We start from the raw sequence: 56,348 nt of genomic DNA on the forward strand, positions 1-56,348 counted from the left end.
TGCGTCGGCCCGAAGACCTGCGAGACCTGCACCTGGTAGCGCCGTACCTGCACCGGCCCCTCGGCGGTGATCGACGGCAGGCGCACGAAGCTGCCGGTGAACACGGCCCGCGTCTCGTCGTCGGTCGGCGCGGTGGTCGGCGCGGTGGTCGGCGCGGCGGTGGGCGCCGGGGGCGTGGTCGGCGTCCGGGCGTACGCCGGGGCGCCCCCGAGGAGCAGGCCGGCACCGAGCCCGAGGCCCACCACGGCAGCGCCGAGGGCGCGATGAACGGCGTTCACGGGCCCATCACAACAGATCGGCGGTGAACCGGACCAGTCGGGCCACGGTGCGGGCGACCCCGTCGGCGTCGTTTCCGGGCACCACGTGGTCGACGACGTCGAGCACCGACGGGTGCGCGCCGGCGACGGCGTAGGAGGTGCCGGCCCAGGCGAGCATGGGCAGGTCGTTCGGCATGTCGCCGAAGGCGTGGACGTCGTCGCGGGCGACGCCGAGGTCGGCCGCGACCTCGGCCAGCGCGGCGGCCTTGGTCACGCCGACCGCGCTGATCTCGACCAGACCGGGCATCGACCAGGTGACGGTCGCGGCCGTGCCGACGGCGGCGGCAACCCGGGTCTGCAGCTCGGAGGCGTCGAGCCCGGGCGCCCGCACGAGCAGCTTGGTGACGGCGTCGCCCCACACGTCCTCGAGCGGACCGACGCGGGTCGACGGGTCGTCCTCGAAGGCCGTGGACTCGATCGCGATGCCGTCGAGGTCCTCGATCGCCATCAACGCGTCGGGCACCGCCTCGCGGATCGCGGCGACGACGTCGAGCCCGACCTCGCGCCCGAGCGCCCGCACGCGTCGCACGGAGCCCGTGGCGACGTCGTAGACGACGGCTCCGTTGCCCACGACGGCGACGCCGTGCGCGCCGACCACCGGCCACAGGTCGGCCATCCACCGCAACGGCCGGCCGGTGACGAACACGACCGGCACGCCGGCGTCGTCGACGGCGGCCAGCACGCGCCGGGTGGCGCCCGAGACCGTGCCGTCGGTGCGCAGCAGCGTGCCGTCGAGGTCGGTGGCGACGAGGAGGGCGGGACCGGGGGTGTCAGGCACGGGGCACCGGCCGCGCCATCACGAGCAGGCCCTCGTCGTCGCTGCCGCGCAGGTCGGTGAACCCGGCCTTGGCCAGCACGCGCACGCCGGCCCGGTTGCCCGGCTCGGTGCGCGCCCGCACCCGGACGCCGACCCGGTCGGTCTCGGCGAGCACGCACCGCAGCGCCTCGGTGGCCACGCCCCGACCCCGGGCGTCGGCGACGAGGCCGTAGCCGACCTCGACCTCGGGCGGGTCGCCCTCGGGTGGTCCGAAGAAGCCGATCGAGCCGACCGCCTGCATCCCGAGGACGACGTGACGCGGCCCCCACGGGTTGCCGTCGCGCACGAAGACGGCGGCGTCGACGTCGTCCTGGCGCGGGTAGTCGGGGTGCCAGCGGTCCTGACGGCGTCCGGCCCGCATGTCGGCGGCGTCGGCGGCGGTGACCAGGATCAGCCGGAGCCGCTCGCTGGCCAACCGCTCGGCGATCACGGGAACCAGCGGCCGATCTCGACGGCGGCGCCGTCGTCGAAGACCGTCTCGGTGACGGCGTCGGCGGCCTCGCGCACGACCTCGACGGCCTGGCCCATCGCGACCCCGCGGCCGGCCCAGCGCAGCATCTCGACGTCGTTGCGGCCGTCGCCGATGGCGAGTACGTCGGCGGCGGTGAGGCCGAGCTCGGCGCACACGTGCTCGAGGCCGGAGGCCTTCGAGACGCCGACCGGGGTGAGGTCGAGCCACGCCGTCCAGCCGACGACGTAGTCGGTGCCGTGCAGGCCCAGGCTCGCGGCGAGGGCGACGAAGTCGTCGGCCGTGGCCTCGGGGTCGCGCACGATCACCCGGCTGACCGGCTCGCGCACGAGGTCGTCGACCGTCGTCGGGTACATCTCGCCGGTCAGCTCCCCGTCGGGGAACGGCTCGGTGACCCGGTAGCCGGTGCCGCGTTCCTCGACCGCGACGCGCGCCGTCGGCCGGGCCTCGAGGATCGCGCGGACGGCCGGCCCGGCGTCGAAGACGTCCTCGTGCACGATCTCGACCTCGCCGCCCGGCAGGTAGCGGAACACGACCGCGCCGTTGGAGGCCACGACCCACAGGCGGTCCTGCTCCTGGCCGGTGAGCTCGAGGAGGTCGGCGATGCCCGTCATGCCGTGCGGCGAGCGACCCGACGCCAGGACGACGTGGGCGCCCGCGGCGAGCGCGCGGTGGACGGCGTCGAAGACCGCCGGCGTCACCTTCTCGTAGACGGTGCCCTCGCCCTCGACCCAGGCGAGGAGCGTGCCGTCGATGTCGAGCGCGACGAGGCGCGGCGTCCAGCCGTCGGGGACCATGTGACGAGGCTATCCGCCGTCGCGATTGCGGCCGACACCCGTGGTTCTCGCCATACTTCTTCCTGACCTCTGCCTAGCCCAGTCCCCGTCACCGACCCGTGCCCCGAGAGGAGCCCCGTGCTGCTCGACCGACCGCGCACCGTGCCGCTGGCCTGGGGTCTCGGGTGCCTGCTCGTCCTCGGCCTGCTGGCCCTGGCCGTCGGCCAGGACTGGGGCGTGCTCGTCGACGTCGACGACCGGGGCCGGCCGGCGAGTGCCTGGGCGGCCGACGACGCCGCCCTGCTCGACGCGCTGCGCCTGGTGGAGGACCTGTTCGGCACGCTCGCGATGACGATCTACACGGCCGTGCTCGCCGTGGTGATGTTCGCCAAGAACCACCGGCGGGCCTCGGTGTACGTGGTCGTGGTCGGCCTGGCGGCGGCGCTGGCCACCACGGGCCTCAAGCTGTGGGTCGGTCGCGTGCGCCCCGACTGGCAACACCCCGAGAACATCCTCGAGAACGCCTCGTTCCCCTCCGGCCACGCCTCGGCGATCGCCGCGCTCGGCACGAGCTCGATCGTGCTCGTGACGATGCTCGTGCGCCGCTCCGGCATCCGCCGCCTGGCGATCACCGGCGTCGTCGTGCTCGCCGTCCTCGTCTGCCTCGACCGGGTGCTGCTCGGTCGTCACTACCCCTCCGACGTCGTCGGCGGGCTCCTGCTCGGTGCGGGCATCGGCCTCGTCGCCCTGTCGGTCTACAGCCCGCTCCCGGTCAGCCACGCGCTCAAGACCGAGCCGCTGCCGCAGGCCGTGCCGTCGGCCAGGCGGCTCGCGGTGGTGCTCAACCCGATCAAGGTCGAGGACGTCGCCGTCTTCCAGAACATCGTCACCTCGATGGCGCGCGAGGCCGGCTGGCAGGACCCCACCTGGCACCTGACGACGCCCGAGGACTCCGGCACCGGCCAGGCCGAGGAGGCCTCCGTCGCCGGCGCCGACCTCGTCATCGTCTGCGGCGGCGACGGCACCGTGCGCGAGGTCTGCGCCGAGCTCGCCGGCACCGGCATCCCGGTCGGCATCATCCCGGCCGGCACCGGCAACCTGCTCGCGCGCAACCTCGACATCCCGCTCTACCTGCGCGCCGCCATCGACATCGCCCTGACCGGTCAGGACCGCGCGATCGACATGGTCGCCGTCCGCGGCGACAAGCTGCACGACGAGCACGGCGACGACCCCGACAGCGACGACCACGAGGGCCCGGCGGAGTTCGAGTCGCACTTCATGGTGATGGCCGGCATGGGCTTCGACGCCGCGATCATGGAGGGCGTCAACGAGGACATCAAGAAGAAGGTCGGCTGGCTCGCCTATGTGCTCTCGGCCCTCAAGTCGCTGATGTTCCCGGTCACCCGCGTCGAGATCTCGGTCGACGGCGGCGAGTGGACCAAGCACCGCGCCCGCACCGTCGTCGTCGGCAACGTCGGCTACCTCCAGGCCGGCATGCCCCTGCTGCCCGACGCCGCCATCGACGACGGCCAGCTCGACGTCGTGCTGATCTACCCCCGGCGGTTCCTGTCGTGGATCCCGGTCGCGGTCCGCGTGCTCGCCAAGCGCACCCGCACCGACGACACGATCAACCGGATGACCGGACGCACCGTCTCGATCCGCGCCGGCGTCGACACCCCGCGCCAGCTCGACGGCGACTCCATCGGCTCGGGTCGCGAGCTGCACATGGAGTGCATCCACGGACGCCTGCTCGTCCGCGTCCCGAGGTAAGGGCCGCCGGCCCGGTCAAGGTGGCGCTCGGAACCGGGGGGTCGGCGCCAAGGACCCGTCAACGCACGCGTCCGCGGCCGCTGCCCGGGCGTAGGACGGACCCATGACCGCCCCCGCACTTCCCGTCGCCCGCCCCGCCCACCCGCACCACGTGCTCCTCGACGCCGTCGGGCACGCGGTCGGCGAGGTGGTGCGGGCGGTGCTCGATGACGACCGCGAGGTGGCTCGCCGCGTGCTGCGCGACGGCGCCCGCCGGCACACGCTGTCGGCCGCGGCCGAGCAGGAGGTGCGGCGGGCGGTCGTCGGCTCGGCACGGCGGACCCAGGCCGCGCAGGAGCTGCTGGTGGTCAGCGACGTCGCCCGGGCCTCGCGCCTGGTCGACGAGCTCGCCCGGCTGGTGCTGGTCGGCCGCGGCGAGGGCCACTGGACGGCGTCGCGCCAGGAGGCCCTGATGCTGCTGGCCCGGTTCGGTGAGGAGCGCCTGCACCAGCTCGCGGACGGCGTCCACGGGCCGGGCCTGGACCGCGAGTTCACCCGGTGCGGCCGCTGCCTGCTCGATGCGGCCGACCGGCTGGGGTCGGCGACCGCCGTCGACCGCGGCTCCTACCAGCCGACGCTGACGTGCTGCGCGGCCCTGGCGACGTCGGTGCTGCAGGCCTCGCGCCACGCGCTGCGCGCCGCGGCCTGAGCCACCGCTCGTCGTCCGGGATGCGCACGAGCCGGGCGCCCGTCAAGGATCCGTAGGAATTCGCCACGGAGCCTTGTCCCGCGCCGACCGGGGTGTGTGATCGAAGGGTGATCGACGTCGACCCAGGACGCTCCCGGCCGCTGCTGCGGACGGCGTCCGTGATCGTGCCGGTGGCCGTCGCGGCCGCCCTGTCGCCGTTCCGCGAGGACGTCGACGCCTCGAGCGCCGTCCTGGTGCTCGTCCTGCTCGTGGTGGCGGCGGCCGCGACGGGTGACCGGTGGTCCGGCGTGCTCGCCGCCCTCTCCGGCGCCCTGAGCTTCGACTTCCTGCTCACCGCGCCCTACCTCAGCTTGTCGATCCACGACCCCGCCGACGTCGAGGCCGCCGTCCTGCTGCTGGTGATCGGGGTCGCGGTGACCGAGGTGGCGCTGTGGGGACGACGCCAGCAAGCCGAGTCGCTGCGTCGCTCGGGCTACCTCGAGGGCCTGGCCGACGTGGCCGGCGCGGTCGCGGGCGGCCGCGAGACCCGCGCGGTGACCGGCGTCGTGGCCGAGCGGATCGCCGAGGTGCTCGGCGCCGACGACTGCGTCTTCCGCGAGGGCCCGGTGCACGACGCCCGGGTCGCAGTGCTCGACCGCGACGGCGTCCTGACCCGCGACGGCCGGCCCTGGGACGTCGACCGGAACGGGCTGCCCACCGACGAGTACGTCGCGGTGCCGGTCGTGCGCGGGGACGTCGTGCTCGGGCACTTCCTCGTCACCTCGAGCACCCGCGTGCGTCGGCCCGGGCGCGAGCAGCGGCGGGTCGCGGCGCTCCTGGCCGACCAGGTCGCGCCGGCCTTCGACGTCCGGCACTGACAGCAGGAGCACGGCGCGGTTGACTGGCCGCATGACGACGACCGCACCCGCTCCCGTCCAGGCCTGGCACCGCTTCGTCGAGAGCCGCGACCCGGCCGGCCTCGACGTCCTGCTCGCCGACGGGTGCGTGTTCCGGTCGCCGGCGGTGCACACGCCCCAGGAGGGCAAGGCGGTCACGGCGGCCTACCTGCACGCCGCCATGGTCGTGCTCGGCCCCGAGCTGCGCTACCTCGACGAGTGGTACGGCGAGCAGTCGGCGGTGCTCGAGTTCGAGACCGTCGTCGGCGGGCTGAGCGTGCACGGCGTCGACATGCTGCGCTGGGGCGACGACGGCCTGCTGACGTCGTTCACCGTGATGGTCCGCCCGGTCAAGGGCCTGCACGCCGTCATCGAGGCGATGGGCGCCGAGCTGACCCGCTGAGGGGTCGGCCGACGTCGTCCGACTCGCCTCGGCACGACGAGGGATTCCTCCCTGTCCGCGACCGGGCCCGTTCCGTCAGGTTTCTCCCACCGGTCATCCACCGGACCACCACGAGGGCCTACCGGCCGTCGCCCGACCCAGGGAGCACCACTCATGAAGCTGACGTCATGGAGGACCGCGCTGCTCGGCGCCACGGTCTGCGCCGCACTCGTCGCCGTCCCGACCGCGAACGTCGCCGCCGACGACGCGAAGACCGCGCAGGGCACGGCGCCGTCGTTCGAGAAGTTCGAGGCGACGACCTACCGCGACACCGACGGCGCCTACGTCGTCAACGGTGACGAGGCGCTGCACACCGTTGAGTCGCTGCGCGACTACTACGACCGGATGACCGGCGCCAGCTCCGACGCCACCGGCACGGGCACCGGGACGCCGTCCAACGGTCTGATCGTCAACACCACCGGTGGCCGCGACGACAAGTGGACCGCGTCGCAGGCGCGGAACCTGACGTACTGCGTGAGCAACAACTTCGGCACCCGCAAGACGACCGTGGTGAACGCGATGGCCCAGGGCGCGGCGTTGTGGGAGAACGCGTCGTCCGGCGTGAACTTCACCTACGTCTCCTCGCAGGACGGCAGCTGCCGCACCAGGAACACCTCGGTGACGTTCTCGGTCGAGCCGACGACCAGCACGTCCTACATCGCCCGGGCGTTCTTCCCGAGCTACCCGAAGTCGCAGCGCAACGTGCTGGTGAACTCCTCCTCGCTCACCACCTCGGGCTGGTCGCCGGCCAACATCCTGGGCCACGAGCTCGGGCACGTGCTGGGCTTCCGCCACGAGCACACGCGCCCGGAGTCGGGCGCGTGCTTCGAGGACAACAACTGGCGCCCGCTGACGCCGTACGACTCGGCGTCGATCATGCACTACCCGCAGTGCAACGGGACGTCGTCGAGCCTGAGCTTCACCACGCGCGACGGCCAGGGTCTGCGTTCGCTCTACGGCAGCTGATCCGGCACGTCGGTCCGAGGGGTCGCTTGGCATGCTGGTGGACATGCACCAGCAGGTGGACGAGACCGAGCCCCATGTCGAGCCCGAGGTCGAGCCCCGTGTCGAGCACGACACCGAGCGGCACCCGGTGCTGGCCTGGTGGCTGCTGATCGGTGGCGCGATCGGTCTGCTGGCGGCGGGCACGCTGCTGGTCGAGAAGATCCGCGTGCTGAGCGACCCCTCCTACGTGCCCTCGTGCAGCCTCAACCCGGTGCTGAGCTGCGGCTCGGTGATGAACAGCGAGCAGGCCGAGGTGCTGGGCTTCCCCAACCCGATCATCGGCGTCGCCGCCTTCGCCGTCGTCGCGGCCACCGGGGCCGGGATGCTCGCCGGCGCCCGCCTGGCGCGCTGGTACTGGTGGGGCCTCCAGGCCGGTGTCGTCGCCGGCATGGGCTTCGTCGTCTGGCTCTTCGTCCAGAGCCTCTACGAGATCGGGGCCCTCTGCCCCTACTGCATGGTCGTGTGGGTCGTCGTGCTCGTGACCTTCTGGTACGTCACGCTCCGCAACGTGGAGCAGGGCCTGTTCGGTGAGCGGTTCGCCGGACACCCCGCTGTACGAACGATCCTGGTCTGGCACTCGGTCGGGGTGCTCGTCGTGGTGCTCGTCGCCGTCGCGCTGATCGGCGAGCGGTTCTGGTACTACTGGCAGACCCTCGTCTGAGAGGTCATTGCCCACGCGGACGAATCCTGGTCGGATCAGACCCATGAGCCAGCTGCGCACGGTCGTCACCGGGATGTCGTTCACCGAGTGCCCGCGGTGGCACGACGGGCGGTTGTGGTTCGTCGACTTCTACACGCACGCGATCTACTCGGCGACCGAGTCGGGCGACGACCTGCGGGTGGAGGTCGAGGTGCCGGGGCAGCCGTCGGGCATCGGGTGGCTGCCCGACGGGCGGCTGCTGTTCGTCTCGATGCGCGACGCGAAGGTGATGCGGCGCGAGCACGACGGCAGCGTCGTGGTGCACGCCGACGTCGCCGCCCACGTGGGCGGGCACCCCAACGACATGGTCGTCGACGCCCACGGGCGGGCGTGGCTCGGCAACTTCGGCTTCGACCTCATGGGCGGCGCCGACCTCGCGCCGACCGTGCTGCTGCGGGTCGACCCCGACGGCACCGTGACGGTGGTGGCCGACGACCTGTGGTTCCCCAACGGCAGCGTGGTCACCGCCGACGGCTCGACCTTGCTGGTCGACGAGACGTTCGGCAACCGGGTCAGCGCGTTCGAGATCGGCCACGACGGCACGCTCGGCCCGCGGCGCGACTGGGCGCGGTTCGCCGACCTGCCGACGGCGACCGCGCTCGGCGAGGTCATCCCGTCGCTCACCGTGGCGCCCGACGGCTGCAGCCTCGACGCCGAGGGCTGCCTGTGGGTGGCCGACGCGACGGGCGGGCGCGCCGTCCGGGTGCGCGAGGGTGGCGAGATCCTCGACGAGGTGAGCCCGGGCACCGGGGTGTTCGCGTGCCTGCTCGGCGGTGCCGACGGCCGCACGCTGTTCCTGTGCTGCGCGCCCGACTTCGACGAGCACGCCCGCAGCGCCGTCCGCGAGGCGGAGATCCGAGCCGTGCGCGTCGAGGTCGGGGCACCCTGACCGGGTGAGCGCGACCTGGACCGACCACCTCTGGTTCGCGCTCGGGCTGCTGGTCGTGGCCGGCCTCACGGTCGGTCTCGGCCGGTGGGCACGGGTCGGGCTGGGGTGGCTGCCGGTCACGGCGCTGGTGCGAGCGATCGTCCAGCTCACCGTGGTCGCGCTGCTGCTGCGCGGGGTGCTGGAGGCGCCGTGGACGGTGCTGGCGTTCCTGGCGCTGATGGCGACGACGGCCTCGGTCACCGCGGGCGGCCGGCTGCGCGAGCTGCGCCACGGACGACGCATCGCCGCGGTCGGCGTCGTGGCCGGGGCGACGACGGCGCTCGCCGTCGTGCTCGCCCTGCGGCTGGTCGAGGTCGACGCCCGCACCCTCGTCGCGGTCGCCGGCATCGTCGTCGGCAGCACGATGACGGCCGCGACGCTCTCGGGCCGGCACTTCCTGCACGACAGCCGACAGCGCCGCGACGAGGTCGAGGCCTGGTTCGCGCTCGGCGCGACGCCGTCCCGAGCCCACGACGAGGTGGGCCGCCAGGCAGTGCGCGAGTCGCTGATCCCGAACCTCGACCAGACCCGCTCGACCGGCCTGGTCACCCTGCCCGGCGCCTTCGTCGGCGCGCTCTTCGGCGGCGCAGACCCGGTCGAGGCGGCCCAGTTCCAGCTCGTGGTGCTGGCCGCGCTCGGGCTGTCGATGATGACCACCGCGGTGATCGTCACCCGCCTCGCCGGCCGGACGCCGTTCCTCGCCCCGGTGGAGTCCGAGGCGTCACGAGCGCGCCGGTAGCCCGCGGTCGGGGTGGACGGCGGGCCGCTGACAGCACGCGCCGGGTAGTCCGGTCCCTGGTCGCCCTTCGACGACAGCTCGAGGTCGACCAGGAACCGGAGCATCCCCGCTCAGGGCGTGGCCAGCCCCGCAGCCGGGCTGACCCGCGCGGCCCGGCGGGCGGGGAGCAGGCAGGCCAGGAGGCCGGCGACCGCGGAGACGGCGACGACGGCGCCGAGCTGCCCGAGCGGCAGCACCAGCGGGACGTCGTCGACGGCGGTCTTGACCATCGTCTCGACGCCGACCCAGGCGAAGGCCACGCCGATCGCGGTGCCGAGCACGGTCGCGACCACCGAGAGCAGTACCGACTCCATCGCCAGGGTGGCCCGCAGCTGGCGTCGGGTCAGGCCGATGGCCCGCAGCAGCGCGTGCTCGCGGCCGCGCTCGAGCACCGAGAGCCCGAGGGTGTTGGCGATGCCCACGAGGGCGATCACGACGGCGATGCCGAGCAGGCCGACCACGGCGGCGGTGACGACGTCGAGCTGCTGGTCGACGGCGGCGCGGTTCGCGAGGCCGTTGTCGACCGTGCCGCCCGCCGACTGCGTGGCGGCCTGCAGGTCGGCCTCGAGCAGCTCGGGGTCGGCGCCGTCCGCGGCCCGGACCCACAGGGCGCGGGTCTCGGGCGCGTCGGTCAGGCGGGCCAACGTGCGGGGGGTGACCAGGGCGACGTCGCCGAACGCCTCGGTGCCGACGACCTCGAGGTCGACCGCACGGTCGGCGGCGCCGTCGGCCGGGACCAGGCGCGTGCGCAGCTCGCCCGCGAGCCCGAGGGGCAGCAGCACCTGGTCGTCGGTGGGCAACCGGGTGACGTCGCGCAGCGTGGAGGTGTCGTCGACGGCGACCACGGTGACCTCGCCCAGCTCGGGCACCGTCACCGTGGTGCCACGCAGTGCGCTCACCCGCTCGACCTGGTCGCTGTCGCGGACCAGCGCCACGGCGTCGTCGCCGATCGGCGTCGTGGCCGTCGCGGTGGCGTCGACCGGGTGCTGCTCGTCCATCTCGGTCGCCAGGGCCCCGCGCGAGCTGGCCATCCCGGTGAGGACCGCGGTGGTGAGCGTGACGCCGACCAGCAGCGAGGCCGCCGTGGTGGCGGTGCGCTTCGGGTGGCGGCCGGCGTTGCCGGCGGCGAGCCGCGCGGGGGCGCCGCCGATCGCGGCGGCGACCCGGCCGACGACCGAGAGCAGGCCGGGCACGAGCCAGGGCCCGAGCACCAGGACGGCGGCGAACGTCGCCACGCCGCCGGCCAGCATCGCGGGCAGCACCTGCCCGAGCACGGCGACGGCCAGCAGGCCGAGCCCACCGACGAGCAGCAGGGCTCCGAGCGCGAGTCGCAGGCGACCTGCCGTCGAGCGCGCGTCGACGCCCGCATCGGGCCGCAGGGCCGAGAGCGGGTCGGCGCGGGTCGCCGACCGGGTCGGGAGCCACGAGGCGAGCAGCGTGACGACGAGGCCGACGGCCAGGGCGCCGACCATCCAGGCCGGCGCGACCGTCGCCTCGCCCAGGCGCGACTCGGGCCAGCGCGCCGAGATGACCGCGACCAGGCCCCGTCCGCCGAGCCAGCCGACGACGATGCCGGTCGCCGAGGCGACGATGCCGAGCACGAGTGCCTCGGCGCGGATCGAGCGCAGCAGCTGGCGCCGGGTGGCGCCGACACAGCGCAGCAGGGCGAGGTCGTGCCGGCGCTGGGCGAAGAGGATCGCGAAGGTGTTGGCGATGACGATCACCGCGACGACGCCGGCGATGGTGGCGAACAGCAGCAGCATCATCGTGATGACGTCGACGCCGCTGTTCACCTCCTGCTGCAGGTCGGCGACGTAGGCGTCGCGGTCGTGCACCTCGGCGTCCGGCGCCAGGCGTGTCGCCGTCGCGGCGTCCCCGACCCAGGCGACGCTCTCGACGTAGAGGCGGTCGGCGAACGGGGCGAGGTCGGGCCAGGTCACGTAGACGTCGGCGGCGACGAGCGGGGACGGCGCGTCGGCGATGCCCGTGACGACGACCTGTCGGGCGGCGTCGCCCGCACCGAGGTCGAGGGTGTCGCCGACGGCGAGGTCGTGACGTCGGGCGGTCGAGGCCTCGACGAGCGCCTGGCCGGCACCGCTGGGGTAGGTGCCCTCGGTGAGCTCCTGCCAGCGCAGGGGGTCGCCGGTGACGACCTGGGCGATCTCGGTGTCGCGCCCGAAGGGGTCGTCGCCGTGGCGCACCGGCTCCTGGGTCCAGCCGAGCACCGAGGCGGCGGTGCCGGCGGGCGCCTGCTCGACCAGGCGCGAGACCTGCTCGGGGTCGTAGACCTCGAGGACGACGTCGGCGTCGGCGAACGGGGCGCCGACGCCGGCCGTGAGGCCGTCACGCGTGGCCGAGCTGAGCGCGGCGGTCACGACGACGAACGCGACGCTGATGACGACGGCCAGCGCGGCCGAGACGTAGCGGCGGGTGTGGGTGCGCAGCGAGGCGAGCAGCACGGTCCTCATCGGCGGCCGGCCAGGGTCTCGACGAGCTGGTCGCGGGACGGGTCGACCAGGTGGGCCCGGATGCTGCCGTCGGCGAGCACGACGACGTCGTCGGCGTAGGCGGCGGCCTCGACCTCGTGGGTGACCATGACGACCGTCTGCCCGAGCTCGCGCACCGAGCGGCGCAGGAAGCCGAGCACCTCGGCGGACGCCGTCGAGTCGAGGTTGCCGGTGGGCTCGTCGGCGAAGACGATTGCCGGCTGTGCGGCGAGGGCGCGGGCGATCGCGACCCGCTGCTGCTGACCGCCGGAGAGCTCGCTCGGGCGGTGACCGAGCCGGTCGCGGATGCCGAGCACGTCGACGACGGCGTCGACGTGACCACGCGCGGCAGCGACGGCCCGTCGTCCGGAGAGCTCGAGCGGGAGCAGGATGTTCTGCTCGGCCGTCAGCATCGGCAGCAGGTTGAACGCCTGGAAGACGAAGCCGAGGTGCTCGCGGCGGAAGAGGGTGAGGGCGGTGTCGTCGAGCCCGGCGAGCTCGCGGCCGGCCACGGTGACCGAGCCGCCCGTCGGGGTGTCGAGGCCGGCGAGGCAGTGCATCAGCGTCGACTTGCCGGATCCGGAGGGGCCCATCACGGCGGTCAGGCGGCCGGCGGGCAGGTCGAGGTCGACGCCGCGCAGGGCGTGCACGACCGGTTCGGCGCGGTCGGCGCGGCCGTAGGTGCGGGCGAGGCCACGGGCGCTCGCGGCGACGCCGGTCGCCGGGCCGGCCGGCCGGGACGGGTCGGTGGTCATGGTCGGGAGGGGGTGGGACGTCATGGAGGGAACGCTAGGAATCCGACCCCCTCCGGGTCGTCAGGCGACGGGATGGTCCCGGCGTCATCCCGTCGGTGGACGCGCCCCTCGCCGTCGGGGACCGCGTACCGTTAACCTGGCCCAGGTGACCCCGCTGTCTGGGCTGGTCGCCCGGGTGCGGCAGCGAGTGGTCCGCGAGGTCGAGAACCGTCGGTCGACCCCGGCTGCAGCGCAGTCGCCCGTGCCGACTCCTCGATCCAGCGGTCCACGGCGCTACGTGCTCGTGGTGACGTACGGCCGTTCCGGATCGACCCTCGTGCAGGGGCTGCTCAACACGCTGCCCCGCACCCTCGTGCGCGGCGAGAGCAACCTGTGGCTGCTGCACCACTTCCGCGCGTGGCAGAAGGTGCGCGAGTTCCGCGCCCTGCACCTGCGGCACAACCCGCGCGCCGCCCAGTCGGCGTTCTACGGGCTGCAGCACGTGCGCCCGAAGGCGATGGTGCAGAGCACGCGGCTGCTGGCGCTCGACTCGCTGCTCGGCGACGAGGAGCGCGAGGACGTCGACGTCCTCGGGTTCAAGGAGGTGACGTGGCACCGCGCCACGACCGCCGAGCACGCCGAGCTCGCCGACTACCTCGACCGGGTCTTCCCCGGCTGCCTCTACGTGCTCAACGGCCGCGACCACGAGCACCTCTACGGCTCCGGGTTCTGGAAGGGCAGCGACCGCACCTCGGTCGATGCGAAGATCCGCCGCACCGAGCAGCTGCAGGAGCACCTGCGCACCAGCCGGCCCGATCGCACCCTCGACGTCCGCTACGAACGGCTCACCAGCGCCGACCCGGACGTCGTCGACACCGAGCTCACCGCGATCGCCGAGTTCGTGCACGGGTCCTGCCCGGCCGAGCTGCTCGACGCCTTGCGCACGACGCTCCGGGTCGGGCACGGGCCGTACCCGTTCGGTACCTCGCGTCGCGACTAGTCGGTGAAGCTGACGCCGGTCAGCTGCAGCGACAGGTCCCACAGCCGCGCCGCCGCGACCTGGTCGCGCAGCGGCTTCCACAGCGGGGTCGTCGACGGCGGGCCGCCGACGTGGCCCGGCCAACCGGGTGCGTGGAGGACGCTGTCGTCGGCCGGCTCGGCGGTCGCCGCGACCAGCGCCGGCAGCGGCGCCGTCTCGACCGTGCCGACCACCAGGCCCCGCTTCGAGAGCCAGCGGATCATCCGCACCTCGCGGGTGTCGCCGTCGCGGCCGACCTCGGGACGGGCGGCCAGCAGGCTGGTCGGCGCGACACCGGGGTGCGCGACGACGCTGTTGATTCCCCACCCCAGGGTCCGGCTGCGGCGGGCGAGCTCGTAGCCGAACAGCCCGCACGCGAGCTTGGAGTGGCCGTAGGAGCGCATCACGTCGTAGTCGCGCGCGCCGTCCGGGTCGTCCCACAGGATCGAGGCGCGGCGCGCGGCGATGCTCGTCTGCGACACGACCCGCCCCTGGCCGGCACGCAGCAACGGCAGCAGGTGGGCGGTAAGGGCCACGTGACCGAGGTGGTTGGTGCCCCACTGCAGCTCGAAGCCGTCGGCCGTCGTCTGCCGCTCGGGCGGCGTCATCACGCCGGCGTTGTTGACGAGCAGGTGCACGGGCCGGCCGTCGTCGCGCAGGGTCTGGCCGAGCGCGGCGACGGAGTCGAGCGACGACAGGTCCAACGAGCGGAGCTCCAGCGTCGCCGCGGGGTGCTGCTCGCGGATGCGGGCCGCGGCGGCCTCGCCCTTGGTCGGGTTGCGTACCGGCATGACGACCTCGGCGCCGGCCGCGGCGAGGCGGCGGGCGATGCCGAGGCCGACGCCGTCGCTGGCGCCGGTGACCACCGCCCGGCGTCCGGTCAGGTCGGGCAGGGAGGTGTCGTGTCGTCGAGGCATGCCACCACCGTGCCCCGTTCGCGGCCCCGGAGCCACGGCCTGCCGATCCGTGGCTGCGCAGGCCGGCGACGGGCGCCGACTACGGTCGACGAGGTGCTCGTTCGTCGTGGTCTCGTGCTGCTCGTGCTCCCGGTCCTCCTCGGCTGCGCCGCCGAACCGTCACCCGACACCCCGCCGCCGTCCTCACCCGGCCCGACGAGCCCGAGCGGGTCGGCCGGCTCGGCGCCACCCGCGAGCCCCGCCGACGTCGCCGCCCGGCTCCGGGCCCTGGAGCGGGAGTTCGCCGCCCGGGTCGGGGTCAGCGTCGTGGACACCGGCGGCGGCCCCGGGACGTCGTACCGCGGCGGCGCCCGATTCGGCCACGCCTCGACGATCAAGGCGTTCGCCGCGGCCGCCTTCCTGCGCCTCGTGCCGGAGGCCGAGCGTGGTGAGGTCGTGCGCTGGACGGCGGCCGACCTGGCCGAGGCCGGCTACGCGCCGGTCACCGAGCAGCACCTCGACGCCGGGCTGCCGCTCGAGCGCCTCGCCGAAGCCGCCGTCCGCGAGAGCGACAACCTGGCCTACAACCTCGTGCTCGAGCGCATCGGCGGCCCGCCGGTGCTCGACGACGAGCTCGCGCGGCTCGGCGACGACGTCACCGAGGTCGTCTCGTTCGAGGACGAGCTCAACGACATCGAGCCCGGCAGCACCGCCGACACCACCACCGCCGACGCGTTCGCCGGCGCCCTGGCCGACCTCGTCACCGGTGAGCACCTCGCCGGGGCCGACCGCGCCCTGCTGCTCGACTGGATGAGCGGCAACGTCACCGGCGACGCGTTGATCCGGGCGGGGGCACCCGACGGGTGGGACGTCGCCGACAAGTCCGGCGGCGCGGGCGGCCTGCGCAACGACGTCGCGGTCGTCACGCCGCCGGACGACGAGCCGCTGGTCGTCGTCGTGCTCACCGAGAAGCGCGACCCGGACGCCGACTACGACGACGCACTCGTGGCCCGGGTGGCCGAGGTCGTGCTGGGCTGACCAAGGTCGTCGTCGGCGCGACGACGCACGGTCAGGGCGCCGCGCGGTCGAGCAGGCTGAGTGCGGTGTCCTCGATCGTGTCGGCCACGGCGCGGGGCGCGAAGCCCAGGACGTCGCGGGCGCGCGCGGTGTCGATCTCGGGCCGCGGCACCTCGCCGCCCGCGGCCTCCCGCGTCGGTGCCGCCGCGGCCCGGGCGCCGAGCCGCTCGCGGAGCACGTCGGCGATGTCGAGCATGGTGACGGTGCCGGCGGTCAGCACGAACCGGCGTCCGGCGGCCGCAGGTCTCGTCATCGCCCGCACGTGCATCTCGGCGACGTCGCGCACGTCGACGACGCCGAACGCGGCCCGCGGTGCCTCGGGCAGGTGGCCGTCGAGCATGGCCCGGACGATCCCGGCCGACGTCCCGACGTCGGGACCGAGGACCGGTCCGAAGATGCCCGTGGGGTTGAGCACGGTCAGGACGGGACCGCCGAGCGTGGCGACGAGGTCCCACGCGGCCCGCTCGGCGACCGCCTTCGACCTGACGTAGGGCTCGAGGTCCGGGGTCGGGTCGGTCCAGTCCTCCTCGGTGTAGCGGTGCCCCGCGCGGACGGGGTAGCCGACGGCGGCGAACGACGACGTCATCACGACGCGCTCGACGCCGCTCGCGTGCGCGGCGCGGATCACCCGCAGGGCACCGTCGCGCGCCGGCACGATCACCTCGTCGGGGTCGTCGGGCTGGGTCGCGGGGAACGGCGAGGCGACGTGGAGGACGAACCGGCACCCCGCCGTCGCCTCCACCCAACCGCGGTCGTGGGAGAGATCGGCCTCGACGACCTCGACGCGCGGGTCGAGATGGCCGGCACGCGCGGTGCTGCGGACCGTCGTCCGGACCTCGTGGCCGTGGCGCGGCAGTGCGGCGACCGTGTGCCCACCGAGGTAGCCGGTGCCTCCGGTCACCAGGACGCGGCCGCTCACAGCCGGGCCGCCAGCGCGCGCAGCCGCTCGGTGGCTCGTTGTTCGGCATCGGGGTCACCGTGCTCGCGAGCGCCCCACAGGGCGACCTTCTGCTGCAGGTACTCCAGGCGCACCTGCAGCGACGCGATCTCGTCGGCGACCCGGGACACGTGGCTCTCGAACAGCTCACGCTGACGGGGCGCGGCGGCGCGGCCCTCAGCCATGGCGGAGCGGTAGGTGCGCATGTCGTCGATGCCCATGCCAGTCGCACGGAGACAGGCCAGGGCCTCGGCGGTCTGCACCGTGTCGTCGTCGTAGACCCGGTGCCCGCTGGTCCGGTCGCGGGGGACGGCGTCGATCAGCCCCACCCGCTCGTAGTAGCGCAGGGTCGGGACGGACAGGCCGGTGAGCCGCGACGCCTGCTGGATGGTGAACGTCTCGCTCATCACGCCAGTGTGCGCGGGGTGAAGCGCTTGAGGTCAAGGCCCGGATCGCGCCGGCGTGCCGGCTCAGTGGGCCATGTCGACGAAGCGCGAGTAGTGACCCTGGAAGGCGACGGTGATGTCGCGGGTGGCGCCGTTGCGGTGCTTGACCACGAGCAGGTCGGCCTCGCCGGGGCGGGTCGACTCCTTCTCGTAGACGTCGTCACGGTGCAGCAGGATGACCATGTCGGCGTCCTGCTCGATCGAGCCCGACTCGCGCAGGTCGCTCATCATCGGGCGCTTGTCGCCGCGCTGCTCGGGGCCACGGTTGAGCTGCGAGAGCGCGATGATCGGCAGCTCGAGCTCCTTCGCGAGCAGCTTGATCTGCCGGGAGAACTCCGAGACCTCGAGCTGGCGCGACTCGACCTTCTTGCCCGAGCTCATCAGCTGCAGGTAGTCGATGACGATGAGCTTGAGGTCGTGGCGCTGCTTGAGCCGGCGCGCCTTGGCCCGGATCTCCATCATCGTCATGTTGGGGCTGTCGTCGATGAACATCGGCGCCGAGCTGACCTTGGCCATGTGGCGGGCGAGCTTGTCCCAGTCGCCCTCCTGCATGTTGCCGTTGCGGATGTGGTTGAGCGGGATCTTCGCCTCGGCCGAGAGCAGGCGCATCGTGATCTCGGAGCGCGTCATCTCGAGGCTGAAGAAGGCGCTGGTGAGGTTGTTGGCGATGGACGCCGAGCGGCACAGGTCGAGGGCGAAGGTCGACTTACCCATGGCCGGTCGCGCCGCGATGATGATCATCTGGCCGGAGTGGAGACCGTTGGTGAGGTCGTCGAGGTCGGCGAAGCCGGTGGGCACGCCGTAGAGGCCGGCCTCGCGGTTGGAGATGGCCTCGATCTCGTCGAGGACGCCCTCCATGATGTCGCTCAGCGGTGCGTAGTCGTCGGAGCTGCGCTTGTCGGTGATCTGGTAGATCTCGGCCTGCGCCCGGTTGACGACGTCGTCGATCTGGCCCTCGCCGGCGTAGCCGAACTGGGCGATGCGGGTGCCGGCGTCGACCAGGCGCCGCAGGATCGACTTCTCGTGGACGATCTGGGCGTAGTACTCGGCGTTGGCCGCGATGGGCACGTTGGCCGCGAGCGTGTGGAGGTAGGCGGCGCCGCCGACCTTGGCCAGCTCGCCGCTGCGCTGCAGCTCGGCGGCGACGGTGATCATGTCGACCGGCTCGCCGCGACCGAACAGGTCGATGATCGCGTCGTGGATGATCTCGTGGCTCGGCCGGTAGAAGTCGGTGCCGCGGAGCACCTCGGAGACCTCGGCGACGGCGTCCTTGGAGATCAGCATCGAGCCGAGCACCGACTGCTCGGCGGCCATGTCCTGGGGCGGGGTGCGACCCTCGGGCGATCGCGGCGCGTCACCCGGTGCGTAGGGCGCCGGGCCGTCGCCCCAGGGGTCGCTGGGGCCGTCGTAGTCGGACTCGGCGAGACTCAACGCAGGCTCTCCCTGGAGATCGGCGGGACGGCGGTCGGGAGCGGGTGTCCCGATCGTGCAGGTGGGGTCCGAACCAATGCCCGAGCCGGCCCGCCCGAGCAACGTACGGCGCCGGACGGCGCCGGCGACAGCGGCCTGTCCACAGGGGCTGGGGATAACCCGGCACGGCCCGTGGACGACACGCGAGGCGATGTGCACAGCCTGGGGAGTGCCCTGTGGACACGGATGGGAGAAGTCGGGGCAGAAGCGCTCTGACCTGCGACGATGCCGCACACACGGTGTGGAGGGAAATCCCCGGCGGGATTTCTCCGTTCACCGGGTGGTCACCTCGGCGTGTCCCGGACGTTTGTCGACAATGACCGTTCTCGCACGCGTCATCCACAGGGTGTGCTAGTTATCCACCGTCCGTCGGCGCAGCCCGCCGTACCCGCCGAGCGACGCCGTGACTACCGTGCCCGTCGTGGGCTGGAGGATGCGGACGATCGACCGGGAGATCCTGCGGCTCGCCGGTCCGGCGTTCCTCGCCCTGGTCGCCGAGCCCCTCTTCCTGCTCTCCGACGCCGCCGTCGTCGGCCATCTCGGCACGGGCGAGCTGGCCGGCCTCGGCATCGCCGCCGCGGTGCTGCAGACCGCGGTCGGGCTGTGCGTCTTCCTCGCCTACGGGACGACGGCCGGCGTGGCCCGGCTGCTCGGTGCCGACGACCTGCGCGGGGCGCTCAGGCTCGGCCTCGACGGCATCTGGCTCGCGGTCGCGATCGGCACCGTCACCACCGTCGCCGGCGTGCTGCTCACCGGCCCGCTCGTCGCGCTGTTCGGCGTCGACGGCGAGGTGCGCGACTTCGCCGTGACCTACCTGCGCATCGCCTTCCTCGGCGTCGTCCCGCTGCTGGTGATGCTCGCCGCGACCGGCGTGCTGCGCGGCCTGCAGGACGTGCGCACGCCGCTCTACGTCGCCGTGGGCGGCAACGCGGCCAACATCGTGCTCAACGTGGTGCTCGTCTACGGCGTCGGGCCGGTCGACGGGCTCGGCATCGCCGGCTCGGCCTGGGGCTCGGTCGTCGCGCAGGTCGGCTCGGCCGTCGCGCTCACCTGGGTCGTCGTCCGCGGCGCCCGACGGCACGGCGCGTCGCTGCGACCCGACCTCGGCGGGGTGCGCGCCGCGGCCCGGGCCGGGGTCGCGCTCGTCGTCCGGACGCTGACGCTGCGGATCGCGTTCCTGGTGACGACGTACGCCGTCGCGCTCGGCTCGGGCGGCGGTGCCGACGAGATCGCCACGCACCAGCTCGCGATGACGCTCTGGACGCTCCTGGCCTTCGTGCTCGACGCGATCGCCATTGCCGCCCAGGCGATCACCGGTCGCTCGCTCGGCGCCGCCGACGTCGAGGGCACCCTCGCCCTCACCCGCCGGATGGTCAGGTGGGGCTGGGTGAGCGGTGTCGTCACCGGGGTGCTGCTGGCCGCGACCAGCCCGCTGCTCGGGCACCTGTTCACCAGCGACCCCGACGTGCCCGGCCTGTTGTGGCCGGTGCTGGTGGTCGCGGCGATCGGCCAGCCGGTCGCCGGTGTGGTCTTCGTCCTCGACGGCGTGCTCATCGGGGCCGGCGACGGCCGCTACCTGGCGTGGGCCGGGGTCGGGGTCGCGCTGGTCTACACCCCGGTCACGCTGGTGGCCGCCTCGGCCGGGGCCGGGCTGGTGGTGCTGTGGGTGCTGCTGTCCGGGCTGTTCATGGGCGGGCGCCTGGTCACGCTGGTGCACCGCTCACGGGGCGACGCCTGGCTGCGCACCGGCCCTAGGGTGGCGACGTGAGACCGCTGCAGTCCGTCGCGATGGGCATGGTCATCATCCTGCTCGTCGCCCCCGTGGGCGGTTTCGACGTCTTGGCCGACCCGGTCGGTTGGCTGCTCGTGCTGCTCGGGCTGCGCGCGCTGCCGCCCGAGGTCGAGCTGCGCGGCACCCTGCTCGTGCTCGGTGGCCTGGCCCTGCTGGTCTCGGTGCCGCTGTGGGTGCCCGACGTCGTCGAGGCGCTGGACGACGCCGACGAGTCGATCGCCTGGGCGCTCAACCTGCCGCAGCTCGGCTGCTTCGCGCTGCTCGCGCTCGCGCTGCTGCGCGCCGCCGAGGCGGCCGGCGACCGGACTGCGCGCACCTGGTGGGGCGTCGTCGTGGTCGGGCTCGGCGCCGTCGTCGTGCTGCCGGTGCTGATCTTCGGCGCCGGGCTCGACGACCTCGAGGGCCTGGCCGGGGCGCTCGTGGCGCTCGTACCGCTCACGATGGTGGTGCTGCTGTTCGTCTGCTCGGGGCGGGACTGGGCCGGGGCTGGTGCCGGGGGCCGGACGCACGAAGGCCGCCCCGGCTGAACCGGGACGGCCTCGCGTGTGGAGCGGTGGAGCGGGTGCGTCAGGCGGGGATGACGTTGAGGGCCACGGCGGCCGAGACGTCGTCGTGCAGCTTGACGGTGATGTTGTGGGCACCAAGCGCCTTGATGGGGCTCGTGACCACGATGGTGCGCTTGTCGACGCTCTCACCAGCGACCTCGGCCAGCGCGTCGGCGAGGTCGGTGATGGTGACGGTGCCGAACAGGCGGCCGTTGGCGCCCGAGCGGACCTTGACGTCGACCGGAGCGGCCTCGAGCTTCGCCTTGATCTGCGCGGCGTGGTCGAGGTCGCGCACCGAGCGGCTGGCGCGGGCGGCCTTGATCGAGTCGACCTGCTTCTGGCCGCCGCGGGTCCAGCGGACCGCGACGTTGCGCGGGAGCAGGTAGTTGCGGCCGTAGCCGTCCTTGACCTCGACGATGTCGCCGGGCGAACCGAGGCCCTCGACCTCCTGGGTGAGGATGATCTTCATTGGTGTCTCCCCTCTCAGCGACCGGTCGAGGTGTAGGGCAGCAGCGCGAGCTCGCGCGCGTTCTTGACCGCGATGGCCACGTCGCGCTGGTGCTGGACGCAGTTGCCGGTCACGCGACGCGCGCGGATCTTGCCGCGGTCGGAGATGAACTTGCGGAGCAGGGTGGTGTCCTTGTAGTCGACACCGGTCGCCTTCTCCTTGCAGAACTGGCAAACCTTCTTCTTCGGCTTGCGGATCACTGCCTTGGCCATTGTGGTGCTTCCTTCCTAGAAGCCCGGCTCGCGCCGGAATGGTTGAGGGTGGATGGGATGGGTTGAGCTGCGGACCAGCTCAGGAGTGCTCGAGGCTCAGAACGGGGGCTCGTCGCCGCCGACGCCGGGTGCGGCCCACGGGTCGTTGGCCGGGGGGCGTCCGCCACCCTGACCGCCGCCCTGACCGCCCTGGCCGCCGCCGTAGCCGCCGCCACCGCCGCCCTGCGGAGCCGGGGAGGCCCACGGGTCGTCCTGCGGGGCGCCGCCGCCGCCGGAGTAGCCGCCCTGACCGCCCTGACCGCCGCCCTGACCACCGCCGTAGCCGCCACCGCCGCCGGAGCGACCGGCGCGGACGACCTTGGCCGTGGCCCAGCGCAGCGAGGGACCGATCTCGTCGACGTCGATCTCGAAGTTGGTCCGCTTGTTGCCGTCGCGGTCCTCCCACGTGCGGGCCCGCATGCGGCCCTGGACGATGACCCGAGCGCCCTTCTGGAGCGACTCGGCGACGTTCTCGGCCGCCTGGCGCCAGATGGAGCAGCGCAGGAACATGGCCTCGCCGTCCTCCCACTCGTTGGTCGTCTTGTTCAACGTGCGGGGCGTGGAGGCAACGGTGAAGTTGGCCACCGCGGCGCCGGAGGGGGTGAAACGGAGCTCCGGGTCGTCGGTGATGTTGCCGACCACGGTGATGACGGTCTCGCCTGCCATGTCAGGTCTCCTAGAGGTGCACTCGTGCTGGTCCGGTGGTGTCGGTGCTCATCGTTGCGCGAGCCACCGACATGAGGAAGCGGTCCTCCACAGGGAACGACCGCAGACTCGCTGATCCGAGGGGATCAGTGAGCCTCGGGACGCATCACCTTGGTGCGCAGGATGGACTCGTTGAGCCCGAGCTGGCGGTCGAACTCCTTGACCGTGGCCGGCTCGGCCTGCAGGTTGATGACGGCGTAGATGCCCTCGGCGTTCTTCTTGATCTCGTAGGCGAGGCGACGACGGCCCCAGACCTCGACGTTGTCGACCGTGCCGCCATCGTTGCGGATGACGTTGAGGTACTTGTCGAGCGACGGCTGGACCGTCCGCTCCTCAAGGCTCGGGTCGAGGATGACCATCACTTCATAGGCACGCACAGCGGTCTCCACCTCCTGTGGACTCAACGGCCACGGTCTCTCCGTGGCAGGAGGGCTGTACAACATCGTCCGGCCGAAGACGCCCGTCGGTGGGCGCGTGGCGCGGACAGGTCAGGGTAACGCCCCGCGCGCGGCGGGACGAAAACCGTGCGGGGACGCCGTCAGCCGGCGTCGGGGAAGAGCACCGGGTTCTCGGCCGCGGTCTCGCCGTCGAGGCCGAGCTGCAGGACGGCGTTGAGCCCGTCGGCGCCGGTGGGCACCTCGAGCGGCACGCGGATGCAGGTGGCGCGCTCGTCGCCCTGCCACGACTCCTGCAGGGAGTCGATGCGGGTGCCGTCGGTGCCGTAGACGTCGATCGAGATCGGCAGCCCGGCGGGGACGCCCTCGAGCGTGAACTCGGCGAGCACCTGGTCGCCGCCGGTGACGCCCGGCAGGCTCTGCGGCGTCTCGACCGAGCTGGTGCCGGTGCACGAGCCGCTGGTCGAGGAGTCGGCGAGGTTCCAGCCGTTGGCGACGGCGGTGGCGTCGACCGGCAGGCCGGGGTCGGTGGGCAGGTCGTCGAGGTAGGGCGAGACGTAGTCGGGGTCGCCACCGGCCCGGGCGATCTCGAGCACGTCGGCGGCCAGGTTGACCGGCACGATCAGGGCGGAGCCCTGGGTGATCGAGCCGGCGTCGACCGACGACGCGGTGATGACGCGAGTGTTGAGACCGATGATCTCGCCGGCCTGGTTGATCGACGGCCCGCCCGAGTTGCCCGAGCCGAGCCGGACGTCGCTGTCGATCGAGCCGCGCTCGGTGCCGACGACGGGGTCGGCCTGGAACGTCGAGACGACGCCCTCGGTGACGGTGAGCGGGCGGTCGCCCTGCGCCATCACGTTGCCGATGGCGGGGTAGCCGAGGGCGATGATGCGGTCTCCCGTGCGCAGCTCGTCGCTGTCGCCGATGGGCAGCGGCGCGGGCAGCTCGTCGGCCAGCGTGTCGGGCTCGACCTCGCCGCCCTCGATGTCGGAGACGATCTGCAGGACGGCGATGTCGAGGTAGCCGTCGGAGACGATCGGCTCGGCGCGGTAGGCCGCGGTGGCCGGCTCGTCGTCGTCGCCGCTGGTGAGCGAGACGGCCAGGAAGTCGGGCTCCTCCTCGCTCGAGCCCTGGCCGGGCGCGTTGGGGTCGCCGACGTGGGCGTTGGTGAGGATCAGCCCGGTGTCGCTGATGACCGAGCCGGAGCCCGACCACATCACGTTGCCGCTGGAGTCGACGGCCTGCAGGAGCACCGCCGCGGCCTTCGCCCGGTCGAGCGCCGCGGCGCGCTCGGCCTCGGTGTCGCCGCCCTGACCGCCCTGCGGCCCGGCGACCGGCTCGGTCTTCTCGTCGCCGGTGAGGGCGATCGCGGCGAACGTGATGCCGGTGGCGGCGACGAGGGTGGCGACGGCGGCCGCGACGACGCCGATCGTGCGGCGGCGCTTGCGACTGCGGATGCTGGCCGAGGCCTGGCCGGCCGCGACGACGGGCACGACCTCGAGCTCGTAGCCGGCCGTGGGGTGGCCGAGGCTGATCTCGGTGGGCTCGTCGATGCGGTAGGAGGTGACGCGCTCGCCGTCGACGAAGGTGCCGGACGTCGACCGGTCGACCCACCACCAGCCGTCGTGGCGGGGCTCGACGACGGCGTGCAGCCGCGAGACGGCCTGGTCGTCGGCGTGCACCTCGAGCGAGGGGTCGCGGCCCACGCGGACCGGCATGCCGCCGGGGAAGCGCAGGTCGCCGCCCACGCGCCGGCGGACCAGCAGGCCGGGGCCGCCGGGCGCGGGCAGGCCGCCGAAGGCGACGCCGTCGACGATGGTCTGGTCGAGCAGGGCGTTGACCGGCGGGTGCCCGGCGACCGGGCCGCCCATCTGGATCGGTGCGGTCGGGACGACGGGCGGGGGCGGCACCGCGGGCGCCCCGGTGACGGTGACGAAGACCTGGAAGGCCAGGCCCTGCGAGCCCAGGCCGACGGTGGTGGAGCCGGTGAGCGGGGCACGGTCGACGCGGCGTCCGTCGATCCAGGTGCCGAGGCTGCTGCCGACGTCGATGACCTCCCAGCCCTCGCCGAACGCCCGGATCTCGGCGTGCCGCCGCGAGACCGACGGGTCGCTCACCACGATGTCGGCGCCCTCGTCGCGGCCGATGCGGAAGACGCGTTGGCCGTCGGTGGGGCCGGCGGTCCAGGTGCGGTCGCCCGCCTGGATGCGGATGCTGGTCATGGAGGCTCCCGGGGGAGTAGGGCGTGGCCGGTCTGCCCGAGGCGGCGGCACAAGGTTAAGGGGTTCTGCCCGGCGGCGCAGGGCTCACACCCCTGGACGGCTCGTTGTCGGTGCCGGTTCCTACAGTGTCGCCATGAGCCCCAGCACGATCGCCATCGGCGCGCACGTCGAGCAGACCGACCCCCTCGCCGAGGCCGCCGCACGCCAGGCGCCGCTCGTGCAGTTCTTCCTCGGTGACCCGCAGGGCTACCGGGGCCCCGAGGTCCACTACGCCGGCGGCGCCGAGGGCCTCAGGGCCGATGCCGAGGCGGCGGGCGTCGACCTCTACGTGCACGCGCCCTACATCGTCAACGTGGCCACCACGAACAATCGCATCCGCATCCCCAGCCGCAAGCTGCTGCAGCAGCACGTCGACGCCGCCGCCTCGATCGGCGCCAAGGGCCTGATCGTGCACGGCGGTCACGTCAACAAGGCCGACGACCCCGAGAAGGGGTTCGACAACTGGCGCAAGGCGATCGACGCCACCGACCTCAAGCTGCCGCTGCTCATCGAGAACACCGCCGGCGGCGACAACGCCATGACCCGCTACCTCGAGCGCATCGGGCGGGTCTGGGACGCCATCTCCTCGTGCGAGCAGGCCGACCTGGTCGGCTTCTGCCTCGACACCTGCCACGCCCACGCCGGCGGCAACGCCCTCGAGACCGTCGTCGACGACGTCCGCGCGATCACGGGTCGCATCGACCTCGTGCACTGCAACGACAGCCGCGACGCGTTCGACTCCGGCGCCGACCGGCACGCCAACTTCGGCGCCGGCACGATCGACCCCGACCTGCTCGCCTCCGTCGTCCGCGACGCCGGCGCGCCCGTGGTGTGCGAGACGCCGGGCGGCGCCGAGGAGCACGCGGCCGACTTCGCCTGGTTGCAGGCTCGCCTCTGACGTCGTCGCCCCCACGCTGATCGAGGTGCGAGGTCGCCCGCGACCTCGCCTCGAGATCACCGGCCCTCCGTACCCAGGCCCATGGTCGGGGGGGGTCTCGAGGCTCCTCGCAGAGCTCGTCGCACCTCGACCAGCGTCAGGCGGCGCCGACGAGGGCGGCCCACAGGGCGCCGGTGGCCGCCATCGCGGCGAGCAGCAGGGCCACGATCACGATCGCAGCGGGGACCGGGTCGTGGTGGTTCGTGGTGTTCATGGCTCCAGCCTGGCTCGCGCGCGCCCGCGATCCATCAGCCTGCGGGACGGACCCGGGTGGAGATCGCCGGTACCCCGGGCTGACCCGGTCGGTACCCGGGGCCACCGGGTGGAGGGCCCGCCCGGGGGCCGCGGGGGTCCCGGCTAGCCTCGTGCGGGTGAGCTTCGACGTGCGCGTGACCTCGGCCGACGAGCACCTCGCGTTCATCGACTCGAGGCGCTCGGCCAGCTTCCTGCAGACCCCGGCATGGGGCGCGGTGAAGGCGGAGTGGCGCCACGAGTCGATCGGCTGGTTCGCCTCCGGGTCGTCGGACGGCGTCCAGGTCGGCGCGGCGCTGGTGCTCTACCGCCAGCTGCCGAAGGTCAAGCGCTACCTGGCCTACCTGCCCGAGGGCCCGCTGCTCGACTGGGCCAGCGACGACCTCGGGGCGCTCCTGCGACCCATGGCCGCCCACCTGAAGAAGCAGGGCGCGTTCGGCGTCCGCATCGGCCCGCCCGTCGTCACCCGCCGCTGGGACACCGCGAGCATCAAGGCCGGCCTCGCCGACGCTGATGTCAGGCGCCTCGACGAGGTCGCCCCCACCGAGCGCGACGCCACGGGCGCCCGCGTGGTGACCCAGCTGAGCGAGCTCGGCTGGCGTCCGCAGGTCGTCGAGGGCGGGTTCGCGGCCGGTCAGCCGCGCCACGTCTTCCAGGTGCCGCTCGCCGGCCGGGGCGAGGACGACGTGCTCAAGGGCATGAACCAGCTCTGGCGCCGCAACATCAAGAAGGCCGCCAAGGAGGGTGTCGAGGTCACCTGCGTCGACGGCGCCGACGTCACCGACGCCGAGCTGCGCGCCTTCCACGACCTCTACGTGCACACCGCCGAGCGCGACCGGTTCACCCCGCGGCCGCTGCCCTACTTCCGCACCATGGTCGACGCCCTCGGCGCCGAGTCGCCCGACCGCATCCGCCTGTGGTTCGCCCGACACGACGGCGACCTGGTCGCCGCGACGATCGCGATCCGCGTCGGCGCGCACTCCTGGTACTCCTACGGGGCGTCGTCCACGGCCAAACGCGAGGTGCGCGGCTCCAACGCCGTCCAGTGGGCGATGATGCGCGACGCGATCGCCGCGGGCGCCGACGTCTACGACCTGCGCGGCATCACCGACACGCTCGACACCGACGACGCCCACGCGGGCCTCATCCAGTTCAAGGTCGGCACCGGCGGCGAGGCCGTCGAGTACGCCGGCGAGTGGGACCTGCCGCTCAACCGCGCGGTCTACAAGGCGTTCACCCTCTACATGGGACGGCGGTGACCCCGCGATGAGCCTGACCCTCACCGTCGACGGCCCCCGCTGGCGCTCCCACCTGCGCGCGGTCGCCGACGCGACGCCGGGGCTGGTGCCCGTCGTCAAGGGCAACGGCTACGGGTTCACGCCGGGCCGCCTGGCCCGCAGGAGCGAGTGGCTCGGCGTCGACACCATCGCCGTCGGCACCTACGAGGAGCTGCCCGAGGTCGCCTCGCGCTTCGACGGGTCGTTGCTGGTGCTCACCCCGTGGCGGCCGTGGCAGCCCGACCTCGAGCCCGCGCTCGCCGCCCGGGTGATCCACACGATCGGCCGGGTCGACGACGTCGACGCGCTGCTCACCCGCCAGCCCGGCTCCCGCATCGTGCTCGAGCTGCTCACCTCGATGCAGCGCCACGGGTTCAGCGCTCGCGGGCTCTGGGACGCAGCCGAGCACCTGCGCGGGCGCCGCGCCCGCCTCGAGGGACTCGCGCTCCACCTGCCGCTCGCCCAGGGCTCCCACCTCGGCGAGGTGCGCCGGTTGCTCAACGACGCCGTCGGGGCCGGGCTCGACGGCCTCGACACGGTCTGGGTCAGCCACCTCACCGACACCGAGCTCGCCACGCTCCGCGCGCAGTACGCCGACTTCACCATCCGCCCGCGCACCGGCACCGGCCTGTGGCTCGGCGACCGCGGCGCGCTGTCGGTGACCGCGACCGTGCTCGACGTGCACGCCGTCGACCGGGGCGAGACGTTCGGCTACCGCGGTCGCAGCGCCCCGAAGTCCGGCCACCTGCTCGTCGTGAGCGGCGGCACGGCCCACGGCATCGGCCTCGAGGCGCCCACAGGGGACTCCTCGATGAAGGCCCGCGCCGCCACCCTGGCCCGGGGCGGCCTCGACGCCGTCGGCTTCGTGCGCTCGCCGTTCTCGATCGACGGCAAGCAGCGGCTGTTCGCCGAGCCGCCGCACATGCAGGCCTCGATGCTGTTCCTGCCGTCCGGCGCCCGGGTGCCCGACGTCGGCGAGACCGTCGACGTCCGGGTGCGCTACACCGCCACCCACTTCGACCGCATCGTGGTCACCTGAGGTCCGGCGACCCTCAGACCGGCATCGACTCCGGCGCCTCGCTCGCGTCGTCGGCGCGCTCGTCGGCCCGGACGACGTCGTCCTCGGGCCACCAGACGTCGCGCACGACCATGGCCACCAGCCACAGCGTGCCGACGAGGTGCACGGCGATCGCGATCCAGTAGAAGCCGGCCGGCCCGTCGCTCCGCGAGAGCAGGCCACCCTTCCACCACCAGGTCATCGCGAAGAAGACCAGCTCGCACGACTGCCACACCAGCAGGTCGCGCCACCGTGGCCGCGCGAGGGCGGCGAGCGGCAGCAGCCACAGGGCCTGCTGGGGCTCGTAGGTGAGGCCGAGGACGACGACGCCGGCGACCAGCAGCAGGGCGACCTGGCTCAGGCGCGGCCGGGCCGGGGCGGCGTGCACGAGGACCAGCACGGCCGCCCACCACAGGACGACCAGGGCCCACGAGATCGGCAGGCCGACCTCGCGCGAGAGCCCGGCCGACTGCGCGACGATCGCCCAGAGCGACCCCTCGTCGGGCGTGCGCTGCCACGCGGTGGAGAAGAAGACCTCCCACTGCTGGCGCCCGGTGAGGAAGGCGGGGGCGTTGAGCACCGCCCAGGTGGCCACGGCCGGCACGACCGCCGGCAGCACGAGCGCCGGACGCCGGTCGCGCACGCAGAGCGCGACGAAGGCCGCCAGCAGCAGCACCGGCCAGACGCCGGCCGCGACCCCCGCACCCACGAGGGCGCCGCCGAGCACGACCCGGCCCCGGGAGAACGCCCACAGGGCACCGGCGACCGCGGCGACCGGCAGCAGGTCCCACGACACGACGCCGGCCACGGCCAGCACCGGCGCGACCGCGAACCCGGCGGCGTCCCACGGACGACGCCGGCGCGCGGCCCGCAGCGCGGCGGTGGCGGCGAGGGCGAGCGCGGCGAAGCCGAGGCAGTTGAGCAGCATGAACAGGCGGCGCTCGTCGTCGACGGTGTCGCTGTCGGCCAGGACGCCGGCCGGCTCGCCGTAGCGCACGGAGACCTCGGGCGAGCCGCTGAGCACGTGGGTCACGCGGGCGACGGAGTAGCTCCACAGCCCGACGGCCGCCGGCTCGCTCGTGGGGGCGTAGCGCAGCCGGGTCTGCTCGTCGCCCGACCACGGCCAGGCGAGCTCGACGAGGCCGGTGCCGGTGTAGGCGTCGGGCACCTTCGAGACGCAGGCGTGGGTGTAGCGCGACGGGTCGGTGCTCGACCACCCGTCGGCGGCGCACGCCGTCTTCGACACCAGACCGAGCGCGAAGGTGAGCGCGGTCAGGGCGAGCAGGACGCCGAGCACGGTGACGCCGCGGCCGCGGCCGGCGTGCTCGCCGACGGGTCCGCCGACGACCTCGCTGAGCCCGGCGACGACCGGGTCGTCGCGGGTGGGGTGCACGTGCTCCGGCCCGGACGGCGCGCGCGACACCTCCGGCTCAGTCCTGCTCGCGACCAGCGACCTGCGCCCGGGGCGCCGGGGTCGGCTCGTCCGGGCTGGGGCAGCCCCCGAGCACGGTGCAGTCCTCCGGCGGCGGCGGGGTCGTGGCCGGCGGGGGCGGCGGCTCCGTCGTGGCGGGCGGCGGGGGCGGAGCCGTCGTCGTCGGCGGCGCCGAGGTCGGCGGGGCCGAGGTCTCCGGCGGCTTCGTCGGCGGCTTGGTGGTCTTGGTGGGCCGGTCGTCGGGCTCGTCGTCGTCGGAGGTCGACGGCGGCGCGGGCGGCGGGGTGTAGGGGGCGTGGCCCGTCGACGGCGCGTCGCCGTCGACGAAGGCCGGCTCGGGGAAGTCCTCCGGCTCGACGCCCTCCATCGCGCGGCTCATGATCGCGTTCCAGGTCTTGGCCGGGTAGTTGCCGCCGAAGTAGCCGGACTTGCCGTCGGAGGTCGCGGGCAGCCAGTCGTCGAGCTGGCCGTTGCCCTGGCCACGCACGTACATCACCGCGGTCGACAGCTGCGGCGTGTAGCCGATGAACCAGGACGACGACACCGCGCCGCCGGTCTTCGTGGCCGTGCCGGTCTTGCCGGCGATCGGGCGGTCGTCGAGCTGCGCCGACGTGCCGGAGCCGCTCTCGGTGACCTGCTGCAGGGCGTAGGACACGTCGGAGGCGAGGTCGGCGTCGAGCACGCGCTTCTCGGTGACCTTGTGCTGGTAGAGCACCTCGCCCTCGCGGTTGGTCACCTTGTCGATGAGGTAGACCGGCGCCGACATGCCCTCGGCGGCGATGGTGGCGTAGCCGTTGGCCATGTTGATCGGGCTCACGGTGGCCGAGCCGAGCGAGACGCCGGTCTCGGGGTTGAGCCCGCCGCTCGACGTCGGGATGCCGAACGGGTTCTTCTTGCGCGGCTTGTTGCCGGGCACGCCCATGTCCTCGGCCATCTTCACGATGGCCTCGGGGCCGTTGTCCATCGCCACGGTGAGGTCGATGAAGGCGGTGTTGATGGAGTCCTCGGTGGCCTGGGTGAGGCTGACGCGACCGTAGCTGCGGCCGCCGCCCTCGCCCTGGTTGCCGAACTCGGTGTCGCCGACCTCGTAGGGGGCGTTGCCGTCGAAGGTGTCCTTGAGCGCGAAGCCCTGCTTGAGGCCGGCCGCCACGGCGTAGGCCTTGAAGGTCGAGCCGGCCTGGCCGCCCGCGACCGCCCAGTTGAGCTGGGAGTCGAGGTAGTCCTGCCCGCCGTAGAAGCCGCGCAGCGCACCGGTGCCCGGCTCGACCGCCGCCGCGCCGACGTGCAGCTGCTTGGGCTTGAAGGTGTCGGTGGGCTCGCTCGGGCGGATCTCCTCGACGCCGTCCTCGATCGCCGACATCACCTTCGGGTCGAGCGTGGTGGTGATCCGCAGGCCGCCGCCGTCGATCTCGTCCTCGGTGAACGAGCTGCCGTCGTTCTTCTCCAGGCCCAGCAGCTGGTTCTTGATGAGGGTCAGCATGTGACCCTGCTGGCCGCCGTAGGTGCTCTGCTGCTCCTGCTTGGGGAACTTCGGCAGGCTCGTGCGGGCCTCGGCCGCCTCGGCGTCGGTGATGTCACCCATCTCGGCCATCGAGTCGAGCACGTACTGGTAGCGGCCCTTGAGGGCCTGGCGGGCCTGCTTGCCGTCGGCCGGGTCGAGGTCGTTGGGGTCGTTGAGGACCGAGGCGAGAACGGCGGACTGGCGCAGGTTGAGGTCCTTGGCCTGCTTGCCGAAGTAGACGTCGGCCGCGGCCTGGACGCCGTAGGCGCCGCGCCCGAAGTAGATGGTGTTCAGGTAGCCCGCGAGCACCTCGTCCTTCGACATCTGCCGCTGGATCTTCAGCGACAAGATCGCCTCCTTGACCTTGCGCTGGTAGCTGCGCTCCTGGGTCAGGTAGAGGATCTTCACGTACTGCTGGGTGATGGTCGAGGCGCCCTGCTGGCTACCGCCGCTGGCGTTGTTGAACATCGCGCGCGCGATGCCGCGGGTGTCGATGCCGTTGTTGTCGTAGAACGACTGGTCCTCGGCCGCGATCACCGCCTGCTGCAGCGTCTCGGGCATGTCGTCGAGCGGGATCGAGTCGCGGTACTGGGTCTCGTAGCGGCCGAGGTCGTCGCCGTTGTCGTAGTAGACGAACGAGGTGTCGGTGAGGAACTCGGGGTTGGCCGAGGGGATGTCGGTGGTCTTGTAGAGGTAGATGAAGCCGCCGACCCCGATCAGCATCAGGATCAGCGCGGTGATCGTGCCCCACTTGGCGACCTTGAGCAGGCGACGCCGCCAGGTCATCGGTGCCTTGTCCTCCTGCGTGCCCTGGCCGCCACCGGACCTCCGGCGCTTCAGCGGCGACCGTGAGGTGCCGTCGGTGGACGACGCCTCGTCGGCCTTGCGCTTGCCGCCCACGTGCTACCTCCATGCCGTCTCGCGTGCTCGGGTCCGGGACCGACCCGACTGTTCAGGGTACGCAGGACGACGAACGGGGGCCGAAATGCGGCGGACGCCGTCCGGGCCCGGCGCCGGTGGCCTTCGGTCCGAGAGATCGGCACGACCTATCGGGGATTTCGCATCCGCGGATATATCGCTACGATAGGTCGCATGGCACGCCGCGCAGAGTCCATCGAGCTGGCAGTCCTCGGACTGCTGCACGAGGGACCCATGCACGGCTACGAGCTGCGCAAGCGGCTCAACCTCATGCTCGGGTGGGGGCGCGTGCTCTCCTACGGCTCGCTCTACCCGACGTTGAAGAAGATGCTGAAGGGCAACCTCATCGAGGAGCTCGCTCCCACGATGACGCCCACCTCCCGTCGTCCGAAGATCACCTACCAGGTGACCGCGGCCGGCACCGCCGAGTTCGAGCGGCTCATGGCCGACATCGGGCCGGCGGCGTGGGAGGACGACAACTTCGGCATCCGGTTCGCCTTCTTCGGGCGCACCGACATGGAGATCCGGCTGCGGGTGCTCGAAGGGCGCCGCAGCCGCCTGCAGGAGCGGCTCGACCGCATCCAGCGGGAGCTGTCCATGACCGAGAAGGAGGTCGACCAGTACTCCGCCGAGCTCCAGCGGCACGGCATGGAGTCGACCGAGCGCGAGGTGCAGTGGCTCTCCGACCTCATCAACGCCGAGCGCAACCAGGCGGCGATCAAGCCGCCTGCGGCCCAGAACCCCTGAGCCACCCCACCCACCACCACAGCACCTCCACCTGAAGTCACCACGAAAGGGAATCCCGATGGGTTCGATCCGTGTAGCAATCGTGGGCGTCGGCAACTGCGCCACGTCCCTCATCCAGGGTGTCCACTTCTATCGTGACGCCGACCCGGCCGAGACGGTGCCGGGCCTCATGCACGTCGCCTTCGGCGACTACCACGTGCGCGACATCGAGTTCGTCGCCGCGTTCGACGTCGACGACAAGAAGGTCGGCAAGGACCTCTCCGAGGCCATCAACGCCTCCGAGAACAACACCATCAAGATCTGCGACGTCCCGACCCTCGGTGTCGAGGTGCAGCGCGGCCCGACGCTCGACGGCCTCGGCAAGTACTACCGCGCCACCATCGAGGAGTCCGCCAAGGACGCCGTCGACGTGACCCAGGTCCTCAAGGACGCCCAGGTCGACGTCCTCGTCTCCTACCTGCCCGTGGGCTCGGAGGAGGCCGACAAGTTCTACGCCCAGTGCGCCATCGACGCCGGCGTCGGCTTCGTCAACGCCCTGCCCGTCTTCATCGCCTCCGACCCCGAGTGGGCCGCGAAGTTCGAGGCCGCCGGCGTCCCGATCGTCGGTGACGACATCAAGAGCCAGATCGGCGCCACCATCACCCACCGCGTGATGGCGAAGCTGTTCGAGGACCGCGGCGTCGCGCTCGACCGCACCTACCAGCTCAACGTCGGCGGCAACATGGACTTCAAGAACATGCTCGAGCGTGAGCGTCTCGAGTCCAAGAAGGTCTCCAAGACCCAGGCCGTCACCTCCAACCTGCAGGGCGAGCTGGCCGGCAAGATCCACGACAAGAACGTGCACATCGGCCCGTCCGACTACGTCGCGTGGCTCGACGACCGCAAGTGGGCCTACGTCCGCCTCGAGGGCTCGGCCTTCGGCGGCGTGCCGCTCAACCTCGAGTACAAGCTCGAGGTGTGGGACTCGCCCAACTCGGCGGGCATCATCATCGACGCCCTGCGCGCCTGCAAGATCGCCAAGGACCGCGGCCTCGGTGGCCCGATCATCTCGGCGTCGTCCTACCTGATGAAGTCGCCGCCGGTGCAGCTGCCCGACGACGAGGGTCGCCGCCGCGTCGAGGCCTTCATCGCCGGTGCCGAGTGACCTCTGCGTGACCTGATCCACCGCTCGACGGCGGGCATCCTCCTCGGAGGGTGCCCGCCGTCCTGCATCCGGGTGCGGCCAGGCCACGCCGGCGCGGGTCAGGCGGACACGGACTCCGCCTCGGTCTTCACCTTCGCGAGCGTCTCGTGCATGCCGCGCTCGAGCCGGCGGGTGAACGGCTCGATGCCGCCCAGCGCCACCCGGGTGAGGGCGGTCGAGACCTTCGAGACCCCGTGCGGCAGCTCGCGACGCTGGACGACGCGCGTGCCGCCACGGCCGTCGTCGCTGAGCTCGAACGACCAGATGGTGCGGTTCTCGGCGACCCGGAAGGCGAAGTCGCGGTGCGGCTCGAAGCGCACGACCTTGGCCGTCGTGGGCCAGAACAGCAGGCCCTGGCGGTTGAGGTTGACGAACCGCGCACCCTTCTTCACCGTGCCGCCGCGCACCGTGGTGCGCACGACCTGCGGACTCCACGACGCCATCCGGGGCACGTCGGTAACCAGCGACCACACCTGTGCCGGCGTCGCGTCGATGTCGATGCTCGCCTCGAGCTCCTCGTACTGGGCCATGCGCCGGAGGCTACTGAACGATGTTCAACAAGCACTATGACGTCTGTCACACCGTTGGTACGTGACACATCAGCTAGCAGCAGCCCGGGATAGTTCGATACCAGGTCGACCTCATTGAGGCCGAAAAGGTCGACCTGGTATCGAACTATCCCGGCTCAGCCTCGCGCGCTAGCCACTAGCAAGCAGTGAGCTAGCGGTCGGCCCACCAGGCGAGGAGGGCGGCGCGGGCGGCGTCGGGCGACTGGGGGCCCTGGTCGAGCCGGAGGTCGAGGAGGAAGGCGTAGGCCTGGCCAACCTCGCGGCCGGGGCCGATGCCGAGGACCTCCATGATCTCGTTGCCGTCGAGGTCGGGGCGGATGGCGGCCAGCTCCTCCTCCTCCGAGAGCCGCTCGATGCGCGCCTCGAGCTCGTCGTAGGTGCGGCGGAGCCGGTCGGCCTTGCGCTGGTTGCGGGTGGTGCAGTCGGCGCGCGTGAGCACGTGCAGGCGGTCGAGCTCGGCGCCGGCGTCGCGCACGTAGCGGCGGACGGCGGAGTCGGTCCACTCGCCCGAGCCGTAGCCGTGGAAGCGCAGGTGCAGCTCGACGAGCCGGCTCACCGACTCGATCTCGTCGTTGCTGAACCGCAGCGCCTTCATCCTCTTGCGGGTCAGCTTGGCGCCGACGACGTCGTGGTGGTGGAAGGTCACGGTGCCGTCGTCGACCAGCCGGCGCGTGCGCGGCTTGCCGACGTCGTGCATGAGCGCGGCGAAGCGTGAGACGAAGTCGGGTGCGCCGTCGCCGTCGGGCCCGCCGGTGAGCCGCGGCTCGAGGTCGATGGCCTGCTCGAGCACGGTGAGCGTGTGCTCGTAGACGTCCTTGTGCCGGTGGTGCTCGTCGCGCTCGAGCCGCAGCGCCGGCAGCTCGGGCAGCACGAGGTCGGCCAGCCCGGTGTCGACGAGGAGCGTCAGGCCCAGGCGCGGGTAGGGGGCGCAGACCAGCTTGACCAGCTCGTCGCGCACCCGTTCGGCGCTGATGATCTCGATGCGCGCGGCCATGTCGGTCATCGCCTGCACGACCTCGGGCGCGACGGTGAACCCGAGCTGGGCGGCGAACCGGGCGGCGCGCAGCATGCGCAGGGGGTCGTCGCCGAACGAGTCCTCCGGACGCCCCGGCGTGCGGAGCACGCGGTGGGCGAGGTCGACGATGCCGCCGAACGGGTCCTCGAAGTCGCGCTGCGGCAGGCTCACCGCCATGGCGTTCACGGTGAAGTCGCGGCGTCCGAGGTCGCCGGCGAGCGAGTCGCCGTAGCGCACCGTCGGGTTGCGCGACGCCGGGTCGTAGCTCTCGGAGCGGTAGGTGGTCACCTCGACCTGCCACGCGCCCTTGCGTGCGCCGATCGTGCCGAAGTCGCGCCCCATGTCCCACAGCGCGTCGCCCCACCCCTTGAGCAGCCGCTCGGTCTCCTCGGGGCGGGCGGACGTCGTGAAGTCGAGGTCGTGGTGCGAGCGGCCGAGCATCGCGTCGCGCACCGGCCCGCCGACCAGGTGCAGCTCGTGCCCGGCGTCGGTGAACAGCGCCCCGAGGGGGTCGATCAGCGGGGCCAGCCGGTCGAGCTCGGCGCCGACGCGACGCTGCACCTCGACGATCGAGAGAGGCTGGGGAGTCGGGTCGGACACTCCGCGGAGTCTAGGGACGGTCGGGAACGCCAGGCGACCCGGATACCCTCGTCCGGTGGTCCGACCGTCGTACGTGCGCGCCCTCGTGGCCTCGTACGCCGTCCTCGCGGCCACCCTGACCGGGCTGGTCGGGCTGAGCGCCACGACGACGCCGGCGCAGGCCGCCACCGCCGCGGCACCGGTACCGGCCCCCGCCGAGGAGGACACCGCCCCGCTCGGCGTCACCATCTCGTCCATGACGCCGGCCTCGCTGCCGGCCTCGGGCACCATCGCCGTCACCGGCACGGTCACCAACCGCACCGACGAGACGTGGTCGAACATCAGCCTGCTCGCCTTCGTCGGCGACGGCGAGCTCGGCGCGCTCGACGAGCCGTTCCGCAACCAGGGCGAGCTCGAGGCCTCGATGGCCACGCCGTACGACGCCGTGGTCGGCCAGCGGCTCACCGTCGGCGGGCGACCCGGCGAGGTCGAGGAGCTCGCCCCCGGGGCGACGTCGATCTACCGGGTCACGGTGCCGGTCGACGCGATCGAGCCCAACGGGGCCGGCGTCTACTGGTTCGGGGTGCACGCCCTCGGCTCCAGCCCGTCGCGGCCCTACGACGGCACCGCCGTCGGCCGGGCGCGCACCTACCTGCCCGTCGTGCCCCGACGCTTCCACGACCGACCGCTCGACGTCGCCCTGGTGCTGCCGCTCACCGCGCCGGTGCGGTGGTCCGGCGACGGCAGGGTGGCCGACCCCGAGTCGTGGGCGAGCGCCCTCGGCCCCGAAGGCCGGCTCACCCGGCTCCTCGACTTCGCCGACCAGGCACCGGTGATCACCTGGCTGGTCGACCCCGCCCTCGTCGACGCCGTCGCCCACCTCGCGGCGGGCAACCCGCCCCGCACCCTCGGCCCGGGCACCGACGAGACGACGAGCGCCGACCCCTCGACCGCGCCGGCCGAGGACGACGACGTCCCGCCGACCCCCGAGGCCCAGCAGGCCGCGACCTGGCTCGACGACCTCGGTCGCACGCTGCGCGGCGACGAGGTGTACACGCTGCCCTACGGCAACCCCGACCTGCCGTCGACGCTCGAGCACGCCCCGCGCCTGCTCGACGTCGCCCGCGCCCAGCGCAGCGAGGCCCTCACCGAGCTCGGCGTCGAGCCCCGCCCGGTGATCACCTCACCGACGGGCTACCTCGACGCCGACAGCATCGCCGCCGCGGGCGACGACGCCCGCGTGCTCGTCACCGACCGGATGTTCGCCGACCTCGACGGACGGGAGCCGCCGCCGGCCGTGGCCGACGTCGACGGACGCCGCGTGCTGGTCACCTCGCACGGGGCCGTGCAGGGCAGCCCCGGGCCCGGCCCGTCGCTGACCCCGACCGGGTTGCGCCAGCGGGTGCTCGCCGAGGCCGCCGTCCGCGAGATCAAAGGCGACCGGCGGCCGATGGTCGTCGTCCTGCCGTCGTCGACCGCGCTCGACGACCCCGCCGCCTTCTTCGCCGGGCTCTCCGTGCCGTGGCTCGACCTCGGCACCCTCGACGACGTCGACCGCGCGGCGACGGCGACCCCGGTCGACGCCGCCGACCTCGGCTACCCGGCCCTGCAGGGCAACCGCGAGCTCGACGGCGCCAACGTCGCGGCCGTCGAGGAGCTCGTCGCGGGCGGCGACGCGCTGCAGAACGTGCTCGTCGACGACACCGGCATCGGCGGCACGATCACCGAGGAGGCGCTCACCGGGCTCTCCTACTTCGCCCGCTACGACGAGGCCGCCGCGCTCGCGGCCACCGACGGCGCCCGCGCGTGGGTCGACGAGCGCCTCGACGGCATCCAGATCAGCGACTCGCCCGGCATCACCCTCGCCAGCTCGAGCGGGACCTTCGCGGTCACGCTGACCAACAACCTCGACCACCGCGTCGCGGTGAGCGTGCGGGCCGAGTCCGACCGGGGCATCGAGGTCACCGCGCCCGAGCGCATCGTGCTCGAGGCCGACGGGCGCGCGACCGCCCAGCTGCGGGCCACGACCACGACCAACGCCGTGCACAACGTGCGGCTGCAGGTCACCGACCCCGCCGGCACGCCGCTCGGGGCCTCGGCCCAGGTGCCGATCCGGCCCACGCAGGTCAGCGACGTCATCTGGCTCATCATCGGCACCGGCGCCGGCCTGCTCTTCCTGGCGATCGCCGTCCGCCTGGTGCGTCGGGTGCGCGCCGCGCGCCGCGGCGAGCCCGGTGCCGGACGACGCGGCTCGTCCGCCGCCCCGCCGCCGGTCGAGGTCGGGTGAGCACCCGCGCGGTCGAGCCTGCCGAGCAGGACCGGACCGCCGACCAGGACTCCCAGAGCTCGGTGCTGGCCAACAGCGCCGTGATGGCCGCCGGCACCGTCGTGTCGCGGATGAGCGGGTTCATCCGCTCGACCCTGCTCGCGGCGGCCCTCGGCGCGTCGCTGCACGCCGACATCTTCACCATCGCCAACACCGTGCCGAACATGCTCTACATCCTGTTGGCCGGGGGCGTGTTCAACGCCGTCCTCGTGCCGCAGCTGGTGCGGGCGATGACGTCCGACCCCGACGGCGGCGAGGCCTACACCAACCGGATCATCACGCTCGCGGCGCTGTTCCTCGGCGCCGTCACGGTCGCGCTCGTCGTCTTCGCGCCGCAGCTGATGTCGCTCTACCTCGACGACCGGTTCTCCGACGCCGACCGGGTCGACCACCTGGCCTCGGTCGTCGACCTCGCGCGGTTCTGCCTGCCGCAGGTGTTCTTCTACGGCATGTTCGTGCTGGTCGGGCAGATCCTCAACGCCCGCGGCCGATTCGGACCGATGATGTGGGCGCCCATCGCCAACAACGTCATCTCGGTCGGCGTCCTGGTGGTCTACCTCGTCGCGTTCGGCCCGGCCCAGGGCGCCGAGCTCGTCGGCCCCTTCGACGCCGACCAGGAGATGCTGCTCGGCCTCGGCTCCACCGTCGGCATCGCCGCTCAGCTGCTGATCCTGGTGCCCTACCTCAAGCGCGCCGGGTTCACCTTCCGGCCGCGCTTCGACTTCCGCGGCGCCGGGCTCGGCCACACGCTGCGCCTCGGCCTCTGGACGGTGCTGTTCGTCGTCGTCAACCAGGTCGCCTACACGGTCGTGGTCAAGCTCGCCTCGGGCGGCACGGCCGACGGCGGCGACGGCACCGGCTACGCCGTCTACTCCTCGACGTTCCTGATCGTGATGGTCCCGCACTCGATCATCACCGTCTCGCTGGCCACGGCGATCCTGCCGCGCCTCTCACGGCACGCCGCGGCCGGCGACCTGCCACGGCTGGCCGAGACCCTCGGCACCAACCTGCGCACCGCGCTCGCGGTCGTCGTGCCGTTCGCGGCCGTGCTCCCGCTCGTCGCGACCGACGTCGCCAACGTCGTCTGGGGGCACGGCGCTGCGGCCGAGTCCTACGACTCCTACGCGCCCTCGCTGGCCCTTTTCGGCCCCGGCATCGTGATGTTCACCGTGCACTACCTCGTGCTGCGCGGGTTCTACGCCCTCGAGCAGACCCGCACCGTCTTCTACGTGCAGTGCGTCGTCGCCACCGTGAACATCGTCGCCGCCCTGCTCCTGGTGCGCGGTGCCGACGCCGTCGACACCTCCCCTGCCCTCGTCGTCGCCTACGGGACGTCGTACGCCGTGGGTGCCCTGGTGTCCTACCTCGTGCTCCGGCACCGGCTCGGCGGGCTCGCCACCCCGCGGCTGGTGCGCTTCGTCGTCCGGCTCGCGCTCGCCGTCGCGGCCGCCGTCCTCGCGGCGTTCGCGGCCCGGCTGGCGCTCGGCGGGCTCGGCGACGACCCCCACTGGACGCTCGCCGCCGTGCGGGGTGCCGTCGTGACCGGCGTGGGCGGCATCGTGTTCCTCCTCGGCGCCGAGCTCACCCGCCTGCGCGAGGTCACCTCGATCCTCGACCTCGTCCGCCGACGTCTCGGCTTCGTACCGAGTCGGCGCGGAGGCGCACATCGGCGCTACTAGCGGCCTAGGATGGGGCCCGTCCAACGTCCGTCCCGAGGAGACGAGTCAGGTGCCGCACGCCACCCGGCCCGGTGACGTCCTCGGCGACCGCTACCGGCTCGTCGACCTGCTCACCGAGACCGCCGGCGGCCGCTTCTGGCGGGCCTACGACCACGCGCTCGAGCGCCACGTCGCCATCCACGTCATCCGAGGCGACGACGACCGCGCGCCGGCCCTCATGGACGCCGCCCGCCGCTCGGCCGCGCTGCTCGACCGCCGCGTGCTGCGCGTGCTCGACGCCGACCGCACCGACGACGTCTGCTACGTGGTCAACGAGTGGGGCTGGGGCACCTCGCTCGACATCGTCGCCGCCAACGGCACGACCCTCGGCCCGCGTCGCGCCGCCTGGCTGGTCGCGGAGGTGGCCGACTCGGTCGCCTGCGCGCACGCCGCCGGCATCGCCCACGGCCGACTCAACCCCGAGAACGTCCTCGTCGACCGGGTCGGCAACGTGCGACTCATCGGCTTCTGCGTCGACGCCGCCCTGCACGGCGTCGGTGGTCGAGACGCCGAGGAGGCCCGCGACGTCGACGACCTCGCCGGGCTCCTCTACTGCGCCCTGACGGCTCGCTGGGCCGGGTCGTCGGGCTCGATCGTCGAGCCCGCGCCGCGCGGGCACGGCGACGTGCTGCGTCCGCGCCAGGTCCGCGCCGGCATCCCGCGCGCGCTCGACGTGCTCTGCGACGAGGTGCTGCACCCGGGCGCGCGCAGCCGCGAGCTCGGCGACGTCGCCACGACGGCACGCGGCATCGCCGACTACCTCGCCGAGTTCGTCGGCGAGGCCGACGGCATGCCCGAGTCGCTGCTCGAGAGCGTGCCCGACGTCCTGCCCGAGGAGGAGCAGGTCGTGCTGCCGCCGGTGCCCGAGATGCGGCCCTACCCGCCGCGCGAGCCCGAACCCGAACCTGAGCCCGAGCCCGAACCCGAGCCGGCCCCCGCGGTCGACGGGCCCGTCGAGCAGCCGACCGAGGCCGGGGTGCCGATCTTCGGTGACGACGACGACGTCTCGTGGCTCGAGCGGCGCGCCACGCCCGCGCCGCCACCGCCGCCGTTCGAGGCGCCGCCGGAGCGTCCGCTCTTCGCCCCCGACCCCGCCGACGGTCGTCCGGTCCGCCGACCACGGCAGCTGGCCGCGAGCGCGGCCGAGTCGAGCAGCGACGGCTTCTGGCCCTGGGACACCGCCTCCTCGTCCGCCGGTGCCGGCCCGGCCGACAGCTCGACGCTCGACCCCGTCGAGGTCACCGACGAGCGGGTCCCCGGCCGCGGGTTCCTGCGCCTGGCCACCGCCCTGGCGCTGGTGCTCGTCCTGGCCCTCGGCGTCGTCGTGGCCATCCAGGTCCGCGGCGGCGGCACCGACGACCCCGCGCCGTCCCCGTCGGGCCTCGGCGGCCCGGCTCGTGCGACGATCGTCGCCGTGGTCGGAGAACGCGGGTGAGCGAGCTGCCCTGGGGCGGCCGCACCGACGCCGAGCTCCTCGCGGCGCACGTCGCGGGCGACGTCCACGCCTTCGGTGAGCTCTTCGGCCGCCACCGCGACCGGCTGTGGGCGGTGGCGCTGCGCACGATGGGCAACCCCGACGACGCCGCCGACGGGCTGCAGGACGGCATGGTCGCGGCGTACCGCCGCGCCGCGTCGTTCCGCGGCGAGGCCCAGGTCACGACGTGGCTGCACCGCGTCGTCGTCAACGCCTGCCTGGACCGCCTCCGGGCCGCGAAGGTCCGGCGGGCCGAGGCGCTGCCCGACGACCTCGAGGAGTACGGCAACCGCGGCTCCCTCGTCTCGGCCACCGGCGAGGCCGCCGATCCCGCCGACCACGCCGTCGTCGGCGACCGGCGCCGTCAGGTGCTCGACGCGCTCGCGACGCTGCCGGAGGAGCAGCGCGCCGCGCTCGTGCTCGTCGACATGGAGGGCTACCCGGTGGCCGAGGTCGCCGAGATGCTCGACTGCGCCGTCGGCACGGTGAAGTCGCGCTGCTCGCGGGGCCGCTCGAAGCTCGCCGTGCTGCTCGCCGGCATGCTCGACGACGGAGGCGACGGTCACACCGCACCCGGGAACCCGCCGCCCGCCAGGCACGTCCCATCCACGCACCCGCCGCGGGGTCCGCCTGCCTGAGGGCGTGTGCGCCGCCGACCACGACCCGCTCCACCCGTCACGGAAGTGATCCCCGATGTCCCAGCACGAGCCCGAGGCGAGCCCTCAGCAGCAGGAGGCGATCCGCCGACTGCTCGCTCAGGCACGTCACGACGAGCCCGTGCCCGACGACGTCGCGCGGCGCCTCGACACCGTGCTCTCGCAGCTGGCCGCCGAGGGCACCCGCGCCGTCGACCCGCCCCCGCCGCCGCCCTACCAGGGCACGGTCGTCGACCTCGCCGCCCGACGCCGCCGACGGGTCACCGGCCTGCTCGGCGCCGCGGCGGCGGTCGTCGTCCTCGGGGTGGGGGCCACGCAGCTGATCGACACCACCGGCTCCGACGACAGCAGCAGCGGCGACAGCGCCGGCACCGCAGAGGACGGCGGGGGCGAGCTCGCCGAGTCGGCGCCGTCGCCGATGCCGAGTCGCGAGCCCAACAGCGCGGTCCCGGCGCCGTCCCAGGCCGCCCCCGACGTCCCCCCGATCAGCCGGCAGACGTTCGGCGACGCCGTCCTGGCACTGCGCGACCGCGGCATCCCCGAGGAGGACGTCAGCCGCGACGACGACCTCACCACCGCTCCCCTGTTCGTCTGCGACGTCGCCGACTTCGGCGAGGGCGACCTGGTCGCGGTGCGCTACGAGGGCAAGGAGGCGGTACTCGCCTACCGCCCGGTGCAGGGCACCACGCAGGTCGTCGACCTGTTGCAGTGCGGCAGCGGCGACGTGCTCCGCTCGAAGGTGATCCCCGCGCCGTAGCACGGTTCGGGCACCGGGCCCGGCCGGAACAAGGCTCGCCTACGATCGGTTGTGACGAGTGACCGCTCGCCACCGCCACCACGAGGAGACCTGTTCCGCATGTCCGAGCCCCGCAACGTCATCATCATCGGCTCTGGTCCCACGGGCTACACCGCCGCGGTCTACGCCGCGCGCGCGAGCCTGGAACCGCTGGTCTTCGAGGGCTCGGTCACCGCCGGTGGCGCTCTGATGAACACCACCGAGGTCGAGAACTTCCCCGGCTTCCGCGACGGCATCATGGGCCCGGCCCTCATGGACGAGATGCGCGCCCAGGCCGAGCGCTTCGGCGCCGAGCTCGTCCCCGACGACGTCGTTGCGGTCGACCTGACCGGCGAGGTCAAGACCGTGCGCACGGCCACCGAGACCTACACCGCCCGCGCGGTCATCCTGGCCACCGGCTCGGGCTACCGCAAGCTCGAGCTGCCCAACGAGGACACCCTGTCCGGACGCGGCGTGTCGTGGTGCGCCACCTGCGACGGGTTCTTCTTCCGCGACCAGCACATCGCCGTCGTCGGCGGCGGCGACTCCGCCATCGAGGAGGCCACCTTCTTGACCCGGTTCGGTTCGAAGGTCTCTCTCATCGTGCGCCGCGACGAGCTCCGCGCCTCCAAGATCATGCAGGAACGCGCCTTCGCCGACCCCAAGCTCGACATCGTGTGGAACAGCGTCGTCGAGACCATCAACGGCACCGACAAGCTCGAGTCGCTCACCCTCAAGGACACCGTCACCGGCCAGACCCGCGACCTCGACGCTACCGGCCTGTTCATCGCGATCGGCCACGACCCCCGCTCCGAGCTCTTCAAGGGCCAGGTCGACCTCGACGACAACGGCTACGTCATCGCCGCCCACCCCAACACCGGCACCAACATCCCCGGCGTCTTCGCCGCCGGCGACCTCGTCGACCACATCTACCGCCAAGCCATCACCGCCGCCGGCACCGGCTGCGCCGCCGCCCTCGACGCCGAGCGCTACCTCGCCGAGCTCGACCACACCGCCGTGAACGGTGCAGAGGCCCAGCAGCGCGCCGACGCCGAGGCGGCCCTCGACCTCTGAGGTCGGGAACACCCACACACCTCCGGCTGTTGAGCCGGGTACCAACACTTCTGAGAAGGGAATTCACGTGGGCAACATCGAAGCCGTCACCGACGCAGAGTTCGACACGCAGGTCCTCCAGTCCGAGCGCCCCGTGCTCGTGGACTTCTGGGCCGAGTGGTGCGGACCGTGCCGTCAGGTCGCGCCGATCCTCGACGAGATCGCCTCGCAGCACGGCGAGAAGATCAAGTTCCTCAAGATGAACGTCGACGAGAACCCCGTGACGCCGTCGTCCTACAAGGTCAACGGCATCCCGACGATCAACGTCTACCACGGTGGCGAGGTCGTCCGGTCCATCGTCGGTGCGCGCCCCAAGGCGGCGCTGCTCAAGGAGCTCGAGGAGTTCACCGCCTGATCATGACTTCAGGCGACTGAGTGTCTGATGAAGCCCCGGAGCCCTACGGCTCCGGGGCTTCGTCCATCCTGATCGGTGCCGGCACCGGCGTCGGCCGGACGACGCCCCGCAGCTTCTCCAGCGCCGCCTCGACCTCGTCGCGCCACGTCAGCGCCGAGCGCAGGTCCATCCGCATGCGTGGGGTCGTGGGGTGCCAGCGGTGGGTGCGGAAGCCGACGTGGGCCAGGAAGTCGCCCGGCGGCAGGCACGCGCGGCGTCCGCGCGGGTCGACGAACGCCTCGACCGCCCGGATGCCACCTCGCTTCACCAGGTCGCGCGCCATGTGCTGCACCAGCATCCGACCGAGACCTCCCCGCGCGTGGTCGGGGTGCACGTAGGCCATCGTCATCAGGACGGCGTCGGCCGAGACCGGTGCGGTCGGGTGCGAGTCGGCGCCCGGCACGAACGCCGGAGGTGCGTAGACGACATAGCCGACCGCGACGTCGTCGACCATCGCGACCCGGCCGCACGAGCCCCACTCGCGCAGCACGTGGGACAGCCAGGCGTCCTTCTCGTCGGCAGCCTCGGCTCCGGAGGAGAGGCGGCCGCGCCGCACGGGGTCGAGCTCCCAGCGCACGCACGAGCGGCAGGGCGTGCCGTGCTCGCCCAGCAGCTGGAGGAGGTCGGGAGTGAGCCGCTCGATCCGGCGGGTCATGAAACCCGAGGGTAGTCGACCCGGGTGACCTGTCAGGATGGATCGGTGCGCCAGATCCGCCAGAGCAAGAAGCTGCAGAACGTCCGCTACGACGTGCGAGGGCCGATCCTCGTCGAGGCCCAGCGCCTCGAGGCCGAGGGCCACGAGATCCTCAAGCTCAACATCGGCAACACCGCGCCGTTCGGCTTCCGAGCTCCCGAGGCGATCGTCGCCGACATGACCCACCACCTGACCGACTCGCAGGGCTACAGCGACTCGCGCGGGATCTTCTCGGCCCGCACCGCGGTCGCGCAGTTCTACCAGCAGCGCGGGCTCAAGGACACCTCCGTCGACGACGTCTACATCGGCAACGGCGTCTCCGAGCTGATCGGCATGGTGCTGCAGACGTTCCTCGACGACGGCAACGAGATCCTGGTCCCGGCGCCCGACTACCCACTGTGGACCGGGGCCGTCACGCTGTCCGGTGGCACGGCCGTCCACTACCTGTGCGACGAGGAGAACGACTGGAGTCCCGACCTCGCCGACATCGAGTCGAAGATCACCGAGCACACCCAGGGCATCGTCATCATCAACCCGAACAACCCGACGGGTGCCGTCTACAGCAAGCAGGTCGTCGACGCGCTCGTCGACATCGCCCGCCGGCACGAGCTCGTGGTGTTCGCCGACGAGATCTACGAGAAGATCCTGTTCGAGGACGCCGTGCACCACCACGCCGCGGCCTCGGCGGGCAACGACGTGCTGTGCCTGACCTTCAGCGGTCTGTCGAAGTCCTACCGCGTCTGCGGCTACCGGGCCGGCTGGTTGATGGTCTCGGGCCCGCAGGAGGTCGCCCAGGACTTCCTCGAGGGCCTCACGCTCATCGCGAACATGCGCATGTGCGCCAACGTGCCGGCCCAGCACGCCATCCAGACGGCGCTCGGCGGCTACCAGTCCGTCGAGGAGCTGATCGGCCCCGGTGGACGGTTCTACGAGCAGAGCATGCTCGCCCACCGGTTGCTCAACGAGATCCCCGGCGTCTCGTCGGTCAAGCCGCGCGGCGCGCTCTACTGCTTCCCGCGCCTCGACCCCGACGTCTACCAGGTCGACGACGACGAGGAGCTCGTCATCGACCTGCTCCGGGCCAAGAAGATCCTGGTCACGCACGGCACGGGCTTCAACTGGCCGCGCCCCGACCACTTCCGCCTGGTGACGCTGCCCGACGTCGTGATGCTCGAGGAGGCGATCGGCCGCATCGCCGACTTCCTGGCGACGCGTCGGTAGCGCGGGGCTGGGGGCACTAGGGTCGCCGTCATGCGCGACATCACCTACCCGCCGGTCATCGTGACCGCCAAGGTGCTCTTCCGGGCCCTCGGCCAGACGTTCCAGATGAGCGGTACCGAGCACGTGCCCCGCGAGGGCGGGGTGCTGCTCGCGGTCAACCACATCGGCTACACCGACTTCGTCTACGGTGGCCTCGCCGCGAACCCGTCGAAGCGGCTGGTGCGGTTCATGGCCAAGCGTGAGATCTTCGACCACCGCATCGGTGGGCCGGTCATGCGGTCCTTCCACCACATCGAGGTCGACCGTGGCGCCGGCCTGCAGTCGATGGCCACGGCCGTCGAGTACCTGCGGGCCGGCGAGGCCGTCGGCATCTTCCCCGAGGCCACGATCTCCCGCTCGTTCGAGCTGAAGGAGTTCAAGACCGGTGCCGTGCGCATCGCCGCCGACGCCGGGGTGCCGATCGTGCCGGTCATCCTCTGGGGCACGCAGCGCCTGATGACCAAGGACCACCCGCGCGACTTCTCCCGCGGCAAGACCATCGCCGTGCGGTGCGCGCCGCCGATGTATCCCACCGGCGACGACCCGGAGGCCGAGACGGTCGCACTGCGGCGGGTGATGGCCTCGCTGCTCGACGAGACCATCCGTACCTACCCGGCCGACGAGCAGCCGCCTGGCTCGTGGTGGCTGCCGGCGGCCTACGGGGGCAGCGCGCCGACGCCGGAGGAGGCGGAGCGCCTCGACCGCGAGGAGAAGCGCGCCCGCGCCGCCCGGCGGGCGGCCAAGCGCGCCGCCGACAAGAAGTAGACCCGTCGATAGGTCGACCAGACGCTATGTCGACATGTCGGCGCAGCGACTGTGCTCCTAGATGGGTCGGTCGCTCCGGTTGCGCGGGTCCATGATGTCGACGATGCGACGCAGGTCGTCGAGCGAGGCGAACTCGACGGTGATCTTGCCCTTGCGCTGACCCAGGTCGACCTTGACGCGTGTCTCGAGCCGGTCCGACAATCGCTCCGCCAGGTCGGCCAGGCCGGGTGCCACCGGCTTGCGGCGGGTCTGTCGCGGCGTCGGCTCGTCCCCCGCGTCGCCCACCGCGACGATCTCCTCCAGGGCCCGGACGCTGATGCCCTCGGCCACGACACGCTGAGCCAACCGGTCCTGCCGTGCCGGGTCGTCGACCCCGAGGAGGCTGCGGGCATGACCGGCCGAGAGCACTCCGGCCGCCACCCGGCGCTGGACGGCGGGGCTGAGCCGCAGCAGCCGGATGGTGTTGCTGATCTGGGGACGTGACCGCCCGATGCGACCGGCGAGCTCCTCGTGGGTGCAGCCGAAGTCCTCGAGCAGCTGGTTGTAGGCGGCCGCCTCCTCCAGCGGGTTCAGCTGGCTGCGGTGCAGGTTCTCCAGCAGGGCGTCGCGCAGCATGTCGACGTCGTCGGTACGGCGCACGATCGCCGGGATCGTCGTCATCCCCGCGAGCTGGGCGGCGCGCCAGCGGCGCTCACCCATGATCAGCTCGTAGCGGTCGTCGCCCTGGGGACGCACGACGATGGGCTGCAGCAGACCGACCTCACGCAGCGAGTGCACGAGCTCGGCCATGGCGTCCTCGTCGAAGACCTCACGCGGTTGAACGGCGTTCGGCGTGATCGCGCCGACGGGCAGCTCGGCGAACGAGGCGCCGGCCACCTCCTGCAGCTCCGGCGCGGCGGACGGCGTCGGGCTGACGCTGCCGGGGGGCGTCTGCGCCGACTCGGCCCCGCTCGGCGCCGTGCTCGGCGCCTCGGTCGGTGACGAGCCGGCGGCCGGGGCGTCGACCGGGGCGTCGACCGAGGTGGGCGCCGTCGGGATGAGCGACCCGAGACCACGCCCGAGCCCGCGCCGTGGGGCCTGGCCGGCCATCAGCGGGCTCCCTTCGTGGCGATCTCGCGCGCTGCCTCGAAGTACGACAGCGCACCGGGCGAGCCGGGGTCGTAGGTCATCACCGTCTGACCGTACGACGGTGCCTCGGAGACCCGCACCGACCGCGGAATGGCCGTCCGCAGGACCTGGTCGCCGAAGTGCCCCCGCACCTCCTCGGCGACGCCGGCCGCGAGCCGGGTGCGGGCGTCGTACATCGTGAGCAGGATGGTGCTGACCGCGAGGTCGGGGTTGAGGTGGGCGCGGACCATGTCGACGGTCTCGAGCAGCTGCCCCAGGCCCTCCAGCGCGTAGTACTCGGCCTGGATCGGGATCATCATCTCGTCGCCGGCGACCAGGGCGTTCAGCGTCAGCAGGCCCAGCGACGGCGGGCAGTCGATGAGCACGTAGTCGTAGCGGTCCTCCGGGGCGTCCGGCCGACCGTCGGTGACCACCCGCGGGTGGGCGTGGATCGCCTTGCGGAGCCGGCCCTCGCGGGCGACGACGCTCACGAGCTCGATCTCGGCGCCGGCCAGGTCGATGGTGGCCGGGACGACCTGGAGGTTGGGCAGGTCAGGACAGGGCTGGGCGATGTCGGCGAGAGCCTGGCCGTCGACCAACGCGTCGTAGGTCGATGGAACTCCCCGTCGGTGCTCGACACTCAGGGCGGTGGAGGCGTTGCCCTGGGGGTCGAGATCGATCACCAGCACGCGCATGCCCAGCTGAGCCAGCGCCGCCGCCACGTTGACGGTCGTCGTCGTCTTGCCGACGCCGCCCTTCTGGTTCGCCACCACCATCACCCGGGTGCCCCGTGGACGCTGGACACCTTCGGAGCGGGTCTGGGTCGTCTTCTGCTCCCGGGCCAGCAGGCTGTGCTGCACGGCTCGAGCCAGCGGAGTGGCCTCGGCGTCGTAGCGGTCGTCGAGCGACGCGAGGTCGCCGGCGGTCCGAGGACCGCTGTTCGCCGGCTGACTGCCGGGGGGGATCGTCACTGGGAAACTCCGTTTCACGTGAAACAAGGTGTGGGCATGCGCCAAACGCCCGTCAGGGATTGATTGTGGACAAGTCGCGCCCACCTGTGGAGAACTCGCTCATCTGAGCGTGGAACACCCGGTGGATAACTCACCGTCGCCGACGAGCCCTGCCACGCGGCGACGGTGCGACTGTGCGGACCGGAGGCCACGCTACCGACTCCGGCTGCGACCAGCGAAGCCGCACGGCATACGTCGGCGTCTCCAGGACAGCCGCGCCGAGCTCGACGATCTCGGGGGTCGTCACCGACCACCGGTGCAGCTCGGTCGAGGACCCGACCTCGGCGCTGGCACGATCACCCTTGAGAGCCAGGAACTCGCCGGCGGGCGCGACGAGCGGCAACGACCACGTCAGCAGGCGGTCGAGCGGGGCCACGGCACGCGAGGTGACGACGTCGAACCCCGGGCGGAACGACTCCTCGCCATGCAGGTCCTCGGCGCGGGCGCGCACCACACGCACGTTCGACAGGCCGAGGGTGTCCGCCGCCTCGGTGAGGAAGGTCGTGCGGCGGAGCAACGGCTCGATGAGCGTGACCTGGACGTCCGGCCGGGCGATCGCCAGCACGACACCGGGCAGACCCGCGCCCGACCCGATGTCGGCGACCCGAGCACCATCGGCGACCACGTTGGCCAGCACAGCGGAGTTCAGGATGTGGCGGTCCCACAGACGCGGCGTCTCGCGCGGGCCGATCAGGCCGCGCAGCACCCCGTCCCCGGCCAGCAGCTCCGCGAAGGCCTCAGCCGTCTCGATTCGCGAAGCAAACACCCCCCGCGCCACGGTGGGCGCAGGGGGTGCTGTTTCACGTGAAACATCTGCCACGGTGAGCCTCAGGCAGGCAGGACGATGACGTAGCGCCGCGGCTCGACGCCCTCGGACTCCGACGTCAGACCCGCGCCGGCCACGGCGTCGTGCACGACCTTGCGCTCGAACGGGCTCATGGGGGAGAGCGAGACCGGCTGTCCCGAGGCCCGGACCTCCTCGATCGTGGTCTGCGCCAGGGTGACCAGCTCGGCACGGCGATCGGCACGGTAGCCGGAGATGTCGAGCATCAGCCGCGACCGCTCGCCCGTCTCGCGGTACACCGCGAGGCGAGTCAGCTCCTGCAGGGCCTCGAGCACCTCGCCCTGACGACCCACCAGCTGCTGCAGGTCGGCGCCGACGATCGACACCGCGGCACGGTCGCCCTCGACGTCCATGTCGAGGTCGCCGTCGAGGTCGGCGATGTCGAGCAGTTCTTCGAGGTAGTCGGCGGCGATGTCGCCTTCCTGCTCCAGCAGGTCGACCTTGGACGTACGCGGCTCGGCACCGTCGTCCTCGCCGGCCTCGGTCACGGTCTCGCTCTCGGTGGGCTCGACGCTCATCGGCCTCCTCCTTGCTTCTTCTTCTTCAGGTTCGGGGTCTGGGTCGGCCGGCTACCGGACCCGGCACTGCCGGCAGACCCGGCGCCACCGGGGGAGCCGCCGGCCGCCTGGCGCTGCGCCTTGGTCTGCCGCTTCGGCTGCTGCCGCACCGCCGGACGCCGGTCGACCTCGGGCTCCGGCTCGGCCTCGACAGGCTCACCGGCCTTGATCTTGCCCTTCGCCCGGTCGCGCTCAACCTTGGCGTCGAACGCGGGGGTGCCAGGCGCGGGGTTGTTCCGGATCACGTAGAACTGCTGGCCCATGGTCCACAGGTTCGACGTCGTCCAGTACAGGAGCACGCCGATCGGGAAGGCGACGCCGGAGATGCCGAACACGAGGGGCAGCACGTAGAGCAGGATCTTCTGCTGTTGCGCGTAGGGCCCGGTGAGCGCGTCGGCCGGCATGTTCTTCGACATCAGCTGACGCTGCGTGGTGAAGGTGGTCGCCGTCATCGCGATCACCAGCACGATCGCGGTGAGCATCACCGTCCAGTCGCCGTCGGGCCCCCACACCCGGGCCTGCCAGAACGACTCCTTGATCGGGATGTGGCCGAAGATGAGCGAGTCGGCGAACACCGTGGCCCGCTCGTCGGTCAGGAATCCTCGACCCTGCTGGTTCTTCGAGGCCTGATCGAGGATGCGGAACAGCGCGAAGAAGATCGGCATCTGCAGGATCAGCGGCAGGCACGAGGCGAACGGGTTCGTGCCGGCGTCCTTGTAGAGCTTCATGGTCTCTTCGCCGAGCTTCTGGCGGTCGTGACCGTACTTCTTCTGCAGCTCCTTCACCTTCGGCTGGATGAGCTGCATGTTGCGCTGCGACTTGATCTGCTTGACGAACAGCGGGATCAGCAGGATGCGGATCACGATCGTCAGGCCGACGATCGACAGCGCCCACGACAGACCACCGTCGGGGTCGAGCACGAGGCCGAGCACCTCGTGCCAGGCGAGCATGATCGCCGAGATGACGTAGTACAGCGGCGTCATGATGAAGCCGCCGATGTCGGAGAAGAAACCCACGTGACTCAAGCTCCTAGCTGAGAGACGGTGCGGTCGGACGAGGTGGACGACGAGGACGAGCGGGACGAGCGGCGTGGTGCACGGGGCGGGACCTTGTCCACCCCGCCGGCCGCCCATGGGTGGCAGCGGGCCAGGCGACGCAGCGCCAGCCACGACCCCTTGATGCTCCCGTGCACCTGCACCGCCTCGAGGGCGTAGGCCGAGCACGACGGGTAGTAGCGACAGACCTCGCCGTAGAGCGGGCTGATCACCAAGCGGTACAACCGGAGCAACCCGATGAGGAGGTACTTCACGCCGGGCTCCGGTAGCGGGCCAGGCACGAGACGAGGTCGCGTCGCAGCCTCGCTGACGAGGCCTCGGCCGAGGCGGGCAGCGCCCGCACCACCAGCGAGCTGCCCGGTGGCAGGTGCGGCAGCTCGGTGCGCACCACGTGCCGCAGGCGCCGCTTCACCCGACCGCGGACCACCGAGCCGCCAACCGCCTTGCTCACCACGAAGCCCACCTTGACCGCAACGACCGACACCTCCGCGTCGGGGACGACGAGGAGGTGGGTCACCACGGTGTGGCTCGAGGCACGTCGACCGCGTCGCGTGACGTCGCGGAACGACGCCCCGTCGACGAGTCGGTGGGTGGCCGGCAGCACGATCGGGCCGGCGGACCGAGTCGGGGACTCAGACCGCGAGGCTCTTGCGGCCCTTGCGGCGACGGCTCGCCAGGATCGAACGGCCGGCGCGGGTGCGCATACGGAGGCGGAACCCGTGCGTCTTGTGACGGCGACGGTTGTTCGGCTGGTAGGTGCGCTTGCTCACGGAGAATTCCTTCGCTGGTGGGTGCCACGTCGAGGACGCGGAGTGTCATACAGTCGTGGTCTCGACGCCGCGTGCCAGGATGGCCCGCACACCGCACCGGCGTGGGGTCGAGCCCCGCACCGCAGCGACGACGAGCGCGCATCAGCACCTGTCGACGTCGTGTGACCAACCAACGGTACGCGGAGCCCGGAGACAGGGTCAAACCGCCGCGCTCCGCCGCCGACCGTCATCTACCGCGAGGCGGACCTGCCTGTGGATGACGGGTTGCCCGACCCCGCCCTACCGATTACGTTCAGGTGATGTCGGGCTTCCCCTCCGTCCTCGGCTCCCTCGGTCGCTGCGCCGCTCCTTCAGCGGTGCGAACCCCGAGCACCACCCCTCTGACCTGCGACGACGTGTCCCGGCGACGAGGTGGACGGGTCCCCGTCACGCCGGGTCAGCTGCGTCGTCCACACCGTGCACACCCTGTGGACAAACTTGTGGAAGACTCGCGCCGCCCATCCTCAGGGACCTCACCGAGCTGACGGAGCACCACGACGTGGACGACCAAGCACCCCCGACCGGCGACGACGTCACCGGCTCCGACGCCGACCAGCGCGAGGGCGGTCGCGAACCCCGTCCGGGGGACCTCGACGTCGCCTGGCACCGGGTGCTCGACGAGCTCGAGCCGCACCAGCAGGCCTGGCTCCGGGTCAGTCGACCGGTCCACCTGCACGAGACCACGGCGATCGTCGCGGTGCCCGACGACTTCACGCGCTCCCGCCTCGAGGGCCGCCTGCGCAACCAGCTCGAGACCTCGCTCAGCGACCAGTTCGGCCACGACATCCACATCGCCGTCACCGTCAACCCCGACCTCGGGCACGAGCCCGCGCCGGCGGCCGACGACGGCCCGGCGTCGGTCGAGCCGGAACCGCTGCGCACCGCGCCGGGACGCGGCGACGACGACCGCATGGCCACCGTCACCGACATCCGCGGCACCGACCCCGCCGTCCCGCGCGATCGCACCGACCACCCCGAACAGGCCAAGTCCGCGCTCGAGACCCGGCTCAACCCCAAGTACACGTTCGAGACGTTCGTCATCGGCTCCTCGAACCGCTTCCCCCACGCCGCCGCGGTCGCCGTGGCCGAGGCGCCGGGCAAGGCGTACAACCCGCTGCTCGTCTACGGCGAGTCCGGGCTCGGCAAGACCCACCTCCTGCACGCCATCGGGCACTACGTGCGCAGCCTCTACACCGGGGCGAAGGTGCGCTACGTCTCGAGCGAGGAGTTCACGAACGAGTTCATCAACGCCATCCGTGACGACCGGCTCGACCGGTTCAAGCGCCGCTACCGCGAGGTCGACGTCCTGCTCATCGACGACATCCAGTTCCTCGAGGGCAAGACCCAGACGCAGGAGGAGTTCTTCCACACCTTCAACGCGCTGCACAACGCCAACAAGCAGATCGTGCTGACCTCCGACCGTGCGCCCAAGCGGCTCGAGGCCCTCGAGGACCGCCTGCGCAACCGGTTCGAGTGGGGCCTGATCACCGACGTGCAGCCGCCCGACCTCGAGACCCGCATCGCCATCCTGCGCAAGAAGGCGGCGATGGACCGGCTCACCGCGCCGCCCGACGTGCTCGAGTTCATCGCCTCGAAGATCCAGACCAACATCCGCGAGCTCGAGGGGGCGCTCATCCGCGTCACGGCCTTCGCCAACCTCAACCGCCAGGAGGTCGACATGACCCTGGCCGAGATCGTGCTGAAGGACCTGATCCCCGAGGGCGGCGAGCCGGAGATCACCGCGCCGCTGATCATCGCCCAGACCGCGGCCTACTTCGGACTCAGCATCGAGGAGCTCACCGGGCCCAGCCGCGGGCGCCACCTCGTGATCGCGCGGCAGATCGCGATGTACCTGTGCCGCGAGCTCACCGAGCTCTCGCTGCCCAAGATCGGCGCGCAGTTCGGCAACCGCGACCACACGACCGTGATGTACGCCGAGCGCAAGATCAACCAGCTCCTCGGCGAGCGTCGGGCCGTGTTCAACCAGGTCAGCGAGCTCACCAACCGCGTCAAGATGCAGGCTCGCCAGGCCTGACCGCGCGGTCCCCCGGCCTGTGGACCAGCCCGCCCGTGTGGTTCGAACTACACGGGGAGGATCTGGGGACGAACCTCGCGCCTGCGCGCACAGGCCCGGCGTCGTCCACACCACCGCCCAGTCCGTGACCTGGTCGTCCACACCCCCTGTGCACGTGCGACACGCGACCCGAGCGGCCACGACGCGAGTTCTCCACAGTCTCCACAGCTCCTACGACTCCGACCGAACTCCAGACGATCGATCATCCGTGGAACTCCATCCGGCCCTCCCCCTGTGGACGACCTGCTGCGCGTGGCAGGATGCGAACCCGGCTCGACCGTCTCGGCGGCGCCCGCACCACGCCCGCACCACCCGCTCCTGACTCGAAGGACCTCTTCCGTGAAGTTCCGTGTCGAACGCGACGTCCTCGCCGACGCCGTCGCCTGGGCTGCGCGCAGCCTGCCGGTCCGTCCGAGTGCCCCGGTCCTGGCCGGCCTGCTCATCGACGCCAGCGACGACGGGCTCGTGCTGTCGACCTTCGACTACGAGACCTCCGCCCGCGCCACCCTCGGTGCCGAGGTGCACGACGAGGGTCGAGCGCTCGTCAGCGGCCGCCTGCTGTCCGACATCTGCCGCAGCCTGCCGGCCAAGCCGGTCGACGTCGTCACCGAGGGCGCCCGCGTCTCCCTCACGTGCGGCTCGGCGCGCTTCAGCCTCCAGACCATGCCGGTCGAGGACTACCCGACGATCCCGGACATGCCCACCGCCACCGGCACCGTGCCCAGCGACGTCTTCGCCCACGCCGTGGCCCAGGCCGTCACCGCCGCCGGGCGCGACGACATGCTGCCCGTGCTCACCGGTGTGCGCATCGAGATCGACGGCTCGACGATCTCGCTGCTGGCCACCGACCGCTTCCGGCTCTCCCAGCGCGAGCTCGCCTGGAACCCCCACACCCCCGACGAGTCGCTCGCCGCGCTGGTGCCGGCCCGGGTGCTCGGCGACACCGCCAAGGCGCTGACCTCCGGCAGCGACGTCACCATCGCCCTGTCGGCCGGCGGCAGCGGCGAGGGCATCATCGGCTTCCAGGGCGCCGGCCCCGGCGGCATCCGACGCACCACGACCCGTCTGCTCGACGGCGAGTTCCCCAAGGTCCGCAGCCTCTTCCCGACCGAGCAGCTCACCACGGCCACGGTCGAGAAGGCCGCGCTGGTCGAGTCGGTCAAG

Annotated in this window: 56 protein-coding genes (2 of these 56 running past the window's edge); 28 read left to right on the forward strand and 28 right to left on the reverse strand. The window is 72.5% G+C overall.

Translation table 11 applies throughout. The features are described from left to right. The 4 genes in view from ABFT23_RS02335 to ABFT23_RS02350 are tightly spaced (at most 7 nt apart) and all read right to left on the reverse strand, a layout consistent with a single transcriptional unit that may run on beyond the window. Positions 1 to 278 carry the start of a hypothetical protein gene (locus tag ABFT23_RS02335; RefSeq protein ID WP_347892286.1) on the reverse strand. It extends 523 nt beyond the left edge of the window, so 278 of the gene's 801 nt are visible here — the first part of the coding sequence; its start codon is at positions 276 to 278; its stop codon lies off the left edge, out of view. Between the two features lie 7 nt (positions 279 to 285). After that, positions 286 to 1,095 (reverse strand): HAD family hydrolase, encoded by an 810-nt coding sequence (locus ABFT23_RS02340; RefSeq protein WP_347892288.1) that lies wholly within the window; start codon positions 1,093 to 1,095, stop codon positions 286 to 288. Then, a complete protein-coding gene (locus ABFT23_RS02345; RefSeq protein ID WP_347892289.1) occupies positions 1,088 to 1,564 on the reverse strand; it encodes a GNAT family N-acetyltransferase in 477 nt (158 codons plus the stop codon). The genes ABFT23_RS02340 and ABFT23_RS02345 overlap by 8 nt, the downstream gene beginning before the upstream one ends. Then, complete coding sequence (locus tag ABFT23_RS02350; protein ID WP_347892290.1) at positions 1,561 to 2,400, reverse strand: HAD family hydrolase; 840 nt, start codon at positions 2,398 to 2,400, stop codon at positions 1,561 to 1,563. Before ABFT23_RS02350 ends, ABFT23_RS02345 begins: the two co-directional genes overlap by 4 nt. Before the next feature lie 117 nt (positions 2,401 to 2,517). Here ABFT23_RS02350 and ABFT23_RS02355 point away from each other — a divergent pair, with 117 nt between their 5' ends. The 8 genes from ABFT23_RS02355 to ABFT23_RS02390 all read left to right on the forward strand — a co-directional run bounded on the left by ABFT23_RS02355 (position 2,518) and on the right by ABFT23_RS02390 (position 9,526). Continuing rightward, positions 2,518 to 4,149 (forward strand): diacylglycerol kinase family protein, encoded by a 1,632-nt coding sequence (locus ABFT23_RS02355; RefSeq protein ID WP_347892292.1) that lies wholly within the window; start codon positions 2,518 to 2,520, stop codon positions 4,147 to 4,149. A gap of 103 nt (positions 4,150 to 4,252) precedes the next feature. Then, positions 4,253 to 4,837 carry a hypothetical protein gene (locus ABFT23_RS02360; protein WP_347892294.1) on the forward strand — a complete coding sequence of 195 codons (585 nt, stop codon included), beginning with the start codon at positions 4,253 to 4,255 and terminating at the stop codon, positions 4,835 to 4,837. 107 nt (positions 4,838 to 4,944) lie between these two features. After that, complete coding sequence (locus ABFT23_RS02365; protein ID WP_347892296.1) at positions 4,945 to 5,694, forward strand: DUF4118 domain-containing protein; 750 nt, start codon at positions 4,945 to 4,947, stop codon at positions 5,692 to 5,694. Between the two features lie 31 nt (positions 5,695 to 5,725). Beyond that, positions 5,726 to 6,115 (forward strand): nuclear transport factor 2 family protein, encoded by a 390-nt coding sequence (locus ABFT23_RS02370; protein ID WP_347892297.1) that lies wholly within the window; start codon positions 5,726 to 5,728, stop codon positions 6,113 to 6,115. A gap of 153 nt (positions 6,116 to 6,268) precedes the next feature. Further along, positions 6,269 to 7,120 (forward strand): M57 family metalloprotease, encoded by an 852-nt coding sequence (locus ABFT23_RS02375; protein ID WP_347892299.1) that lies wholly within the window; start codon positions 6,269 to 6,271, stop codon positions 7,118 to 7,120. A 43-nt stretch (positions 7,121 to 7,163) separates the two neighbouring features. Next, positions 7,164 to 7,820, forward strand: a complete 657-nt coding sequence (locus ABFT23_RS02380; protein WP_347892300.1) for a vitamin K epoxide reductase family protein — start codon at positions 7,164 to 7,166, stop codon at positions 7,818 to 7,820. A gap of 43 nt (positions 7,821 to 7,863) precedes the next feature. Further along, the gene (locus ABFT23_RS02385; RefSeq protein WP_347892302.1) at positions 7,864 to 8,748 is read left to right on the forward strand and encodes an SMP-30/gluconolactonase/LRE family protein; all 885 of its coding nucleotides are present in this window, start codon (positions 7,864 to 7,866) and stop codon (positions 8,746 to 8,748) included. Positions 8,749 to 8,752: 4 nt separating this feature from the next. Continuing rightward, complete coding sequence (locus ABFT23_RS02390; protein WP_347892304.1) at positions 8,753 to 9,526, forward strand: ABC transporter permease; 774 nt, start codon at positions 8,753 to 8,755, stop codon at positions 9,524 to 9,526. 110 nt (positions 9,527 to 9,636) lie between these two features. Here the strand turns inward: ABFT23_RS02390 and ABFT23_RS02395 are convergent, their stop codons facing one another. Together ABFT23_RS02395 and ABFT23_RS02400 are read right to left on the reverse strand one after the other, a co-directional pair. Beyond that, a complete protein-coding gene (locus tag ABFT23_RS02395; protein WP_347892306.1) occupies positions 9,637 to 12,033 on the reverse strand; it encodes an ABC transporter permease in 2,397 nt (798 codons plus the stop codon). Beyond that, positions 12,030 to 12,830: an ABC transporter ATP-binding protein gene (locus ABFT23_RS02400; RefSeq protein WP_347892308.1), complete on the reverse strand. Its 801-nt coding sequence runs from the start codon at positions 12,828 to 12,830 to the stop codon at positions 12,030 to 12,032. Before ABFT23_RS02400 ends, ABFT23_RS02395 begins: the two co-directional genes overlap by 4 nt. A 121-nt stretch (positions 12,831 to 12,951) precedes the next feature. Between ABFT23_RS02400 and ABFT23_RS02405 the strand changes: the two genes are divergently transcribed. Continuing rightward, positions 12,952 to 13,785, forward strand: coding sequence for a sulfotransferase (locus ABFT23_RS02405; protein WP_347892310.1), 834 nt, complete (start codon positions 12,952 to 12,954; stop codon positions 13,783 to 13,785). Here the strand turns inward: ABFT23_RS02405 and ABFT23_RS02410 are convergent. Beyond that, the gene (locus tag ABFT23_RS02410) at positions 13,782 to 14,720 is read right to left on the reverse strand and encodes an SDR family oxidoreductase (RefSeq protein WP_347892312.1); all 939 of its coding nucleotides are present in this window, start codon (positions 14,718 to 14,720) and stop codon (positions 13,782 to 13,784) included. The genes ABFT23_RS02405 and ABFT23_RS02410 overlap by 4 nt on opposite strands. A 93-nt stretch (positions 14,721 to 14,813) precedes the next feature. Between ABFT23_RS02410 and bla the strand changes: the two genes are divergently transcribed. Beyond that, on the forward strand, positions 14,814 to 15,737 hold the full coding sequence (gene bla / locus ABFT23_RS02415; RefSeq protein WP_347892314.1) for a class A beta-lactamase: 924 nt from the start codon (positions 14,814 to 14,816) through the stop codon (positions 15,735 to 15,737). Between the two features lie 31 nt (positions 15,738 to 15,768). On the opposite strand, the gene ABFT23_RS02420 is transcribed toward bla, so the two are convergent. The 3 genes from ABFT23_RS02420 to dnaB all read right to left on the reverse strand — a co-directional run bounded on the left by ABFT23_RS02420 (position 15,769) and on the right by dnaB (position 18,590). Next, positions 15,769 to 16,677: an NAD-dependent epimerase/dehydratase family protein gene (locus ABFT23_RS02420; RefSeq protein WP_347892316.1), complete on the reverse strand. Its 909-nt coding sequence runs from the start codon at positions 16,675 to 16,677 to the stop codon at positions 15,769 to 15,771. 14 nt (positions 16,678 to 16,691) lie between these two features. Beyond that, complete coding sequence (locus ABFT23_RS02425; RefSeq protein WP_347892318.1) at positions 16,692 to 17,120, reverse strand: MerR family transcriptional regulator; 429 nt, start codon at positions 17,118 to 17,120, stop codon at positions 16,692 to 16,694. Between the two features lie 63 nt (positions 17,121 to 17,183). Continuing rightward, entirely contained in the window at positions 17,184 to 18,590 is a 1,407-nt protein-coding gene (dnaB, locus tag ABFT23_RS02430) for a replicative DNA helicase (RefSeq protein ID WP_347892320.1), read from the reverse strand. 472 nt (positions 18,591 to 19,062) lie between these two features. Between dnaB and ABFT23_RS02435 the strand changes: the two genes are divergently transcribed. Both ABFT23_RS02435 and ABFT23_RS02440 read left to right on the forward strand, forming a co-directional pair. Then, complete coding sequence (locus ABFT23_RS02435) at positions 19,063 to 20,397, forward strand: MATE family efflux transporter (RefSeq protein WP_347893038.1); 1,335 nt, start codon at positions 19,063 to 19,065, stop codon at positions 20,395 to 20,397. Beyond that, positions 20,394 to 20,948 (forward strand): hypothetical protein, encoded by a 555-nt coding sequence (locus ABFT23_RS02440; RefSeq protein ID WP_347892322.1) that lies wholly within the window; start codon positions 20,394 to 20,396, stop codon positions 20,946 to 20,948. Before ABFT23_RS02435 ends, ABFT23_RS02440 begins: the two co-directional genes overlap by 4 nt. Positions 20,949 to 20,988: 40 nt before the next feature. On the opposite strand, the gene rplI is transcribed toward ABFT23_RS02440, so the two are convergent. The 5 genes from rplI to ABFT23_RS02465 all read right to left on the reverse strand — a co-directional run bounded on the left by rplI (position 20,989) and on the right by ABFT23_RS02465 (position 25,047). Further along, a complete protein-coding gene (gene rplI, locus ABFT23_RS02445) occupies positions 20,989 to 21,435 on the reverse strand; it encodes a 50S ribosomal protein L9 (RefSeq protein ID WP_347892324.1) in 447 nt (148 codons plus the stop codon). Positions 21,436 to 21,449: 14 nt separating this feature from the next. Beyond that, positions 21,450 to 21,686, reverse strand: coding sequence for a 30S ribosomal protein S18 (gene rpsR, locus ABFT23_RS02450; RefSeq protein ID WP_057322350.1), 237 nt, complete (start codon positions 21,684 to 21,686; stop codon positions 21,450 to 21,452). A 96-nt stretch (positions 21,687 to 21,782) separates the two neighbouring features. After that, on the reverse strand, positions 21,783 to 22,391 hold the full coding sequence (locus ABFT23_RS02455; protein WP_347892326.1) for a single-stranded DNA-binding protein: 609 nt from the start codon (positions 22,389 to 22,391) through the stop codon (positions 21,783 to 21,785). Between the two features lie 125 nt (positions 22,392 to 22,516). After that, positions 22,517 to 22,807 (reverse strand): 30S ribosomal protein S6, encoded by a 291-nt coding sequence (gene rpsF / locus ABFT23_RS02460; protein ID WP_347892328.1) that lies wholly within the window; start codon positions 22,805 to 22,807, stop codon positions 22,517 to 22,519. Positions 22,808 to 22,968: 161 nt separating this feature from the next. Then, complete coding sequence (locus ABFT23_RS02465) at positions 22,969 to 25,047, reverse strand: FHA domain-containing protein (RefSeq protein WP_347892329.1); 2,079 nt, start codon at positions 25,045 to 25,047, stop codon at positions 22,969 to 22,971. A gap of 133 nt (positions 25,048 to 25,180) precedes the next feature. On the opposite strand from ABFT23_RS02465, the gene ABFT23_RS02470 reads away from it, so the two are divergent. The 3 genes from ABFT23_RS02470 to ABFT23_RS02480 all read left to right on the forward strand — a co-directional run bounded on the left by ABFT23_RS02470 (position 25,181) and on the right by ABFT23_RS02480 (position 28,591). Then, a complete protein-coding gene (locus ABFT23_RS02470) occupies positions 25,181 to 25,984 on the forward strand; it encodes a deoxyribonuclease IV (RefSeq protein ID WP_347892330.1) in 804 nt (267 codons plus the stop codon). 410 nt (positions 25,985 to 26,394) lie between these two features. Then, entirely contained in the window at positions 26,395 to 27,534 is a 1,140-nt protein-coding gene (locus ABFT23_RS02475) for a lipid II:glycine glycyltransferase FemX (RefSeq protein ID WP_347892331.1), read from the forward strand. A 7-nt stretch (positions 27,535 to 27,541) separates the two neighbouring features. Further along, complete coding sequence (locus ABFT23_RS02480) at positions 27,542 to 28,591, forward strand: alanine racemase (RefSeq protein WP_347892333.1); 1,050 nt, start codon at positions 27,542 to 27,544, stop codon at positions 28,589 to 28,591. 13 nt (positions 28,592 to 28,604) lie between these two features. On the opposite strand, the gene ABFT23_RS02485 is transcribed toward ABFT23_RS02480, so the two are convergent. Both ABFT23_RS02485 and ABFT23_RS02490 read right to left on the reverse strand, forming a co-directional pair. Then, on the reverse strand, positions 28,605 to 30,032 hold the full coding sequence (locus tag ABFT23_RS02485; protein ID WP_347892335.1) for a glycosyltransferase 87 family protein: 1,428 nt from the start codon (positions 30,030 to 30,032) through the stop codon (positions 28,605 to 28,607). Positions 30,033 to 30,039: 7 nt separating this feature from the next. Beyond that, positions 30,040 to 32,442: a transglycosylase domain-containing protein gene (locus ABFT23_RS02490; RefSeq protein WP_347892336.1), complete on the reverse strand. Its 2,403-nt coding sequence runs from the start codon at positions 32,440 to 32,442 to the stop codon at positions 30,040 to 30,042. A gap of 192 nt (positions 32,443 to 32,634) precedes the next feature. Here ABFT23_RS02490 and ABFT23_RS02495 point away from each other — a divergent pair, with 192 nt between their 5' ends. Both ABFT23_RS02495 and ABFT23_RS02500 read left to right on the forward strand, forming a co-directional pair. Next, positions 32,635 to 33,207, forward strand: a complete 573-nt coding sequence (locus ABFT23_RS02495) for a PadR family transcriptional regulator (protein WP_347892338.1) — start codon at positions 32,635 to 32,637, stop codon at positions 33,205 to 33,207. A 58-nt stretch (positions 33,208 to 33,265) separates the two neighbouring features. Then, positions 33,266 to 34,351 (forward strand): inositol-3-phosphate synthase, encoded by a 1,086-nt coding sequence (locus ABFT23_RS02500; protein WP_347892340.1) that lies wholly within the window; start codon positions 33,266 to 33,268, stop codon positions 34,349 to 34,351. A gap of 98 nt (positions 34,352 to 34,449) precedes the next feature. Here the strand turns inward: ABFT23_RS02500 and ABFT23_RS02505 are convergent, their stop codons facing one another. After that, positions 34,450 to 34,920 (reverse strand): SRPBCC family protein, encoded by a 471-nt coding sequence (locus ABFT23_RS02505; protein ID WP_347892342.1) that lies wholly within the window; start codon positions 34,918 to 34,920, stop codon positions 34,450 to 34,452. 190 nt (positions 34,921 to 35,110) lie between these two features. Beyond that, positions 35,111 to 36,574, reverse strand: a complete 1,464-nt coding sequence (locus ABFT23_RS02510) for a CCA tRNA nucleotidyltransferase (protein WP_347892344.1) — start codon at positions 36,572 to 36,574, stop codon at positions 35,111 to 35,113. A 55-nt stretch (positions 36,575 to 36,629) separates the two neighbouring features. Between ABFT23_RS02510 and ABFT23_RS02515 the strand changes: the two genes are divergently transcribed. The 7 genes from ABFT23_RS02515 (at position 36,630) to trxA (ending at position 44,970) form a co-directional block, all read left to right on the forward strand. Then, a complete protein-coding gene (locus tag ABFT23_RS02515) occupies positions 36,630 to 38,840 on the forward strand; it encodes a DUF6049 family protein (protein ID WP_347892345.1) in 2,211 nt (736 codons plus the stop codon). Next, positions 38,837 to 40,558, forward strand: coding sequence for a murein biosynthesis integral membrane protein MurJ (murJ, locus tag ABFT23_RS02520; protein ID WP_347892346.1), 1,722 nt, complete (start codon positions 38,837 to 38,839; stop codon positions 40,556 to 40,558). Before ABFT23_RS02515 ends, murJ begins: the two co-directional genes overlap by 4 nt. Before the next feature lie 49 nt (positions 40,559 to 40,607). Continuing rightward, positions 40,608 to 42,032: a protein kinase family protein gene (locus ABFT23_RS02525; RefSeq protein WP_347892347.1), complete on the forward strand. Its 1,425-nt coding sequence runs from the start codon at positions 40,608 to 40,610 to the stop codon at positions 42,030 to 42,032. Beyond that, positions 42,029 to 42,709 carry an RNA polymerase sigma factor SigM gene (gene sigM, locus ABFT23_RS02530; RefSeq protein ID WP_347892348.1) on the forward strand — a complete coding sequence of 227 codons (681 nt, stop codon included), beginning with the start codon at positions 42,029 to 42,031 and terminating at the stop codon, positions 42,707 to 42,709. The genes ABFT23_RS02525 and sigM overlap by 4 nt, the downstream gene beginning before the upstream one ends. A 55-nt stretch (positions 42,710 to 42,764) precedes the next feature. Beyond that, positions 42,765 to 43,484 (forward strand): hypothetical protein, encoded by a 720-nt coding sequence (locus tag ABFT23_RS02535; RefSeq protein WP_347892349.1) that lies wholly within the window; start codon positions 42,765 to 42,767, stop codon positions 43,482 to 43,484. 99 nt (positions 43,485 to 43,583) lie between these two features. Further along, on the forward strand, positions 43,584 to 44,576 hold the full coding sequence (trxB, locus tag ABFT23_RS02540) for a thioredoxin-disulfide reductase (protein WP_347892350.1): 993 nt from the start codon (positions 43,584 to 43,586) through the stop codon (positions 44,574 to 44,576). Between the two features lie 67 nt (positions 44,577 to 44,643). Continuing rightward, complete coding sequence (trxA, locus tag ABFT23_RS02545) at positions 44,644 to 44,970, forward strand: thioredoxin (RefSeq protein ID WP_347892351.1); 327 nt, start codon at positions 44,644 to 44,646, stop codon at positions 44,968 to 44,970. 43 nt (positions 44,971 to 45,013) lie between these two features. On the opposite strand, the gene ABFT23_RS02550 is transcribed toward trxA, so the two are convergent. Beyond that, positions 45,014 to 45,664 carry a GNAT family N-acetyltransferase gene (locus tag ABFT23_RS02550; protein ID WP_347892352.1) on the reverse strand — a complete coding sequence of 217 codons (651 nt, stop codon included), beginning with the start codon at positions 45,662 to 45,664 and terminating at the stop codon, positions 45,014 to 45,016. Between the two features lie 45 nt (positions 45,665 to 45,709). Here ABFT23_RS02550 and ABFT23_RS02555 point away from each other — a divergent pair, with 45 nt between their 5' ends. Together ABFT23_RS02555 and ABFT23_RS02560 are read left to right on the forward strand one after the other, a co-directional pair. After that, positions 45,710 to 46,924 (forward strand): pyridoxal phosphate-dependent aminotransferase, encoded by a 1,215-nt coding sequence (locus ABFT23_RS02555; RefSeq protein ID WP_347892353.1) that lies wholly within the window; start codon positions 45,710 to 45,712, stop codon positions 46,922 to 46,924. A 30-nt stretch (positions 46,925 to 46,954) separates the two neighbouring features. Beyond that, a complete protein-coding gene (locus tag ABFT23_RS02560) occupies positions 46,955 to 47,728 on the forward strand; it encodes a lysophospholipid acyltransferase family protein (RefSeq protein WP_347892354.1) in 774 nt (257 codons plus the stop codon). A gap of 57 nt (positions 47,729 to 47,785) precedes the next feature. Here the strand turns inward: ABFT23_RS02560 and ABFT23_RS02565 are convergent, their stop codons facing one another. From ABFT23_RS02565 to rpmH, 8 genes are all read right to left on the reverse strand, one after another. Further along, a complete protein-coding gene (locus ABFT23_RS02565; RefSeq protein WP_347892355.1) occupies positions 47,786 to 48,817 on the reverse strand; it encodes a ParB/RepB/Spo0J family partition protein in 1,032 nt (343 codons plus the stop codon). Beyond that, entirely contained in the window at positions 48,817 to 49,806 is a 990-nt protein-coding gene (locus ABFT23_RS02570) for a ParA family protein (RefSeq protein WP_457622869.1), read from the reverse strand. Before ABFT23_RS02570 ends, ABFT23_RS02565 begins: the two co-directional genes overlap by 1 nt. 130 nt (positions 49,807 to 49,936) lie before the next feature. After that, the gene (gene rsmG, locus ABFT23_RS02575) at positions 49,937 to 50,623 is read right to left on the reverse strand and encodes a 16S rRNA (guanine(527)-N(7))-methyltransferase RsmG (protein ID WP_347892356.1); all 687 of its coding nucleotides are present in this window, start codon (positions 50,621 to 50,623) and stop codon (positions 49,937 to 49,939) included. A gap of 50 nt (positions 50,624 to 50,673) precedes the next feature. After that, entirely contained in the window at positions 50,674 to 51,207 is a 534-nt protein-coding gene (locus tag ABFT23_RS02580) for a Jag family protein (RefSeq protein ID WP_347892357.1), read from the reverse strand. After that, positions 51,204 to 52,229, reverse strand: coding sequence for a membrane protein insertase YidC (yidC, locus tag ABFT23_RS02585; RefSeq protein ID WP_457622985.1), 1,026 nt, complete (start codon positions 52,227 to 52,229; stop codon positions 51,204 to 51,206). Before yidC ends, ABFT23_RS02580 begins: the two co-directional genes overlap by 4 nt. Positions 52,230 to 52,267: 38 nt before the next feature. Next, a complete protein-coding gene (gene yidD, locus ABFT23_RS02590) occupies positions 52,268 to 52,555 on the reverse strand; it encodes a membrane protein insertion efficiency factor YidD (protein ID WP_347892358.1) in 288 nt (95 codons plus the stop codon). Further along, positions 52,552 to 52,905, reverse strand: coding sequence for a ribonuclease P protein component (gene rnpA, locus ABFT23_RS02595; RefSeq protein WP_347892360.1), 354 nt, complete (start codon positions 52,903 to 52,905; stop codon positions 52,552 to 52,554). The genes yidD and rnpA overlap by 4 nt, the downstream gene beginning before the upstream one ends. Positions 52,906 to 52,933: 28 nt before the next feature. Beyond that, positions 52,934 to 53,071, reverse strand: coding sequence for a 50S ribosomal protein L34 (gene rpmH / locus ABFT23_RS02600; RefSeq protein ID WP_330866318.1), 138 nt, complete (start codon positions 53,069 to 53,071; stop codon positions 52,934 to 52,936). Positions 53,072 to 53,609: 538 nt separating this feature from the next. On the opposite strand from rpmH, the gene dnaA reads away from it, so the two are divergent. Both dnaA and dnaN read left to right on the forward strand, forming a co-directional pair. Continuing rightward, on the forward strand, positions 53,610 to 55,145 hold the full coding sequence (dnaA, locus tag ABFT23_RS02605; protein WP_457622872.1) for a chromosomal replication initiator protein DnaA: 1,536 nt from the start codon (positions 53,610 to 53,612) through the stop codon (positions 55,143 to 55,145). A 378-nt stretch (positions 55,146 to 55,523) separates the two neighbouring features. Next, positions 55,524 to 56,348: the 5' portion of a DNA polymerase III subunit beta gene (gene dnaN, locus ABFT23_RS02610; protein ID WP_347892361.1), read on the forward strand. Its footprint extends 312 nt past the window's final position; only the first 825 of its 1,137 coding nucleotides appear in the window; it begins with the start codon at positions 55,524 to 55,526; its stop codon lies beyond the right edge, outside the window.

The organism is Nocardioides secundeburneus (assembly GCF_039939255.1).
GTDB lineage: Bacteria > Actinomycetota > Actinomycetes > Propionibacteriales > Nocardioidaceae > Nocardioides.

What these genes read in the sequence shown, in the direction of transcription:
- rpsR (WP_057322350.1), bottom strand. Translation starts at nt 21,686, where the DNA reads ATGGCCAAGGCAGTGATCCGCAAGCCGAAGAAGAAGGTTTGCCAGTTC.
- ABFT23_RS02465 (WP_347892329.1), bottom strand. Translation starts at nt 25,047, where the DNA reads ATGACCAGCATCCGCATCCAGGCGGGCGACCGCACCTGGACCGCCGGC.
- ABFT23_RS02565 (WP_347892355.1), bottom strand. Translation starts at nt 48,817, where the DNA reads ATGGCCGGCCAGGCCCCACGGCGCGGGCTCGGGCGTGGTCTCGGGTCG.
- ABFT23_RS02410 (WP_347892312.1), bottom strand. Translation starts at nt 14,720, where the DNA reads ATGCCTCGACGACACGACACCTCCCTGCCCGACCTGACCGGACGCCGG.
- ABFT23_RS02500 (WP_347892340.1), top strand. Translation starts at nt 33,266, where the DNA reads ATGGGTTCGATCCGTGTAGCAATCGTGGGCGTCGGCAACTGCGCCACG.
- ABFT23_RS02395 (WP_347892306.1), bottom strand. Translation starts at nt 12,033, where the DNA reads ATGAGGACCGTGCTGCTCGCCTCGCTGCGCACCCACACCCGCCGCTAC.
- ABFT23_RS02495 (WP_347892338.1), top strand. Translation starts at nt 32,635, where the DNA reads ATGGCACGCCGCGCAGAGTCCATCGAGCTGGCAGTCCTCGGACTGCTG.
- ABFT23_RS02370 (WP_347892297.1), top strand. Translation starts at nt 5,726, where the DNA reads ATGACGACGACCGCACCCGCTCCCGTCCAGGCCTGGCACCGCTTCGTC.
- ABFT23_RS02455 (WP_347892326.1), bottom strand. Translation starts at nt 22,391, where the DNA reads ATGGCAGGCGAGACCGTCATCACCGTGGTCGGCAACATCACCGACGAC.
- ABFT23_RS02350 (WP_347892290.1), bottom strand. Translation starts at nt 2,400, where the DNA reads ATGGTCCCCGACGGCTGGACGCCGCGCCTCGTCGCGCTCGACATCGAC.
- rplI (WP_347892324.1), bottom strand. Translation starts at nt 21,435, where the DNA reads ATGAAGATCATCCTCACCCAGGAGGTCGAGGGCCTCGGTTCGCCCGGC.
- ABFT23_RS02360 (WP_347892294.1), top strand. Translation starts at nt 4,253, where the DNA reads ATGACCGCCCCCGCACTTCCCGTCGCCCGCCCCGCCCACCCGCACCAC.
- ABFT23_RS02560 (WP_347892354.1), top strand. Translation starts at nt 46,955, where the DNA reads ATGCGCGACATCACCTACCCGCCGGTCATCGTGACCGCCAAGGTGCTC.
- ABFT23_RS02380 (WP_347892300.1), top strand. Translation starts at nt 7,164, where the DNA reads ATGCACCAGCAGGTGGACGAGACCGAGCCCCATGTCGAGCCCGAGGTC.
- ABFT23_RS02400 (WP_347892308.1), bottom strand. Translation starts at nt 12,830, where the DNA reads ATGACGTCCCACCCCCTCCCGACCATGACCACCGACCCGTCCCGGCCG.
- ABFT23_RS02385 (WP_347892302.1), top strand. Translation starts at nt 7,864, where the DNA reads ATGAGCCAGCTGCGCACGGTCGTCACCGGGATGTCGTTCACCGAGTGC.
- ABFT23_RS02550 (WP_347892352.1), bottom strand. Translation starts at nt 45,664, where the DNA reads ATGACCCGCCGGATCGAGCGGCTCACTCCCGACCTCCTCCAGCTGCTG.
- ABFT23_RS02480 (WP_347892333.1), top strand. Translation starts at nt 27,542, where the DNA reads ATGAGCCTGACCCTCACCGTCGACGGCCCCCGCTGGCGCTCCCACCTG.
- ABFT23_RS02470 (WP_347892330.1), top strand. Translation starts at nt 25,181, where the DNA reads ATGAGCCCCAGCACGATCGCCATCGGCGCGCACGTCGAGCAGACCGAC.
- ABFT23_RS02505 (WP_347892342.1), bottom strand. Translation starts at nt 34,920, where the DNA reads ATGGCCCAGTACGAGGAGCTCGAGGCGAGCATCGACATCGACGCGACG.
- trxB (WP_347892350.1), top strand. Translation starts at nt 43,584, where the DNA reads ATGTCCGAGCCCCGCAACGTCATCATCATCGGCTCTGGTCCCACGGGC.
- ABFT23_RS02375 (WP_347892299.1), top strand. Translation starts at nt 6,269, where the DNA reads ATGAAGCTGACGTCATGGAGGACCGCGCTGCTCGGCGCCACGGTCTGC.
- yidC (WP_457622985.1), bottom strand. Translation starts at nt 52,229, where the DNA reads ATGACGCCGCTGTACTACGTCATCTCGGCGATCATGCTCGCCTGGCAC.
- ABFT23_RS02580 (WP_347892357.1), bottom strand. Translation starts at nt 51,207, where the DNA reads ATGAGCGTCGAGCCCACCGAGAGCGAGACCGTGACCGAGGCCGGCGAG.
- ABFT23_RS02535 (WP_347892349.1), top strand. Translation starts at nt 42,765, where the DNA reads ATGTCCCAGCACGAGCCCGAGGCGAGCCCTCAGCAGCAGGAGGCGATC.
- ABFT23_RS02425 (WP_347892318.1), bottom strand. Translation starts at nt 17,120, where the DNA reads ATGAGCGAGACGTTCACCATCCAGCAGGCGTCGCGGCTCACCGGCCTG.
- ABFT23_RS02435 (WP_347893038.1), top strand. Translation starts at nt 19,063, where the DNA reads ATGCGGACGATCGACCGGGAGATCCTGCGGCTCGCCGGTCCGGCGTTC.